Source organism: Siminovitchia fortis, assembly GCF_007681465.1.
GTDB lineage: Bacteria > Bacillota > Bacilli > Bacillales > Bacillaceae_C > Siminovitchia > Siminovitchia fortis.
Map to the genome: position 1 here is coordinate 1 of NZ_VEKZ01000012.1, position 57671 is coordinate 57671.

At 43.8% G+C, this 57671-nt stretch carries 63 protein-coding genes, 1 other RNA gene and 1 other annotated feature (1 of these 65 running past the window's edge); of the genes, 57 read left to right on the forward strand and 7 right to left on the reverse strand.

What is annotated here, in order from left to right; all coding sequences use genetic code 11:
* Nucleotides 1–75: 75 nt before the first annotated feature.
* Complete coding sequence (locus tag FS666_RS06015; protein WP_144461125.1) at nucleotides 76–1050, reverse strand: asparaginase; 975 nt, start codon at nucleotides 1048–1050, stop codon at nucleotides 76–78.
* Between the two features lie 95 nt (nucleotides 1051–1145).
* Here FS666_RS06015 and prsW point away from each other — a divergent pair, with 95 nt between their 5' ends.
* The 31 genes from prsW (at nucleotide 1146) to FS666_RS06165 (ending at nucleotide 26959) form a co-directional block, all read left to right on the forward strand.
* The gene (gene prsW, locus FS666_RS06020) at nucleotides 1146–1835 is read left to right on the forward strand and encodes a glutamic-type intramembrane protease PrsW (RefSeq protein ID WP_144461124.1); all 690 of its coding nucleotides are present in this window, start codon (nucleotides 1146–1148) and stop codon (nucleotides 1833–1835) included.
* 170 nt (nucleotides 1836–2005) lie between these two features.
* The gene (gene sleB, locus FS666_RS06025) at nucleotides 2006–2791 is read left to right on the forward strand and encodes a spore cortex-lytic enzyme (RefSeq protein ID WP_144461123.1); all 786 of its coding nucleotides are present in this window, start codon (nucleotides 2006–2008) and stop codon (nucleotides 2789–2791) included.
* A gap of 16 nt (nucleotides 2792–2807) precedes the next feature.
* The gene (gene ypeB, locus FS666_RS06030; protein WP_144461122.1) at nucleotides 2808–4157 is read left to right on the forward strand and encodes a germination protein YpeB; all 1350 of its coding nucleotides are present in this window, start codon (nucleotides 2808–2810) and stop codon (nucleotides 4155–4157) included.
* A gap of 95 nt (nucleotides 4158–4252) precedes the next feature.
* The gene (locus FS666_RS06035) at nucleotides 4253–4915 is read left to right on the forward strand and encodes a flagellar brake protein (protein WP_186306519.1); all 663 of its coding nucleotides are present in this window, start codon (nucleotides 4253–4255) and stop codon (nucleotides 4913–4915) included.
* Between the two features lie 45 nt (nucleotides 4916–4960).
* On the forward strand, nucleotides 4961–5134 hold the full coding sequence (locus FS666_RS19710; RefSeq protein ID WP_164876237.1) for a DUF5359 family protein: 174 nt from the start codon (nucleotides 4961–4963) through the stop codon (nucleotides 5132–5134).
* Nucleotides 5135–5247: 113 nt separating this feature from the next.
* Complete coding sequence (gene cmk / locus FS666_RS06040; protein WP_144461120.1) at nucleotides 5248–5928, forward strand: (d)CMP kinase; 681 nt, start codon at nucleotides 5248–5250, stop codon at nucleotides 5926–5928.
* Nucleotides 5925–6509 carry a lysophospholipid acyltransferase family protein gene (locus FS666_RS06045; RefSeq protein ID WP_144461119.1) on the forward strand — a complete coding sequence of 195 codons (585 nt, stop codon included), beginning with the start codon at nucleotides 5925–5927 and terminating at the stop codon, nucleotides 6507–6509. Before cmk ends, FS666_RS06045 begins: the two co-directional genes overlap by 4 nt.
* Nucleotides 6510–6659: 150 nt before the next feature.
* On the forward strand, nucleotides 6660–7796 hold the full coding sequence (gene rpsA / locus FS666_RS06050) for a 30S ribosomal protein S1 (RefSeq protein ID WP_120068078.1): 1137 nt from the start codon (nucleotides 6660–6662) through the stop codon (nucleotides 7794–7796).
* Nucleotides 7797–7925: 129 nt separating this feature from the next.
* A complete protein-coding gene (locus tag FS666_RS06055) occupies nucleotides 7926–8540 on the forward strand; it encodes a YphA family membrane protein (protein WP_120068075.1) in 615 nt (204 codons plus the stop codon).
* A gap of 415 nt (nucleotides 8541–8955) precedes the next feature.
* Nucleotides 8956–10266, forward strand: coding sequence for a ribosome biogenesis GTPase Der (gene der / locus FS666_RS06060; protein WP_120068072.1), 1311 nt, complete (start codon nucleotides 8956–8958; stop codon nucleotides 10264–10266).
* An 11-nt stretch (nucleotides 10267–10277) separates the two neighbouring features.
* Nucleotides 10278–11342 (forward strand): NAD(P)H-dependent glycerol-3-phosphate dehydrogenase, encoded by a 1065-nt coding sequence (locus FS666_RS06065; RefSeq protein ID WP_390614443.1) that lies wholly within the window; start codon nucleotides 10278–10280, stop codon nucleotides 11340–11342.
* 201 nt (nucleotides 11343–11543) lie between these two features.
* Nucleotides 11544–11744: a DUF2768 domain-containing protein gene (locus FS666_RS06070; protein WP_120068068.1), complete on the forward strand. Its 201-nt coding sequence runs from the start codon at nucleotides 11544–11546 to the stop codon at nucleotides 11742–11744.
* Nucleotides 11745–11787: 43 nt separating this feature from the next.
* Entirely contained in the window at nucleotides 11788–12495 is a 708-nt protein-coding gene (locus FS666_RS06075; protein ID WP_244943856.1) for a YphF family lipoprotein, read from the forward strand.
* 155 nt (nucleotides 12496–12650) lie between these two features.
* A complete protein-coding gene (gene spoIVA, locus FS666_RS06080) occupies nucleotides 12651–14129 on the forward strand; it encodes a stage IV sporulation protein A (protein ID WP_120068065.1) in 1479 nt (492 codons plus the stop codon).
* A 280-nt stretch (nucleotides 14130–14409) separates the two neighbouring features.
* On the forward strand, nucleotides 14410–14682 hold the full coding sequence (locus FS666_RS06085; protein ID WP_120068060.1) for a non-specific DNA-binding protein Hbs: 273 nt from the start codon (nucleotides 14410–14412) through the stop codon (nucleotides 14680–14682).
* Nucleotides 14683–14800: 118 nt separating this feature from the next.
* Nucleotides 14801–15367, forward strand: a complete 567-nt coding sequence (folE, locus tag FS666_RS06090) for a GTP cyclohydrolase I FolE (protein ID WP_144461118.1) — start codon at nucleotides 14801–14803, stop codon at nucleotides 15365–15367.
* Between the two features lie 16 nt (nucleotides 15368–15383).
* Nucleotides 15384–15617: a trp RNA-binding attenuation protein MtrB gene (gene mtrB, locus FS666_RS06095; protein WP_120068054.1), complete on the forward strand. Its 234-nt coding sequence runs from the start codon at nucleotides 15384–15386 to the stop codon at nucleotides 15615–15617.
* Nucleotides 15565–16518, forward strand: a complete 954-nt coding sequence (locus tag FS666_RS06100) for a heptaprenyl diphosphate synthase component 1 (protein WP_144461117.1) — start codon at nucleotides 15565–15567, stop codon at nucleotides 16516–16518. The genes mtrB and FS666_RS06100 overlap by 53 nt, the downstream gene beginning before the upstream one ends.
* Nucleotides 16519–16542: 24 nt before the next feature.
* Nucleotides 16543–17253 (forward strand): demethylmenaquinone methyltransferase, encoded by a 711-nt coding sequence (locus FS666_RS06105; RefSeq protein WP_120068049.1) that lies wholly within the window; start codon nucleotides 16543–16545, stop codon nucleotides 17251–17253.
* A 15-nt stretch (nucleotides 17254–17268) separates the two neighbouring features.
* Nucleotides 17269–18231, forward strand: a complete 963-nt coding sequence (gene hepT, locus FS666_RS06110) for a heptaprenyl diphosphate synthase component II (protein WP_144461116.1) — start codon at nucleotides 17269–17271, stop codon at nucleotides 18229–18231.
* A gap of 97 nt (nucleotides 18232–18328) precedes the next feature.
* Nucleotides 18329–18775: a nucleoside-diphosphate kinase gene (gene ndk, locus FS666_RS06115; RefSeq protein WP_120068043.1), complete on the forward strand. Its 447-nt coding sequence runs from the start codon at nucleotides 18329–18331 to the stop codon at nucleotides 18773–18775.
* Nucleotides 18776–18865: 90 nt separating this feature from the next.
* Nucleotides 18866–19948, forward strand: coding sequence for a 3-dehydroquinate synthase (aroB, locus tag FS666_RS06120; RefSeq protein WP_144461115.1), 1083 nt, complete (start codon nucleotides 18866–18868; stop codon nucleotides 19946–19948).
* Between the two features lie 103 nt (nucleotides 19949–20051).
* Complete coding sequence (locus FS666_RS06125; protein WP_144461114.1) at nucleotides 20052–21305, forward strand: tetratricopeptide repeat protein; 1254 nt, start codon at nucleotides 20052–20054, stop codon at nucleotides 21303–21305.
* Between the two features lie 33 nt (nucleotides 21306–21338).
* Nucleotides 21339–21887, forward strand: coding sequence for a ReoY family proteolytic degradation factor (locus FS666_RS06130; RefSeq protein ID WP_120068035.1), 549 nt, complete (start codon nucleotides 21339–21341; stop codon nucleotides 21885–21887).
* Between the two features lie 134 nt (nucleotides 21888–22021).
* Entirely contained in the window at nucleotides 22022–22486 is a 465-nt protein-coding gene (locus FS666_RS06135) for a YpiF family protein (RefSeq protein ID WP_120068032.1), read from the forward strand.
* A gap of 146 nt (nucleotides 22487–22632) precedes the next feature.
* Entirely contained in the window at nucleotides 22633–23148 is a 516-nt protein-coding gene (locus FS666_RS06140) for a QcrA and Rieske domain-containing protein (protein WP_120068030.1), read from the forward strand.
* A gap of 14 nt (nucleotides 23149–23162) precedes the next feature.
* Complete coding sequence (qcrB, locus tag FS666_RS06145) at nucleotides 23163–23837, forward strand: menaquinol-cytochrome c reductase cytochrome b subunit (RefSeq protein ID WP_120068028.1); 675 nt, start codon at nucleotides 23163–23165, stop codon at nucleotides 23835–23837.
* Nucleotides 23838–23891: 54 nt separating this feature from the next.
* Nucleotides 23892–24674, forward strand: coding sequence for a menaquinol-cytochrome c reductase cytochrome b/c subunit (locus FS666_RS06150; RefSeq protein ID WP_120068025.1), 783 nt, complete (start codon nucleotides 23892–23894; stop codon nucleotides 24672–24674).
* Nucleotides 24675–24775: 101 nt separating this feature from the next.
* A complete protein-coding gene (gene lhaT / locus FS666_RS06155) occupies nucleotides 24776–25360 on the forward strand; it encodes a lipoprotein heptaprenylglyceryl N-acetyltransferase LhaT (RefSeq protein WP_120068940.1) in 585 nt (194 codons plus the stop codon).
* A gap of 78 nt (nucleotides 25361–25438) precedes the next feature.
* Nucleotides 25439–26224 carry a sporulation protein YpjB gene (ypjB, locus tag FS666_RS06160; protein ID WP_120068022.1) on the forward strand — a complete coding sequence of 262 codons (786 nt, stop codon included), beginning with the start codon at nucleotides 25439–25441 and terminating at the stop codon, nucleotides 26222–26224.
* A 57-nt stretch (nucleotides 26225–26281) separates the two neighbouring features.
* On the forward strand, nucleotides 26282–26959 hold the full coding sequence (locus FS666_RS06165; RefSeq protein WP_144461113.1) for a zinc metallopeptidase: 678 nt from the start codon (nucleotides 26282–26284) through the stop codon (nucleotides 26957–26959).
* A gap of 321 nt (nucleotides 26960–27280) precedes the next feature.
* Here FS666_RS06165 and FS666_RS06170 read toward each other — a convergent pair whose 3' ends face one another.
* A complete protein-coding gene (locus FS666_RS06170; protein WP_120073064.1) occupies nucleotides 27281–28156 on the reverse strand; it encodes a YitT family protein in 876 nt (291 codons plus the stop codon).
* A gap of 142 nt (nucleotides 28157–28298) precedes the next feature.
* On the opposite strand from FS666_RS06170, the gene FS666_RS06175 reads away from it, so the two are divergent.
* From FS666_RS06175 to nth, 13 genes are all read left to right on the forward strand, one after another.
* On the forward strand, nucleotides 28299–28646 hold the full coding sequence (locus tag FS666_RS06175) for a nucleotide pyrophosphohydrolase (protein ID WP_120073062.1): 348 nt from the start codon (nucleotides 28299–28301) through the stop codon (nucleotides 28644–28646).
* Nucleotides 28633–29442 carry a 4-hydroxy-tetrahydrodipicolinate reductase gene (dapB, locus tag FS666_RS06180; RefSeq protein WP_144461112.1) on the forward strand — a complete coding sequence of 270 codons (810 nt, stop codon included), beginning with the start codon at nucleotides 28633–28635 and terminating at the stop codon, nucleotides 29440–29442. The genes FS666_RS06175 and dapB overlap by 14 nt, the downstream gene beginning before the upstream one ends.
* Nucleotides 29443–29454: 12 nt before the next feature.
* Complete coding sequence (bshB1, locus tag FS666_RS06185) at nucleotides 29455–30171, forward strand: bacillithiol biosynthesis deacetylase BshB1 (RefSeq protein ID WP_144461111.1); 717 nt, start codon at nucleotides 29455–29457, stop codon at nucleotides 30169–30171.
* Nucleotides 30168–31307 (forward strand): N-acetyl-alpha-D-glucosaminyl L-malate synthase BshA, encoded by a 1140-nt coding sequence (gene bshA, locus FS666_RS06190; protein WP_144461110.1) that lies wholly within the window; start codon nucleotides 30168–30170, stop codon nucleotides 31305–31307. Before bshB1 ends, bshA begins: the two co-directional genes overlap by 4 nt.
* Nucleotides 31308–31311: 4 nt before the next feature.
* Nucleotides 31312–32505 carry a CCA tRNA nucleotidyltransferase gene (locus tag FS666_RS06195; RefSeq protein ID WP_144461109.1) on the forward strand — a complete coding sequence of 398 codons (1194 nt, stop codon included), beginning with the start codon at nucleotides 31312–31314 and terminating at the stop codon, nucleotides 32503–32505.
* Entirely contained in the window at nucleotides 32490–33470 is a 981-nt protein-coding gene (locus FS666_RS06200; RefSeq protein WP_144461108.1) for a biotin--[acetyl-CoA-carboxylase] ligase, read from the forward strand. Before FS666_RS06195 ends, FS666_RS06200 begins: the two co-directional genes overlap by 16 nt.
* A gap of 275 nt (nucleotides 33471–33745) precedes the next feature.
* Nucleotides 33746–34588 (forward strand): 3-methyl-2-oxobutanoate hydroxymethyltransferase, encoded by an 843-nt coding sequence (gene panB, locus FS666_RS06205; protein WP_144461107.1) that lies wholly within the window; start codon nucleotides 33746–33748, stop codon nucleotides 34586–34588.
* Between the two features lie 175 nt (nucleotides 34589–34763).
* The gene (gene panC / locus FS666_RS06210) at nucleotides 34764–35609 is read left to right on the forward strand and encodes a pantoate--beta-alanine ligase (protein ID WP_144461106.1); all 846 of its coding nucleotides are present in this window, start codon (nucleotides 34764–34766) and stop codon (nucleotides 35607–35609) included.
* Between the two features lie 88 nt (nucleotides 35610–35697).
* On the forward strand, nucleotides 35698–38502 hold the full coding sequence (gene dinG / locus FS666_RS06215) for an ATP-dependent DNA helicase DinG (protein ID WP_120073046.1): 2805 nt from the start codon (nucleotides 35698–35700) through the stop codon (nucleotides 38500–38502).
* A gap of 198 nt (nucleotides 38503–38700) precedes the next feature.
* Nucleotides 38701–39177: a cell wall elongation regulator TseB-like domain-containing protein gene (locus FS666_RS06220; RefSeq protein WP_120073044.1), complete on the forward strand. Its 477-nt coding sequence runs from the start codon at nucleotides 38701–38703 to the stop codon at nucleotides 39175–39177.
* Between the two features lie 21 nt (nucleotides 39178–39198).
* A complete protein-coding gene (locus FS666_RS06225) occupies nucleotides 39199–40383 on the forward strand; it encodes a pyridoxal phosphate-dependent aminotransferase (protein ID WP_128205403.1) in 1185 nt (394 codons plus the stop codon).
* Nucleotides 40384–40471: 88 nt separating this feature from the next.
* Nucleotides 40472–41173: a DnaD domain-containing protein gene (locus FS666_RS06230; protein ID WP_120073042.1), complete on the forward strand. Its 702-nt coding sequence runs from the start codon at nucleotides 40472–40474 to the stop codon at nucleotides 41171–41173.
* A 25-nt stretch (nucleotides 41174–41198) separates the two neighbouring features.
* Nucleotides 41199–41867 (forward strand): endonuclease III, encoded by a 669-nt coding sequence (nth, locus tag FS666_RS06235; protein WP_144461105.1) that lies wholly within the window; start codon nucleotides 41199–41201, stop codon nucleotides 41865–41867.
* 37 nt (nucleotides 41868–41904) lie between these two features.
* On the opposite strand, the gene FS666_RS06240 is transcribed toward nth, so the two are convergent.
* Together FS666_RS06240 and recU are read right to left on the reverse strand one after the other, a co-directional pair.
* Complete coding sequence (locus FS666_RS06240) at nucleotides 41905–44556, reverse strand: penicillin-binding protein 1A (protein WP_144461104.1); 2652 nt, start codon at nucleotides 44554–44556, stop codon at nucleotides 41905–41907.
* Nucleotides 44557–44597: 41 nt separating this feature from the next.
* Nucleotides 44598–45209 carry a Holliday junction resolvase RecU gene (recU, locus tag FS666_RS06245; RefSeq protein ID WP_144461103.1) on the reverse strand — a complete coding sequence of 204 codons (612 nt, stop codon included), beginning with the start codon at nucleotides 45207–45209 and terminating at the stop codon, nucleotides 44598–44600.
* Between the two features lie 101 nt (nucleotides 45210–45310).
* On the opposite strand from recU, the gene FS666_RS20440 reads away from it, so the two are divergent.
* The 4 genes from FS666_RS20440 (at nucleotide 45311) to FS666_RS06260 (ending at nucleotide 47241) form a co-directional block, all read left to right on the forward strand.
* On the forward strand, nucleotides 45311–45607 hold the full coding sequence (locus FS666_RS20440; protein ID WP_260842090.1) for a DUF2515 family protein: 297 nt from the start codon (nucleotides 45311–45313) through the stop codon (nucleotides 45605–45607).
* Entirely contained in the window at nucleotides 45546–46298 is a 753-nt protein-coding gene (locus FS666_RS06250) for a DUF2515 family protein (RefSeq protein WP_260842100.1), read from the forward strand. Before FS666_RS20440 ends, FS666_RS06250 begins: the two co-directional genes overlap by 62 nt.
* 140 nt (nucleotides 46299–46438) lie before the next feature.
* The gene (locus FS666_RS06255; protein WP_144461102.1) at nucleotides 46439–46645 is read left to right on the forward strand and encodes a hypothetical protein; all 207 of its coding nucleotides are present in this window, start codon (nucleotides 46439–46441) and stop codon (nucleotides 46643–46645) included.
* A gap of 218 nt (nucleotides 46646–46863) precedes the next feature.
* Entirely contained in the window at nucleotides 46864–47241 is a 378-nt protein-coding gene (locus FS666_RS06260) for a YppE family protein (RefSeq protein ID WP_144461101.1), read from the forward strand.
* A 21-nt stretch (nucleotides 47242–47262) separates the two neighbouring features.
* Here the strand turns inward: FS666_RS06260 and yppF are convergent, their stop codons facing one another.
* Entirely contained in the window at nucleotides 47263–47472 is a 210-nt protein-coding gene (gene yppF, locus FS666_RS06265) for a YppF family protein (RefSeq protein ID WP_120073033.1), read from the reverse strand.
* A gap of 200 nt (nucleotides 47473–47672) precedes the next feature.
* On the opposite strand from yppF, the gene FS666_RS06270 reads away from it, so the two are divergent.
* A complete protein-coding gene (locus FS666_RS06270) occupies nucleotides 47673–48113 on the forward strand; it encodes a YppG family protein (protein ID WP_144461100.1) in 441 nt (146 codons plus the stop codon).
* Nucleotides 48114–48176: 63 nt separating this feature from the next.
* Here the strand turns inward: FS666_RS06270 and FS666_RS06275 are convergent, their stop codons facing one another.
* Nucleotides 48177–48647 (reverse strand): Hsp20/alpha crystallin family protein, encoded by a 471-nt coding sequence (locus FS666_RS06275; protein WP_120073029.1) that lies wholly within the window; start codon nucleotides 48645–48647, stop codon nucleotides 48177–48179.
* A gap of 321 nt (nucleotides 48648–48968) precedes the next feature.
* Between FS666_RS06275 and FS666_RS06280 the strand changes: the two genes are divergently transcribed.
* The 4 genes from FS666_RS06280 (at nucleotide 48969) to FS666_RS06295 (ending at nucleotide 52151) form a co-directional block, all read left to right on the forward strand.
* Nucleotides 48969–49286 carry a CotD family spore coat protein gene (locus tag FS666_RS06280; protein ID WP_144461099.1) on the forward strand — a complete coding sequence of 106 codons (318 nt, stop codon included), beginning with the start codon at nucleotides 48969–48971 and terminating at the stop codon, nucleotides 49284–49286.
* 148 nt (nucleotides 49287–49434) lie between these two features.
* A complete protein-coding gene (gpsB, locus tag FS666_RS06285) occupies nucleotides 49435–49740 on the forward strand; it encodes a cell division regulator GpsB (RefSeq protein WP_120073025.1) in 306 nt (101 codons plus the stop codon).
* Between the two features lie 64 nt (nucleotides 49741–49804).
* An RNA gene (gene rnpB, locus FS666_RS06290) (RNase P RNA component class B) lies at nucleotides 49805–50199 on the forward strand.
* Between the two features lie 446 nt (nucleotides 50200–50645).
* Complete coding sequence (locus tag FS666_RS06295; RefSeq protein WP_144461098.1) at nucleotides 50646–52151, forward strand: carboxypeptidase M32; 1506 nt, start codon at nucleotides 50646–50648, stop codon at nucleotides 52149–52151.
* A 324-nt stretch (nucleotides 52152–52475) separates the two neighbouring features.
* On the opposite strand, the gene FS666_RS06300 is transcribed toward FS666_RS06295, so the two are convergent.
* Entirely contained in the window at nucleotides 52476–53564 is a 1089-nt protein-coding gene (locus FS666_RS06300; RefSeq protein WP_144461097.1) for a bifunctional 3-deoxy-7-phosphoheptulonate synthase/chorismate mutase, read from the reverse strand.
* A 307-nt stretch (nucleotides 53565–53871) separates the two neighbouring features.
* Nucleotides 53872–54102 (forward strand) — a binding site (T-box leader).
* 49 nt (nucleotides 54103–54151) lie between these two features.
* Between FS666_RS06300 and aroC the strand changes: the two genes are divergently transcribed.
* From aroC to aroA, 4 genes are all read left to right on the forward strand, one after another.
* The gene (gene aroC / locus FS666_RS06305; protein WP_144461096.1) at nucleotides 54152–55324 is read left to right on the forward strand and encodes a chorismate synthase; all 1173 of its coding nucleotides are present in this window, start codon (nucleotides 54152–54154) and stop codon (nucleotides 55322–55324) included.
* Between the two features lie 76 nt (nucleotides 55325–55400).
* On the forward strand, nucleotides 55401–56483 hold the full coding sequence (gene hisC, locus FS666_RS06310; protein ID WP_144461126.1) for a histidinol-phosphate transaminase: 1083 nt from the start codon (nucleotides 55401–55403) through the stop codon (nucleotides 56481–56483).
* A gap of 24 nt (nucleotides 56484–56507) precedes the next feature.
* On the forward strand, nucleotides 56508–57611 hold the full coding sequence (locus FS666_RS06315; RefSeq protein WP_144461095.1) for a prephenate dehydrogenase: 1104 nt from the start codon (nucleotides 56508–56510) through the stop codon (nucleotides 57609–57611).
* 18 nt (nucleotides 57612–57629) lie between these two features.
* Nucleotides 57630–57671, forward strand: partial view of a 3-phosphoshikimate 1-carboxyvinyltransferase gene (gene aroA / locus FS666_RS06320; RefSeq protein WP_390614522.1) — the start only. The gene runs 1242 nt beyond the window's last position; only the first 42 of its 1284 coding nucleotides appear in the window; it begins with the start codon at nucleotides 57630–57632; the stop codon falls past the right edge of the window.

The window sequence follows — 57671 nt, forward strand, 5'->3', positions numbered from 1 at the left end:
TTTATCTCGTCGGAGGCACTCCAGTCTGTACGTCGATGGGCAAGGCGCTTGCGCTTTTCTTATGAAGGCGGATAATCAGGCGGAAAAATACTTATCCTTCAGTATTTCTATTTTATCCGTTTGCATTAGCGCTGCAAGCAGTTTCAGCCGTGCTTTTTGCCCGTTCAGCCCTTCGCAAAAAATCACACCAAGCGCCTTTAATTGTCTGCCGCCGCCCGGGTAACTATAAGTATCCTGTGCAGTTCCCTTCGGACACCTTGAAACAAGCACTACCGGGATTCCATTGGAGAGCAATCTGACAACCCCATCGACAGCATCAGGGGGCAGGTTTCCCTGACCCAGCGCTTCTATCACGACTCCGTCGTATTTCCATTCACATAAAGCATTTAGAAGGGCGGCATCCATTCCCGCGTATGCCTTAATCAACCCGACGCGCTTTGTGATTTCTTTTACTTTTATTTTAAGCTGCGGCAAGGGATCATAATGGAAACTGACAGCGTTATTCGTTATTGCTCCAATCGGACCGGCTATCGCACTTTGGAAGGCTGCAGCGTTTGATGTGTGAACTTTTGTCACTTCCCTGGCTGTATGTATCTCATCATTGAAAACGACCAGCAAGCCTTTTCCCGCGGATGCATGATGGACAGCTGTACGAATAGCCGCCATAAAATTATATAATCCATCTGATCCGGGTTCATTGCTGGACCTCATGGCGCCGGTCATAATGACCGGCACGTCGGTTTCAAGGGTCAGGTCAAGAAAAAAAGCCGTTTCTTCCATCGTATCTGTTCCATGAGTAATCACGACTCCGTCAATATCCCTTCTTGAACATTCCGACTCGATCAAGTGCTTGATTTCCAGCATATCGTTTATCGTTATATGTGGGGATGGTTTATGCAGCGGCTCCATTACGCTGAGGCGGGCAAGCTTGCGAAGGTCTTCCGTTGCCCTTGTCAACGGATTGACATCGCCAATATTTACTGTGTTATTTTCGGCATCTGTTTCCATTGAGATGGTCCCGCCTGTATGGATGACAAGTATATGTTTCATTTTCTCAACTCCCGCGCTAATTACTGCAATTTTGCATGTTCAAACTCTATCTTCCATGATACGATGGAAGAAATGAAAAAGAAAGAGGGCTGTGTATGCTGGTGGTCGTTTCAGCTGGTGTTGCCCCGGGGTTAGCTCTGTTAAGTTATTTTTATTTAAGGGATCAATTTGGACAGGAGCCTATTTTGACGGTATTCAAGACATTTTTAATGGGTGCTGTCATTACTTTTCCAATTATGTTTATACAATATATCATGTCTGCGGAAGAGATTATTCAGGGAAGCCTTCTGTCGGCGTTTTTATCCGCTGCATTATTCGAAGAGTTCTTTAAATGGTTTGTGCTTTTCTTTGCCATTTATCAGCATGCCGAGTTTGATGAACCTTTTGACGGAATCGTATATGGGGCAAGCATCTCCCTTGGATTTGCAACGATCGAAAATATTTTGTACCTGGCTGCAAATGGGGTGGGCTTTGCACTCGGACGCGCATTATTGCCTGTATCAAGCCATGCCCTATTTGGCGTTATCATGGGCTATTATTTGGGAAAGGCCAAATTCCAAACGGACAAATCCCAAAAACGATGGCTCTTCTATTCCTTTTTTGTGCCCTTCGTATTACATGGACTATATGATTTTATTTTATTTTCCGAGAAAAATTGGCTTTATTTTATTCTCCCGTTCATGCTGTTTTTATGGTGGCTCGGTTTGCGCAAAGTCAAACATGCCCATCTGCTGACAAAAAAGTTTTACGGCAGAAAAATACAGGAAAAAAACGCATCTGTCTGATCAAGGCGGATGCGTTTTTATTTTGGACCCGAAGGGGAATGGCACCCCGCTTCCCCTACTTGCCTTTACTTGGCTGGAAAGTCGAGTTTATCTTATGAATCAAAATTGAATAATTAGGCTTCAAATTCAAATACTATAGGCATGAAAATTCATTTGTGGAGGGTTACAGCATGAAGTATGCCACATGGAGCAAAATGGTGATTGTTGTTTTTTTGTGTTCCATCGCAATAACAGCCTCCCCGGGGGTAAAAACAGAGGCGTTCACCAACCAAGTCATACAAAAAGGTGCAGTTGGGGACGATGTGATCGAACTCCAGGCCAGGCTTCAATATCTTGGGTATTATCATGGAAAAATAGACGGTGTTTTCGGTTGGGGTACGTACTGGGCACTGAGAAATTTCCAAAACAATTTTGGCCTTAAAGTGGACGGCCTTGCCGGAGAAAGTACAAAAGCAAAATTGGTCAAAGCATCCAAATATGATAAACAATACGTGAAAGGACAAGTAAATAAGGGGAAAAACTTCACCTATTATGGTGGAAAGGGCAAGCAAGGCGGAGGTGCCGCTTCAAAGCCCACGGCAGTCAATACGCCCGCAGGCTTCTCGCAAAATGACATCCAGCTCATGGCGAATGCCGTACATGGTGAAGCGCGGGGAGAACCATATGAAGGCCAGGTTGCTGTAGCTGCGGTCATTTTAAATAGAGTGAACAGCCCTTCTTTTCCGAATACGGTCTCTGGGGTCATCTTCGAACCGGGTGCTTTTACCGCTGTCGCTGATGGACAAATTTGGCTGGAACCCAACGAAACTTCCAAAAAAGCCGTTTTGGATGCGATCAATGGCTGGGACCCGTCGAGCAACGCGCTTTACTACTTCAATCCAGATACGGCCACAAGTGCATGGATTTGGTCCAGGCCGCAAATAAAGAAAATCGGTAAACATATATTCTGCAGTTGACGGAGGTGAAAAGGCTATGATCAGAAACATATTAATTGTCATATTAACGGTCGCTGTAGTCGGGGCAGGGGTCTGGGGCTACCAGGAGCATCAGGATAAAAATACGATATTGATTAACGCCGAAAACAATTACCAGAGGGCATTCCATGATTTGAGCTATCAGATGGATTTGCTGCACGAAAAGCTTGGCGGGACAATTGCGATGAATTCAAGCAAATCTTTATCTCCCGCTCTGGCGGATGTATGGCGGATCTCCTCTGATGCCCGAAGCCAGGTTGGGCAGCTTCCCCTTACTCTGCTGCCTTTTAATAAGACGGAGGAATTCCTGTCAAATATCGGTACGTTCAGTTATAGGACAGCTGTCCGGAATTTGGATGATGAACCGTTGTCAAAAGATGAGCAAAAGACTTTGAAAAATTTATACAAGCAAAGCGGAAAGATAAAGGATGAGCTCAGAAAAGTCCAGCACCTCACTTTAAAAAACAATCTTCGTTGGATGGATGTTGAACTCGCGCTGGCCTCGGGAAAGGAAACGGCCGATAATACGATTATTGACGGATTTAAAACGGTTGAAAAGCATGCAGAGGGCTATGATGAAAAAAACCTTCAAAATCCATCAGTTGTAAGCTTTCAAAAGCGTGATGAAAACTATGAGCATTTAAAAGGGGAAAAGATATCAAAAAATGATGCGATTGCCCTGGCCAAAAAATACAGCGGGATTAACCAGCCGAAAAAGGTGGAAGTCACTGAAAACAGGAAAGGATCTTCTTTTGGATTTTACAATGTCGTGCTTGCCAACGACAGGGGGCATGAAGCTACGATGGATGTAACAAAAAAAGGTGGTTATCCGATCTGGTTCATTGATACGAGGGAAGTGTCTAACCAGCAAATCAGCTTGAATGAGGCTATGAACAAAGCTGATGATTTTCTAAAAAGGCATGATTACAAGGATCTCGAAATGTCAGAAAGTATACAGTATGATTCCGTCGGGTTGTTTACATACGTAACGAACCAGGACGGAGTCAGGATTTATCCGGAGTCGATCAAAGTGAAAGTAGCCCTTGACAATGGGCAAATCATCGGATTTGCTGCGGATGACTATTTGAAAGGAAGCAAGAAAAGAAAACTCCCGGAACCGGATCTCACTTTGGAGGAAGCACAGGCAAAGTTAAACCCTGATCTTAAGGTTCTGGAAAACAGGAAAGCTGTCATTGTAAACAATCTTGGCAATGAAGTGCTTTGTTATGAATTTATGGGTACAATGGACCGTGACACATACCGTATGTATATCAATGCTGAAAATGGGGTCGAGGAAAAAGTTGATAAATTGAAAAATGCGGAACCCGTTTATGAAGATGTATTATAAAAAAAAAGCAGCCTGGCCAGGCTGCTTTTTTTAGTGGAAAACGCTCACAAATCATGTATAATATAATCATTGGAATGAACAGGAAGTGTATGATTATGTTGTCAATTGGAATGGATTTGACTATTGAGACAGACAATAACGGGATTGTAAAAAAATACAAGAGTAAAGTGGCTGATTTGTTTGAAGAGAAGCTGTGCATTTATTATCCTCTAAGTGTTGCGGATAGCAAGCCTGCATTTTTGCCTTCCGGGACTAAGGTCGTGGTTAATTTTGTTGGCGACAGTTCCAATGCGTATTCATTTGAGTCGGAAGTCATAGGCGTACAAAAAAGCACTGTTCCATTGGTTGAATTATTTTTGCCTGAAGAAAAATTTTTCAATAAAATCCAGCGCCGTGAATATGTCAGGGTGAATGCGGCAGTCCACGCCATGTTTGACTTTCCCGATTCAGGCCAAAAATTCACAACGTTAACAAGTGACATCAGTGCAGGGGGATGCGCAGCCATTTTGCCTCCCGGTGTCAAAATTCGGCCAGCTGAATCCGGCACTGTTGAACTGTCAATCCAGATGGGATCCGGGGAACAGCTCCAATTAACTTTTTTATGTGAAGTAATTCGAATATTCCCAAAAAACAGGCTGAGTCTCATGTCTCTTAAATATATAGAGCCATCCCTCGCCGATCAGCGGCTGCTCACCCGCTTTTGTTTTGAAAAACAGCTTTCCGACCGTAAGAAAGGCTTGATAGGTAAACAGGAATAAATTTCCCGTTTTTTCACATACTAAGAAAAAACGAGGAACGAGAATATGTTTGAAAGAATCCTTTATAAGATTATCGTCTTCCACCTTTTGATCCTTATTATCGTACAAGGTTTTTTAACCCGGACCCCGCTTATTAAAAGTTTGAATAAAATTTATTTGTACGAAGGGGTGGGTGCAGACATGGAAGAAAAAAAGCTGGATGTATTTGACGATCAATGAAGGCAAGTTTTCCTGTCTTCATTTTTGTTTGATTAAGTAAATCAATGCCATAGTCTGTTTCCATTTATGGTAAAATAAGTGGTGGTACATAAACAGACAAGCAGGTGAACAGGTTGACAAAGAAAATCAGCATAGCCATCGATGGACCGGCAGCAGCCGGCAAAAGCACTGTGGCGAAGATAGTCGCAGAGAAGCTCTCATACATATACATTGATACGGGTGCCATGTACAGGGCCTTTACCTATAAGGCATTGATGGAAGGGACAGATATCCACGATGAAGAGGCTCTGTTCCGGCTACTTAAAGGCACCAATATAGAGTTGAAGCAGGAAAGCGGCAGCCAGGCGGTCTTTCTTGATGGGAAAGAGGTCACTGAGGAGATTCGAGATTCGAATGTGACTAATAGTGTTTCCATTATCGCGGCGCATGGGTCAATTCGCGAAGAAATGGTTTACCGGCAGCAGCAGCTGGGTAAAAAAGGCGGAGTGGTAATGGATGGCAGAGATATAGGTACGAAAGTATTGCCTAATGCCGAGCTGAAAATTTTTCTGCTGGCAAGTGTTGATATCCGTGCTGAGCGCCGCCACAAAGAGAATTTGGAAAAAGGCTTTCCTTCAAATCTGGCTCAATTGAAAGAAGAGATCATACTCCGCGATAAAAAAGATTCCGAACGGGAAGTGTCCCCACTCAGAAAAGCGGATGATGCTGTTGAAATCGATACATCATCGCTTTCTATTGCGGAAGTGGCTGCACGTATCATTGCCTTGGCGAAAGAAAGGATCGAGCGGCCGTGACTTTTTATCAATTTTCTAAAACAGTGGTAAACAGTATTTTAAGGCCGCTTTACAGAATCGAAGTGAGAGGGATTGAAAATTTCCCAAAATCCGGCGGAGTCCTTTTGTGTACGAACCACATTTCGAATCTCGATCCCCCTGTTGTCGGCATCACTTGCCCGCGTCCGGTTTCTTTTATGGCAAAAGAAGAGTTGTTCAGGGTTCCTATCCTTAAATCGATTCTGCCCAATGTCAAAGCTTTTCCGGTAAAAAGAGGGATGAGCGACCGGGGGGCCTTAAGGAAAGGGTTGTCCCTGTTGAAAGAAGGAGAAGTCCTGGGCCTTTTTCCCGAAGGGACACGCAGCAAAACCGGGAAAATCGGGAAGGGACTTGCCGGTGCAGGATTTTTTGCATTAAGGTCCGACGCTGAAATCATCCCATGCGCAATTATAGGCCCTTATAAGCCTTTCAAAAAGTTGAGGGTCGTATATGGCAAACCGATTGATTTTACCGGGCTAAAAAAAGAAAAAATCTCTGTGGAGGATGCCACAGAGATCATAATGGGCGAAATAAAAAAAATAATCGACACTCATCAGGACTGACGTGTATTGCTTGACAAAGGGCCTTATTTATAAGAAGTTTATAACAAGATGAATTTATAAAAATGTGAGGGTTTTTTCATTTCTTTCAAAATGAACTAAAGAGAAATGAATTCTTGCACGATTTCATTAGCTGGATAGGAGGAGTAAACAGTGTCAGAGGATATGAACAATATTGAAGTGGAATCATTTGCTGAAGGCGACAAAGTAAAAGGAACAGTAACTAAAATCGAAGAAAAACAAGTGCTTGTGGATATTGATAACAGCAAGCTGAATGGAATAATTCCAATAAGCGAACTTTCCAGTCTCCATGTGGAAAAAGCATCTGATGTAGTTTCCGAAGGAGATGAACTTGATTTGATCGTTACAAAGGTAGAGGAAGAGCTCCTCGTTCTTTCCAAGCGGAAAGTAGATGCCGAAAATGCATGGGACACATTGGAAAAGCGCTTCGAGAATAATGAAGTGTTCGAGGCAGAAGTGAATGAGGTGGTCAAAGGCGGCCTTGTTGTTGATCTGGGCGTTCGGGGATTTGTCCCTGCCTCTTTGGTGGAAGACTATTATGTTGAGGATTTCAGCGGTTACCAAGGAAAAACGCTCTCTTTTAAAATTGTCGAGCTCGATAAGGAGAAGAATCGCCTGATTCTTTCACACCGTGCGGTTGTGGAAGAAGAGAAAGAGAAGGAGAAAAAGGACCTTCTTGAAAAATTGGAAGTCGGCCAAACAATGAAAGGGACCGTTCAAAGAATTACGGATTTCGGCGCTTTCGTTGATATCGGCGGAGTTGACGGATTGGTCCATATTTCCCAGCTTGCCCATCATCATGTCGAAAAGCCTTCGGATGTTGTAAGCGAAGGTGACGAGGTGGAGGTTAAAGTCCTCTCTGTAGACAAAGACAATGAAAGAATCTCTCTTTCCATCAAAGAAACACTTCCCGGCCCATGGACGGATATTGCCGAAAAAGCCCCAAGGGGTGCAGTTCTGGAAGGGACTGTGAAAAGACTTGTTTCATTTGGCGCATTCGTAGAAGTCTTTCCTGGTGTAGAAGGGCTTGTCCATATCTCGCAAATCTCCCATAGACATATCGGAACGCCTCATGAAGTTCTCCAGGAGGGTCAGACCGTTAAGGTGAAAGTGCTCGATACGAACGAACAGGAGCAGCGCATGTCCCTTAGCATGAAGGAGCTTGAAGAGGACAATACACAGCAGGAATACGAAGCCCCGGAAGAAACGAAAGGGTTCCAGCTTAGCGATATGATTGGCGATAAATTGAAAGACTTTAATAAGGAATGATAATGCCGGCCTTCCGTTTTTGACGGAAGGTTGTTTTTCTTGCTGGGGGCTTGCCGCCGGGATTTGCGCTTTTTGTATGATTAAACCTTCATTTTCTTTCCCATAATGGAAAAAATGGAGGTGATTTTTATGCCGGGTATTTTATTTTTATTTGTGGCTTGGGGGATCTGGATTATCGCGACATTTATTTTGGATAAAAATGACCCTTTCCGTTTCCCTGCTGCAATCGTCTCATTGATGCTGATCATATTGCACACCAAATCATTTGCAATTTATTCTTTTCATATCGGCGCTTCCTCTTTTCTTCTATTATTTTCGGCTTATTGGCTTGTATATCAAGGAACGTGGTTAAAAAAGATTTATTTATTTTTTTCTGTTATGATCATTATGTTTGGATATGCCGGATTTTATCTCCTTGAACTCTATGATCCGGTATGGGTGTTGGTTGACCGGAAAATCTTGCTGTCCGGAGGCCTTTTCATGATTGGATGGGTTTTGTACCCCGCCTCCCTTCTATACCGGTATGCCGCCGTTGTCATCGGGTCTTTGCATGGGGAAGTGTTCCTGTCGGTCTTCTTATCAAAGTGGAAGATTCCTTATACGATAGGTTCCAATGAATATTTGGATGTATTTGCCTTAACTGTTTCAGCCCTTTTAACGGTGCATGCGGCGGGAAGGATTCTGTTTGCGGCTAAACGGTCTCTCGAGGGAAAAGTCAAGGGGAAAAAGCAAATGGTTCATTGACCGGGCATCATTATGATCAATATTATGAAGTCAAAAGACGCCTTCACCGAAGTGCCCTGCAGCGCTTGTCGCCCCTAGGCGGCCGCCTTCTGCTTTTCTTATTGAGTAAGAAAGCATAAGAATTTTTAGCTTTAAAATTTTGAACAAAGATTTTTGTTGTCTAGCTCCAGCGCCTATCGACTAGCAGACTTCGCGCCTCCTCCTACGATAAGTCAACAACGGCTCGTTCCTCGCCGTGTTTCCTTTATCTCGTCGGAGGCACTCCAGTCTGTACGTCGATGGGCAAGGCGCTTGCGCTTTTCTTATTGGCGCATGATTATACACTGTGATACGATGAAAAAGGAATTTAGTGGAATAGATGCTCGGCTTATACCGGCATGAATGATAGATAATATGTTTGAAGCGAGTGATGAGAATGGCTTTACCGACAGTGGCAATTGTCGGCAGACCGAACGTTGGAAAATCAACGATTTTCAACAGGATTGTCGGCGAAAGAGTTTCGATTGTGGAAGATGAACCTGGTGTGACGAGAGACAGAATATATGGAACCGGTGAATGGCTGACAAACGAGTTTCATCTCATTGACACAGGCGGGATTGATATTGGTGACGCTCCTTTTTTGGAAGAGATCCGGCAGCAGGCCGAAATTGCGATTGAGGAAGCGGATGTCATCATATTTATTGTCAATGGGCGGGAAGGTGTTACAACCGCCGACGAAGAGGTGGGAAAGATCTTGTTCCGGTCAAAGAAACCGGTCGTTTTAGCCGTAAACAAGGTGGACAACCCGGAAATGAGAGCCGATATTTATGAATTTTACTCATTGGGTTTCGGCGAACCGTTTCCTATTTCGGGTTCCCACGGGTTGGGGCTTGGCGACATGCTCGATGAAGTAGTGAACAAGTTTCCTGAAAAAAAGAGTGAACCGTATGAAGAGGATGTTGTGAAATTTTGCCTGATCGGAAGGCCAAATGTTGGAAAATCTTCTTTGGTGAATGCTCTTCTTGGAGAGGAAAGAGTGATTGTCAGCCCGGTAGCGGGGACAACCAGGGATGCTATTGATTCGGTATACAGATATGACGGCCAAGACTACGTCATTATCGATACGGCCGGCATGAGAAAAAAAGGGAAGGTCTACGAAAAGACAGAAAAGTACAGTGTCTTAAGAGCCCTGAAGGCGATCGAACGCTCCGATGTGGTTCTAGTTGTTTTGGACGGGGAGGAAGGAATACGCGAACAGGACAAGAGGATTGCAGGCTACGCCCATGATGCGGGAAGAGCCATTATCATTGTCGTCAATAAATGGGACGCAGTGGAAAAAGATGAAAAAACGATGAGGAAATTTGAACAGGAGATCAGGGACCAGTTCCAATTTCTCGATTATGCACCAATCGTGTTCTTATCGGCAAAAACACGCCAGCGTCTCGGTACATTGTTGCCGGCCATCCAAATGGTCAGCGAAAACCATTCAATGAGGGTGCAGTCAAGTGTGTTGAATGAAGTGATATTGGATGCCGTATCAATGAATCCCGCTCCTTCCGATAAGGGACGGAAGCTTAAAGTCTATTATGCAACCCAGGTTGCGGTAAAGCCTCCTACCTTTGTTGTTTTTGTAAATGATCCGGAACTTATGCATTTTTCATATGAGAGGTTTCTTCAAAACACAATCAGGCAGGCTTTCACTTTTGAAGGAACGCCATTAAAAATCATTGCACGGAAGAGAAAATAATCACGAAACGGGTGAAAGATGTGGCAAAGGATAAAAAGAAAATTGCCGTTATCGGAGCAGGGAGCTGGGGAACGGCATTGGCGCTTGTGCTGGCGGACAACGGGCATCAGGTCAATCTGTGGATGCGCTCCAAAGAACAACAGGCGGAAATAAATGACCGCAGGACAAACCATAAATATTTGCCTGGAATTACCCTTCCGGACAATATTACGGGCTTTCATTCTTTGCAGAAGGCACTTGAAGGGGCAGACACCTCTATCATTGCCGTCCCTACCAAAGCCATAAGGGAAACAATGAGGAATATCATCAAGATTATAGGTACTCCAATGACATTTGTTCATGTGAGCAAAGGCATTGAACCAGATTCACTTAAAAGAATTTCGGAAATGATTGAAGAAGAGGTTCCGCAAGAACTGTTAAAAGCTGTTGTGGTTTTGTCGGGTCCAAGCCACGCCGAAGAAGTAAGCCTGCGCCATCCCACAACCGTTACGGTTTCTTCCAAGGATATGGCTGCCGCGGAAAAAGTTCAGGATTTGTTCATGAATCAGCATTTCCGCGTTTACACGAATCCCGATTTGCTTGGAGTGGAAATCGGCGGGGCTTTGAAAAACATCATTGCCCTTGCGGCAGGAATATCGGATGGTCTCGGTTACGGAGATAATGCCAAAGCGGCTCTGATCACAAGAGGACTTGCTGAAATTTCACGGCTCGGCACGAAAATGGGAGCCAACCCGCTGACATTTTCCGGCTTGGCGGGAATTGGGGATTTGATCGTAACATGTACAAGCGTGCATTCGCGAAATTGGAAAGCCGGCAACATGCTCGGAAAAGGGAAGAACCTTGATGAAGTCTTGGAAAGCATGGGAATGGTCGTCGAAGGGGTCCGTACAACGAAAGCCGCCCATCAGCTTGCGGAAAAATATGAAACGAACATGCCCATTACAGAGGCATTGTATAATGTTTTATTTAATGGCGTGAATCCGAAGGAAGCCGTTGATCAGTTGATGCAGCGGTTAAAAAAGAATGAGATGGAAGACCTGGTCGATATATTGAGTGAACAAATGGAACAAAAATAATCAACTAGGCACACGGATGATGCGTTATTTTGAAAAAGTCATATGCTGTTAGGGAGAACATTCGCATAACCGGGGGGACAGGGTATTTAATGTCTCATTTACTTTTTGAAGCAAAAATTATTGCTTCATTTTTTTGTGCGATGGCTATTGCTGTCAGTATGCTATAATAATTTCGAGTTACTCGTTGATGGAGGGAAAAAAATGTCTGTATCAATGCAAAAAATGTGGATTTCCATAGTGGCAATGGGACTGTTGGCTCTTGCGATGCTGACTATTTACATAAGCCGATTTAAACTGAACAAAGGGTTTTTTAAAGTGATTACAGCCCTTGCCGCCTGGGCATTTATGATCGTCGGCGGGCTCCTCATGCTTTTTGTTGTTTTGACAGGACCGACGGGCTAAAGATACTGCCGCCATATAAGACAGATAAGGAGTGAGCCAATCATTGAAAAGATGGATGGCAGGATTATATTTAATTGTTGCTGCTATGCTTTTGGGCGGGTGCTTTTATCCGCAGGAAAGGAAGGCTGAAAACAAAAGGCCATATGAAGAACAAATCGCCAGCGTTCAACGATCTGTTGAACAATTCCAGGAAGACACCGGAGGCTTGCTGCCGATCAAAACAAAAGAAGCGGACACGCCTATTTATCAAAAATATCTCATTGATTTTAAAAGGCTGGCACCAAAATATTTGGAGGCGCCTCCCGGGAATGCCTATGAAAGCGGCGGGGTTTTTCAATATGTTTTAATTGATGTGGAGACAAATCCGACAGTGAAAGTTTTTGATGTAAGGCTGGCGGAAAAAGTAAATGAGTTTTACATGCGGATCCAGTCGCAGGGCTATCCCCCTTTTAAAGAAAAGATCGCGGATAACGTCTATTCTATTGATCAGAAAAAATTGGGATACAAAGAGGAACAGTATTATATATCACCATATACGAACAATAATCTGCCGTTTGTAATTAACGGAAAAGGCGAAATTTATGTTGATTATATTTCTGATCTCTATCAGGCTATGAAAGATGAAAAGGAAGATTTTTCACCGGGTGATGATATAAGAAAGATACTTTATAAAGATTCCCCTGTCGTACCTGCTTTTTCAATGCCCTATACAGTTGATAAAAACAATGAACCTGTTTATATGGGGAAATAGTCATAATCCTTCTTCTGCAAAATATACTGTGGAAGAAGGATTTTTATTATTGAAGTTATATTTGATTAGGACAACATCATACAAATATATTGACTTGATGATATACGGGCATGGGATCATGTTGTCCCTTGAACTTAAAGTTAGGAGGGAATCTCTTGGAAAAGGTGGATATTTTTAAAGATATCGCAGAAAGAACGGGCGGGGATATTTATCTGGGGGTCGTTGGGGCTGTCCGGACGGGAAAATCCACGTTCATTAAAAAATTTATGGAGCTCGCCGTTTTGCCTAATATAAAAAGCGAAGCAGACAGGGCCAGGGCACAGGATGAGCTGCCCCAAAGCGCAGCCGGGAAAACAATCATGACAACGGAGCCGAAATTTGTACCGAATCAAGCGGTAACAGTTCAAGTGGACAGCGGCCTGGAAGTGAATGTCCGATTAGTGGACTGTGTCGGGTATACTGTTCCTGGTGCCAAAGGGTATGAAGATGAAAATGGACCGCGCATGATCAATACCCCATGGTATGAAGAACCGATCTCCTTCCATGAAGCAGCGGAAATCGGTACGCGGAAAGTGATTCAGGAGCATTCAGTGCTTGGAATTGTCATCACGACCGATGGCACGATCGGGGAAATTCCAAGAAATGATTATATTGAAGCGGAAGAGCGGGTCATCGCCGAGCTTGATGAAGTAGGAAAACCGTATATTATGGTTCTGAACTCGTCCCGCCCGCATCATCCTGAAACTGAAACTCTGCGCTCACAACTTGCGGAAAAATATGATATTCCGGTGTTAAGCATGTCGGTCGAAAATATGAGAGAACAGGATGTTTTGAACGTGTTGAGGGAAGCGCTCTATGAATTCCCTGTCCTTGAAGTGAATGTGAACCTTCCCAGCTGGGTCATGGTCCTGAAAGAAAATCATTGGCTCAGGACCGATTATCAGGAAGCTGTAAAAGAAACGGTCAAAGATATAAAAAGACTGAGGGATGTCGACCGTGTTGTTCAAAGTTTCAACGATTTTGAGTATATTGAAAGTGCTGGGTTGGCCGGAGTTGATATGGGCCAGGGGATTGCTGAAATCGATTTATTTGCGCCTGATGAACTCTATGACCAGGTGTTGACAGAAATTGTCGGGACAGAAGTGAAAGGCAAAGATCACTTGCTTGAGATGATGCAGGATTTTGCGGATGCAAAAAGGGAATATGACCAAATATCCGATGCGCTTGTCATGGTAAAGCAGACAGGTTATGGAATTGCCGCTCCTTCCTTAGAGGATATGAGTCTGGATGAACCGGAAATTATTAGGCAGGGGGCACGGTTTGGAGTCCGGTTAAAAGCGGTCGCCCCTTCCATTCACATGATCAAGGTCGATGTCGAGTCGGAATTTGCGCCAATTATCGGAACTGAAAAACAAAGTGAAGAGCTTGTCCGCTATTTGATGCAGGATTTTGAGGACGATCCGCTTTCCATTTGGAATTCCGATATATTCGGAAGGAGCTTAAGTTCTCTTGTCAGGGAAGGCATTCAGGCAAAGCTGGCCATGATGCCTGAAAATGCACGCTATAAACTGAAAGAAACTTTGGAAAGAATCATCAACGAAGGGTCCGGGGGCTTAATCGCCATCATTTTATAAGGTTTGAAAATGATTAGGATTTTTCAGAAAAAAAGCTGATAAATATAGAAAAAGACGCCGAAATGACAGTAATTCGGTGTCTTTTCAATTATATCGCTTTTTATTCTTGCTATCATAATTTGATTATGATAATCTTTTAAGCAGAAATGCTCCTTGAGCGTTGATTCAAAAGCATTTCTCGCGATTTCTTGCATGAAAAATGTTTAGAAATCTGAAAATTTGATTACACATGTAATAGAAGTGGTAGAAGTAGCTTATCCTTTTGGAGGAGGTGAACAGAATGAATAAAACAGACTTGATCAATTCCGTAGCTGAAGCAGCTGAGCTGTCTAAAAAAGACGCAACAAAAGCTGTAGAAGCTGTATTCCAATCCATTCAGGATTCATTGTCAAATGGCGACAAAGTTTCCCTGATCGGTTTCGGGAACTTCGAAGTTCGTGAGCGTGCTGCCCGTAAAGGCCGCAATCCTCAAACAGGTGAAGAAATTGATATCGCAGCAAGCAAAGTGCCTGCATTCAAACCAGGTAAAGCCCTTAAAGACGCTGTGAAATAATTACATACATTGTTTGAGTGTTTAAAAAGGAATTGCCAGGCGGCGATTCCTTTTTATTTACCGATTATATATGTTAATATTGCTCTATTAGTGTTTTACTTTAGCAGGAGGCTTATATATGGGCAAATTCGACCGGAAGCAAATCGAAGAAGCAGTCCGAATGATATTGGAAGCAATTGGAGAGGATCCAAATAGAGAGGGTTTGCTTGATACCCCGAAGCGGGTGGCTAAAATGTACGAGGAAGTTTTTGCAGGAATCAATACAGATCCGCAAACATATTTTGATACTATTTTTGGAGAGGATCATGAAGAATTAGTCTTAGTGAAGGATATACCGTTCTACTCATTATGTGAACATCATCTTGTTCCCTTTTTTGGCAAGGCACATGTAGCCTATATACCAAGGAACGGACGGGTAACCGGATTGAGCAAGCTGGCCCGCGCGGTGGAAGCGGTGGCACGCCGTCCGCAGCTCCAGGAACGAATTACTTCGACAGTGGCCGATGCAATCATGAAAAAGTTGGAGCCGCACGGCGTTATGGTCATAATTGAAGCAGAACATATGTGCATGACAATGCGGGGTGTGAAAAAGCCGGGTTCCAAAACAGTAACATCGGCAGTAAGGGGCATCTTCCTGAAGGACAGCCAATCCCGGAATGAAGTTCTCTCATTGATAAAGCAATAATTTTTGAGGTGAAGCAATGAAAAGCCCAAACAATCAAAATGATTATGTCGTCATTAAAGCAATCGAAAACGGAGTAAACGTAATGGGATTGACAAGGGGAACAGATACACGCTTCCATCACGCGGAGAAGCTTGATCAAGGGGAAGTGCTCATTGCCCAGTTTACGGAACATACCTCTGCCATAAAGGTCAGGGGGAATGCAAAAATATTCACGGCATTCGGCGAAGTGGACAGCGAAAAAAGCAATTGAAATCATTGCGCATGGGACAGGGCGCTTGCGCTTTACTTATGTTATAATGAACAAATTGATGTTGGAATTAGAATGCAAAGAAATGGGGATTACGGAAATGGCTCTATGTTTGTATGAACAAAAGACGGATTCGATAAGGAAAATGATAGAAAGTAAAATGTATCATCATTTTCTTTTTGACCATATTGAATCTCCTCAAATAGACGAAGACCGTATCCTTATGCTGTTAATGGCCATGGAAGACACACGGATCCCCGCTGAAAAATATGAGCATCAAATTACTTCTGCCATGCTGGTCCAGATAGCGCTTGATATTCATGACAAGGTGGCCGGCCAGCAGAAAACTCTTACGGAAAGACAGTTGTCTGTCCTGGCGGGAGATTATTTCAGCGGCTTGTATTATCATACACTTGCTGAAATTGGCGACACGGATTTGATTAGAACACTTGCTCATGCGATTAAATTGATCAATGAATATAAAATTTCCGTTTATCGGATGGAAGCATCTGATTTAGATGAGTTTATGGAAGATTTCAAAAAAATCGGAACAACTGTCATTGAGAAATTTTGCCGGCACTTCCAGACAACTCGCCATATTCATCTTTTTAAAGAGCTTTTAAATTTGAAAAAATTGCTTGCGGAGATGGAGAATTTTAACAGGGGCCGCCACTCAATACTTTTTGAAGGCCTTAAACATTTCTGTCTGCCTCAAAAAAAATCTATTCCTCTATTTAATTTGTCCCAGCGCGACCGACATTGTTTAAAAGAGATATGCTCCCGCTTTATAGACCAAAGTAAAAAGGTATTGATGGAAGAATCGTTGCGGGCTTCAGGGCTGCCGGGCGTTCTTTCTGGGCGCATAAAAGATTTAACGAGCAATTACAGGCATTTAGCAACATAATCAGTCGGAAGAAGGTCACGAAGAATGCAATCTAAAGAAGAACGGGTACATCATGTATTCGAGAAGATACACCAAAATTATGACAAGATGAACTCTATTATCAGTTTTCAACAGCATAAAAAGTGGCGCCAGGTAACAATGAACAAGATGAACGTCAAAGAAGGAAGCGCCGCTCTGGATGTTTGCTGCGGAACCGGTGATTGGACCATTGCGCTTGCGGAAAGTGCAGGGAAAGAAGGCCGGGTGGTCGGGCTTGATTTCAGCAAGAACATGCTCGCGGTTGCCAAAGAAAAATTGAAAGAAAAGGGTTTGGAACATGTGGATTTGATCCAGGGCAATGCGATGGAGCTTCCGTTTGATGACAACAGCTTTGATTATGTAACAATCGGATTCGGGCTTCGCAATGTCCCTGATTACATGCAGGTGTTAAAAGAAATGCATCGTGTGACAAAACCCGGCGGAATGGCTGTTTGTCTGGAAACTTCCCAACCGACCCTCCCGGTATTCAGGCAGATTTATTATGCATATTTCCGTTTTCTCATGCCGCTGTTCGGAAAAATTTTTGCAAAAAGCTATGAAGAATATTCATGGCTGCAAGAGTCGGCACGGGACTTCCCGGGTATGGATGAGCTTGCTCAAATGTTCTGGCGTGCCGGTTTTGTCGACGTCATATATAAACCTTTCAGCGGGGGAGCTGCGGCAGCGCATATTGGCGTAAAGCAGAAATTAGAATAACTGGGTGGAAATTTTATGAAACTGACTTGGCTTTATAGGAATTTTAAATCTGATCTGGACTTAATTGAAAAAGAGCTCGAAGAAGCTGTTTCTTCAAATTCCGAACTGGTGGAAAACGCATCTTTCAAGCTGCTGAAAGCAGGAGGCAAACGGATTCGCCCGGTGTTTGTATTATTGTCTGCAAAATTTGGGGACTACCGTATTGAAACAGTCAAAAACGTAGCGATGGCTCTTGAATTGATTCATATGGCGTCACTTGTCCATGATGATGTCATTGATGATGCCAATATGAGAAGGGGCCTGCCCACGATCAATTATATATGGGATGAGCGCGTAGCCATGTATACCGGAGATTACATATTGGCCAGGTCATTGGAATATATGACCGACATCCCCAACCCGCTCTTACATAAGAAATTATCCAAGGCCATTGTCGAGGTTTGCATCGGTGAAATCGAACAGATAAAAGATAAATACTGGTTTGACCAGCCATTAAGAAATTATTTAAGAAGAATCAAAAGGAAAACCGCACTTCTGATTGCCGTCAGCTGTGAACTCGGTGCCATTGCCGGAAACACCGAAGAGTCCATTTACCGCCGGCTGTACAGATTCGGATATTTTATCGGAATGTCATACCAGATCACGGATGATATTTTGGACTTCACTTCCAGTGAAGAAGAATTGGGCAAGCCTGCAGGTGATGATTTGCGCCAAGGAAATGTAACCCTTCCTGCTTTATATGCCATGCGTGATCCTCAAGTAAAGGCGAAAATTGAAAAAGTAAGCCATAAAACAGATAAAGAAGAAATGAGCCGCATCATCAAGCTGATCAAAGACACCGGGGCTATTGAGCAGTCCCATCAGCTTAGCAGGAGATATCTTGACAAAGCCCTAGGTATTCTCGAGGAGCTTCCAGAAAGCAAGGCGAAAAGGCCGCTGAAAGAAATCGCAAATTATATCGGCAGAAGAAGATATTGAGCCATTTTTCAATATTTGCCAGCTGTTAAAAAAAGTGATATTATCTTTCTTGAGTTTCAAGGAAAATGATACTGATATTATGGCAGGAGTGACATTCATGGAAAAAACATTTTTAATGGTTAAACCCGACGGGGTTCAAAGAGAACTAATCGGTGAGATTGTTTCACGTTTCGAAAAGAAAGGCTTCCAGCTGATCGGGGCGAAATTGATGAACATTTCAAACGAATTGGCCGAGGAGCACTACGGTGAACATAAAGAGCGTCCGTTCTTCGGTGAATTGGTAGAGTTCATCACTTCAGGACCGGTCTTTGCAATGGTATGGCAGGGTGAAAATGTCATTGCGACAGCCCGCCAAATGATGGGGGCAACAAATCCTGCAGAGGCAGCTCCTGGTACAATCCGCGGTGATTTCGGAGTAACTGTCGGCAAGAATATCATTCACGGATCAGACTCTCCCGAAAGCGCGAAAAGGGAAATCGGTTTGTTCTTCAATGACAGCGAGCTTATCGAGTATTCCAAGCTGGCCAATAACTGGATTTATTAATATTTACTCCACCTGCTTCGTGGCAGGTGTTTTTTTATTTCAAATTTTGTCAGAAAGTCGTAAAATAGAAAGAACAACGAGGTGATCCGAGTGGAAATTACAGTTCTTACAGCATCAAAAAGCTATCCGATTTATATTAAACCAAATGGCTTGGCTGAGCTTCCGCAAGTGATTCAAAAAAACAACTTTACAAACCTTTTGATCATTACAGATGTAACAGTCGGCCGGCTTCATTTGGACACGCTGCAATCTGCATTGCCGGAAAACGTTGATTATTCAGTATATACAGTTCCCTCAGGGGAGAAAGCGAAACAGATGTCCGTCTATGAATCTTGCCTGACATTTGCGCTTGAACAGGGGCTTGACCGAAAGTCGTGCATCATAGCTTTTGGAGGCGGCGCAGTGGGCGATCTGGCCGGGTTCGTTGCAGCAACGTATATGAGAGGCATTTCTTTCATCCAGGTTCCGACAACCATTTTGGCTCACGACAGCGCTGTCGGAGGCAAGACTGCGATCAACCATCCGCTGGGGAAAAATATGATTGGGGCCTTCCACCAGCCCGAGGCCGTCATTTATCATACAGATTTTATCAAGACCCTTCCGGACCATGAGGTGCGCTCCGGTTTTGCAGAAGCGGTGAAGCATGCGTTGATTGCCGATCCCGATCTACTAAACATGCTCATGGACGAAATAAAGGATTTGCATGAAATGACGGATGAACAGTTGACGCATGTTTTGCAAAGGGGAATGGAAATAAAAGCAAATATTGTTTCAATAGATGAAAAGGAGAGCGGGCTTCGTGCCGTTTTAAACCTGGGCCATACATTGGGGCATGTCATTGAATCCTCTCTGGGCTATGGAAAAACAACCCATGGCGAGGCTGTGATGGCAGGAATCGTTTATGCACTTCATGTGAGCAAGGAAGTGCTGGGCCTGTCCTTTCCGATAAGCCGTTTTGAAGAATGGGTGAAAGGTCTCGGCTATCGACTGGAAATCCCGCCCGATCTTTCGTTTGAAGATGCATATAAAGGTATGCAGCGGGACAAGAAGACCATTGCAAAACGTCCGCGATTTGTACTGCTGGAAGCCGTTGGGAGACCGGTATTAAAAGAAGTGGAAGAAAACGCCCTTGAACACGCATATGAAATGATGAAAGACGGCAGTGAAAAGTAAAGCTTAGTTGCTTTTCACTATTTTCAATAACAAAAAAGAGGATATTTCCTATTTGTTGTAGAAATATTATTAAACATTCACTTTCTCTGAAAGGACCATATGAATGAATGATGCTGAATTGGTGCTGAAGCATATTGAATTGCAGGATTTGTCAAAAGCAAAAGAAGTTTTTAACAAAGTGAAGAAATCCGGCTCTCCGGAAGAAAAATTTTTCCTGGCGGAACAGTTGTCACAGTATGGATTCCTGGAGGAAGCGAAGGAGCTAAATGAAAAGTTGCTTGAAGAGTTTCCCGAGGAGAATGAATTGAAGATCATGATGGCTGAATTGCTGATCGACCTGGGAAAAGACGAGGAAGCCTATCCATATTTGGAATCGGTCGATCCGACTGATCCGAACTATGCAGCCGCAATGCTTCTGGAAGCCGATTTATATCAAATGCAGGGCTTATATGAAGTAAGCGAGCAAAAGCTTCTCAAGGCAAAAGAGATGTACAGGGATGAGCCGGTGATCGATTTTGCACTGGCAGAATTATACATGTCGCTGGGACGGTTCCTTGAGGCAGTAGCGTCTTATCAAAGGCTGCTGAAGGCCGGAGAGGAAACAGTGGCAGGCAATAATATATATGCAAGACTGGCAGAAGCCTTAAGTGCCGGAGGCGCTTTTGAAGAGTCCATTCCGTATTATGAGAAGGCTTTGGAAAGTAATAAGGATCTGAATGTGTTGTTCGGCTATGGTTTGACATCCTTTCAGGCAGGTCTATACAAAAAAGCAAAGAATGCCTTCGAAGAATTAAAAGCCATGGACCATGAATATCATGCACTTTATCTTTATTTGGCAAAATCCCATGACCAACTGGGCGAATTGGATAAGGCAATCGAAACAGCAGAACAAGGATTGGCAGCAGATGAATATAATGTCGATTTATACATTTATATTGCCGGACTGCTGATGAAAGCCGGCCGGGAAGAAGAAGCGGAAAACCATCTTCGCCATGCACTTGCATTGGATCCCGAATCGACGGAAGCGGCCAGCCTGCTGAACAAGCTCCTTTTGCACCAGGAGAGGCATGAAGAAATACTGGATGTCATATCAAACCTTGAGAATGCAGATGATCCCCATCTTCACTGGGATGCTGCCTACAGTTACCAGCAGACGGAACAATATTCAAAGGCATTAAATGAATACAAGCTTGCATATAATGAACTTAAAAACAACATGGATTTTCTAAAGGACTATGGATTTTTTCTGATGGAAGAAGGAATGAGAAGCGAGGGGGCGGCTGTATTCAGACGTTTAAGCTCGTTGGATCCTTTGAACGAAGAATGGCTTGAAATTATTGATCGACTTGAGGAGTAGCCGTGGAATAAAAATTGCAGAGGAGGGATTATGATGGCCACCCCTGTATCTGTCAACGAGAAAAAAGATTTTATTCGCTGGTTTTTAAATAGGTACCAATTAAAAAGAAGGGAATCCGTCTGGATTCTGAACTATCTGATGAGTCACGATCAGCTAATGGAAAAAGTCCACTTTGTCGAGGAAGCGCAATTTTGCCCGCGGGGCCTGATCATGTCTACCCATTGCACAAAGGAAGTGCCCTTCCGTTTCTACAAGGATAATATCATGACGACAGACGCGGAAAAATCGTTCCATGATATCCGTTTGAACAGGGATGAGGATATTTATATCCAGATCAATTTTCGTGCATCCAATGCAAGCCATCAATACGCCGCAGTGTTGGAAGATAATCCATTCGTCAAGAAAACAGTGTATATCAGTGAAAAAGATAAATCGGCCGCAGAGCAATTTTTAAAGGAAAGCCTGAGAAAATATCAGGAAAGCAAGCTTTTGAAAGCTATTGATGAAGCGCTCGACCAATACGACAAAAAGAGCTTTGATGAATTGGCATTAAGGCTCAAAGAATTAAGGGAACAGCAATAAATCCTCCGGTGCCCAGGAGGATTTATTGCGTATAAAGCTATGTTGGCGTTTAAGCACATAGCTTTTTTTGTTTCATATTTTTATTTCTGTTAGAATGATAAACAGTAATGAAGTGCATAATAGGAGTGTGGAAAATGCAATGGAAGGCAAAAGACATTGATGTCTATCTGGAAGAGAAAGAATATATTGACACAGCGGTTGTCCCGCTCGTTCCAATTGGACTGGGCCAGAGCATGAAGCCAACAGTGGAAAAGGGCGAGTTCATACAGCTGCTGTCTTTGCACCTTGAAAGGCAATTCAAGGGCAGGATGCTTTTTTTGCCGCCGTATACATATCTTAGCGATGAAGATGAAAGCAAGAAAGCCGGCGGTCTCCTTAAATGGAAAGAAACGATCAAGGAAAGCGGGTTCAAATATGTATTTTTTCTGACTTCTGACCCGGTTTGGCGAAATATGGAACAATTTGCGCCTGAATCACTGTTGTTCATCCCGTCCATCCCGCTGCAAGACATGGACGAACAATACAAGCAGTCCATCATGGAAGATCAGGTAAAACAGCTGATGAAAGGGATTGTCAACGGATGGCAGGCATCCGTATAGGTTAATCGCCACATAGTTGACAAGTATTGCAATGGTATTTTATTGACCTTCCAGTTTTATTGATATATCATAATTATGTCCCAGTTTGTAAATGTGCGCAATATATTGTCCGATGGACTTACCTTACTGACAGAGGGGGGAAAAGGATGAGCAAGAATCCTGTAACAAGACGCCAATTTCTCAGCTATACACTGACGGGAGTGGGCGGATTTATGGCAGCAGGCATGTTGATGCCGATGGTTCGGTTTGCAGTGGATCCTGTATTGAAGGCACAAGCCGGCGGCGACTTTAAAATGACTGATAAGAAAGTTGCCGATATTACTGAAGAACCTGTCCGAGTTGACTTCAGTTATGAACAAAAGGATGCATGGTATACTTCCGACGTTACGCAATCAGCTTGGGTATATAAAGATGCGAAAGGTGAAATCGTAGCCCTTTCTCCGATTTGTAAGCACTTGGGCTGTACGGTTAACTGGGAAGGCAGTGAGGATCACCCAAATAAGTTTTACTGCCCATGCCATAACGGCCTTTACACAAAAGACGGCAACAATGTTCCGGGAACACCGCCGAGAGGACCGCTGGACGCTTATCCGGTCAAGGAAAAAGACGGCTTTTTAATGTTGGGTAATCCAGTAGAAAACCCATTCGTAAGAAAGAAGTAAAGGAGGCGTAATGATTGCTGAACAGAATGTACGACTGGATTGACGAGCGATTGGATATTACGCCGATATGGAGAGACATCGCAGACCATGAAGTGCCAGAGCACGTTAACCCGGCACACCATTTCTCTGCGTTTGTTTACTGTTTTGGCGGATTGACATTCTTTGTTACAGTCATCCAAATTCTATCGGGCATGTTCTTGACGATGTACTATGTGCCTGATATTAAAAATGCATGGGAATCAGTATATTATCTTCAAAATGAAGTGGCTTTCGGCCAAATCGTTCGCGGGATGCATCACTGGGGTGCCAGTCTTGTTATCGTTATGATGTTTTTACATACGTTGCGCGTGTTTTTCCAAGGAGCATATAAGAAGCCGCGTGAACTTAACTGGGTCGTAGGAGTCCTTATCTTTTTTGTCATGTTGGCCCTTGGATTAACAGGCTACTTGCTTCCATGGGATATGAAAGCATTATTTGCAACGAAGGTTACATTGGATATCGTTGAATCACTTCCGTTTATCGGAGTTCCTATGAAAACTTTAATAGCAGGAGATCCAACCATTGTTGGGGCTCAAACATTGACTCGATTCTTTGCGATTCATGTTTTCTTCCTTCCTGCTGCATTGCTTGCTTTAATGGGCGCTCACTTTGTCTTGATTAGGAGACAGGGTATTTCCGGCCCTCTATAAGTAGCAGCCTATTATTGCAAAATGAATGAAATGACAGATTAAGGAGGGGACAAAATGAAACGAGGAAAAGGAATGAAATTTGTCGGCGACTCCCGGATTGTTGATCCTTCCCTGCGCAAGCCGAACATTCCTAAAGACTATTCTGAATACCCGGGTAAAACCGAAGCATTCTGGCCGGACTTCCTGCTCAAGGAATGGATGGTTGGAGCTGTATTCCTCGCCGGCTTCTTATGTTTGACCGCAGCCCATCCGGCCCCGCTCGAACGTATTGCCGATCCGACGGATACAGGGTATATTCCAATGCCTGACTGGTATTTCTTGTTTCTTTACCAATTAATAAAATACCAATTTGCTTCAGGGCCATTTAATATCATTGGTGTTGCAGTTATTCCCGGCCTTGCATTCGGAGCCTTATTGCTCGCGCCATTCTTGGATCGTGGTCCGGAACGCCGTGCGTCAAAACGTCCGTTTGCTACCGGATTCATGTTATTAGGTATCGCTGCTGTCTTTTATCTGACATGGGAATCCGTTGTGACCCACGATTGGGCTGCTGCTGAACAGCAAGGAAAAATCGTTGAAGGTCCAGAGGTTGAAATTGATCAGGAATCGGAAGGCTATCAAGTATACGCTGGACAAAGCTGTATTAACTGCCATGGTGAAAACCTCGAAGGCGGTCCGGCCGCTCCACCTTTAGTCAATTTGGATCTCTCTCCTGATGAGATTAAAGACATCGCCCATAATGGTATTGGTTCGATGCCTGCAGATCAGTATCAGGGATCAGATGAAGATCTGGACAAGCTGGCAGAATTTATCGCCTCATTGAAACCTGAGGAATAATATACAATGCGCAGACGCATCGGCGCTGTATTTGAACTTAAAATAGAATTTAAATAAAAGCCGGCATCATGCCGGCTTTTATTTTTTCGGGAGCCGAATATATGAACTATATTACTGCTTATTTAATGGATCGCCGTTTTTTATGGCTGTTATTCATTGTAAACATAGCCGGAACGGTTTACGGTTATTATTGGTACATACCCCAGTTGGATGTCACTCCATTGATTTTCATTCCGTTTGTCCCCGACAGTCCAACGGCAAGTTTGTTTTTTGTTTTCGCATTGATTGCGTTTCTTCGCAATAAAAATTACCCTCTTATTGAAGCGCTTGCATTGATTACGCTGGTCAAATATGGAGTTTGGGCCGTGGTCATGAATATTTTAACGCTTAAGGTTACCGGCTATCTTCCGTGGCAGGGTTATATGCTCATTGCTTCCCACGGCGCAATGGCCGTCCAAGGTATTCTTTTTGCCAAATTTTATAAGTTTAAACTTTGGCATGTCCTTGCGGCTGGTGCATGGACGCTTCATAATGATGTGATAGACTACGTTTTCATGCAATATCCGAAATATCCCGGCCTTGAGCTGTATGTGAGAGAAATCGGGTACTTCACCTTTTGGTTAAGCATTTTTTCAATCGGTACAGCCATTTATGTCTATCGAAAAAAGTACCGGGAACAGGAATGATTTAGCAGTTTGGGACAGGTCTATTCTTGTCCGCTTCCTCATACGTTATTAACAGGAGTATGAGGAGGGGGGACCCTTATGAAACCATTTGCAGCAATTCTACTAACTTTTTGCCTTGCCTTTGGCGGATATTCTGCATTCGCTTCTTCCGATTCAACACTAGCCGAGTTGGATCAAATGGCTGATGAAGCCTTGCAGCTGACCAAATTCTCCCGGTTGGAGGAAGCTAAGTCGATCCTTGAGAGATTTGCAGTACGGTTTTCGGAAGAGGGGGTCAAAGACGGAAAGTTTACAATGGATGAGTTGAGAGTGCTCACAGCCTCCCATCACGAAGCGCTGAGGGCTGTGACAAATATAAATATGAGTCATGATGAAAGAGTCAGACTTGTCACTTCCTTTCGGTTGGCCGCGGATGCGATTTCCTCTACCCATCAACCGATGTGGATTGAAATGGAGGCCTCTGTCTTGAAAGATTTTCAAGAGGTGAAAAACGCAGCTTTGGAAGGGGACAAAGAGGCTTACAACCAAAACCTTAATACGTTCCTCGCGACTTATACTGTTATTCAGCCGAGCTTAAAAATCGATCTGGCCGCTGATAAGCTGCAAAAATTGGATTCGAAAATAACGTTTATAGATCGGTACAGGTCCGGCTTTTCCGAGCAAGAATGGACAGCCCATCTGGATTCCCTGGAACAGGACCTTCAGAAGATATTCTCCGATCCCGACGAGGACGAAGCTGATCCTTCTCTTTGGTGGGTCATCTCCATGACCGGCAGCATTATCATTCTAACTCTTTCTTATGTAGGCTGGAGAAAGTATAAAGGAGAAAGACAGCAAAAGAAGAGGAAAGATCGAAATAATTGACCGTGATCGTTAAATTAACTAGAATAAAAGTAGAGAAACAGTTATTGGAGGGTAAAAATGGGAGGTTTCTTAATCTATTTTCTTATCATCATGATTGTCCCGATTTGGGCACAATTCAAGGTGAAAAATACGTACAATAAATTTTCAAAGGTTGCCTCAGCGGAGGGAATGCCGGGAGCCGAAGTTGCAAGACGAATACTAGATGCAAACGGACTGTACAATGTCCAAGTCAAAGAAACTCCGGGTGTGCTGAGCGACCATTACAATCCGATGACGAAAACGGTTCACTTGTCTTCGGAGAACTTCCATCGTCCCTCTGTTGCAGGGGCTGCTGTTGCCGCGCATGAAGTAGGGCATGCCATTCAGGATCAACAAGGCTATGCAGCACTCCGTTTCCGGCATGCATTGGTTCCTGTGGCCAATATCAGTTCGAACATTGCGTGGATTTTCATTATTATCGGCCTGCTATCAACAGCAATGTCCAATATGCTTTTGATCGGGATCATTCTTATGGCAGCAGGGGTTTTATTCCAAGTTGTTACGCTGCCTGTTGAGTTCAACGCATCATCCAGGGCGATGGATCAGATGGTATCTCTTGGATTGATCAGCAACAGGGAAGAGCGGGATGCCAGAAAAGTTTTGAATGCAGCAGCCATGACCTATGTTGCTGCAGCGGCAGTGGCAGTAATGGAACTGCTTCGTCTCATTTTAATCTTTGTCAACAGGGATGAATAAGAGGTTTGAAATGTAACATAGCAGAGGATTAAAAAGCCGAAACAGCCAAAGTTAACTGTTTCGGCTTTTTTTATTTTTTAAAGGAAACGAGCGCTTCCGCTTTTCTATTTGTCCAGCTCCGGCGCTCAGCGACTAGCAGACTTCCTCCTCCTTCCTACGATAAGTCAACATCGGCTCGCCTGCGGCATCGCCGTGTTTCCTTTATCTCGTCAGGAGTCGTCCAGTCTGTACGTCGCTAAACGAGCGCCTCCGCTTTTCTATATGTCCAGCTCCGGGCGGCAGGGGCTCGAGGTCGCCCCTAATCGGCCGCCCTCCGCTTTTCTATATATCAATTGGCCGCTTGTTTTCGTCAAGAGTGAATCCTTCTCCCATGACATCATGGACGACGATGACGGATACGAAGGCATGGGGATCAATGGCATGGATGATCCTTTTCAAATTCACTATTTCATTCCTGCCTACAACACAGTACAGAACCTCTCTATTTTCCTTTGTGAACGAGCCATAGCCTTTCAGCATGGTGACTCCTCTGCCCATTTCTTTCATGATGGCAGCTGCCAGCTGGTCATAACGCTTTTCGGATATGATCATGGCGCCTCTTGCAGCGTACGCCCCTTCCTGCATAAAATCGATCACGCGGGCGCCGACAAAAACAGCAACAAGTGTATACATAGCCTCCTTATGGTTCAAATAAGTCAAAAGCGAAACAAGAATTACAGTCGCATCAAATGCAAACATTGTCCTTCCCATGCTAATTCCTTTATATTTAAAGACGAGTCGTGCGATAATATCTACACCGCCGGTTGTTCCGCCAAAGCGAAAAATGATTCCCAGGCCGATGCCGGCAAATACCCCGGCAAACAGGGCGGCGAGAAAAAGATCCCCTTCAAGCGGTATGGCGATTTGGAACCTTTGGAAAATGAACAGGAAAACGGAAACTGCAACCGTTCCGATTACTGTATAAAGAAAGGATTTTTTTCCGAGCAATTTCCATCCGACCAAAAAGAGGGGAATATTCAAAACAAGGTTGCTGTATGACGGATCAATATTGAAAAGGAAGTATAGAAGGAGAGTTATTCCTGTAAATCCGCCTTCAGCCAAATTGTTTTGCATATTGAAGTGTACGAGTCCGAATGCAAATATGGCAGCTCCCAAAAGAATCAGGAGAATATTTTTAATCTTTAATTGAAAAAACACCGCTACGCCCCCTGCAACAAAATAATTTTGGAATTCTAATTATAACCAATACAGGAATATAACAGCAACTTCAAGCAATTGAGCACTTTCGTTTGTATATGAAAAAAGAATTAGCTAACATATGGTAAGAAGGTGAGCACAAATGGAGGATAATAAAACAATCAGGCAGCTCCAGAGTGAAGTGGATGAATACATAGGACAGTTCAAGGAAGGCTATTTCAGCCCGCTTGCGATGACTGCCCGGTTGACAGAAGAACTTGGTGAACTGGCCAGGGAAGTCAACCATTATTATGGAGAGAAAAAGAAGAAAAGCGACGAAAAAGAAAATACGGTCCAAGAAGAACTTGGCGATTTGCTTTTCGTCATCATTTGCCTGGCGAACTCGCTTGATATAGATCTGCAGACAGCCCACGATCAAGTGATGCATAAATTTAAAACGAGAGATAAAGACAGATGGACTAAAAAGGACGAAGGTGATGTTAGTGAATGAAACAATTCGGATAATAGTGGCGGGCCCTCGCGGCCGGATGGGAAAAGAAGCAGTCCAGCTTGTTAAAGAGACGCCGCAATTTGAACTTGCTGCAGTAATTGACAGGAAGAATGAAGGAACGCTCCTTTCCGATGTGGAAGGCTTTGCAGGTTTGGATGTTCCTGTATTTACGGATCCTGCAGAATGTTTCCAACAGGCAAATGCAGATGTTCTGATTGACTTAACAACTCCCGAAAGAGGATATATACATACAAAAACTGCGCTTGAACATCATGTGCGGCCGGTTGTCGGAACGACAGGCTTTACTCCTGAACAGCTTGATGAATTAAAGGGATTGGCGGAAGAGAAGGGGATTGGGTGCATTATCGCTCCAAATTTTGCCATCGGTGCTATCTTGATGATGAAGTTTTCAGAAATGGCGGCTAAATACTTTGATGATGTAGAAATCATAGAGATGCACCATGATCAAAAGCTTGATGCGCCTTCAGGCACCGCTATTAAAACGGCAGAAATGATCAGCAATAACAGGGAAGCGAGAAAACAGGGGCATGAAGATGAAAAGGAAACGATTTCGGGTGCACGCGGCGCCGATTTTGAAGGCATGCGCATCCACAGTGTCAGGCTTCCGGGATTGATTGCCCATCAACAGGTTCTGTTCGGAGCCGGCGGGCAGACTTTGACAATCAGGCATGATTCTTATAACCGCGCTTCTTTCATGTCCGGTGTAAAAGTATCCGTCGAAACAGTCATGGGATTGGATACCTTGGTTTATGGGCTTGAATCCATTTTAGATTAAGGTGGGATCCAGTTGATTCAAGAGAGTATTGATGTACTTGCATTTGGGGCCCATTCCGATGATGTGGAGATCGGAATGGCAGGATCCATATATAAATGGACAGCATCCGGCAGGAATGTAGTGATTTGCGATTTGACGAGGGCGGAGCTATCCTCTAATGGAACCGTGGAAACAAGGCAGCGGGAGGCAGCGGAAGCTGCCGGCAAGCTTGGCGTACTCGAAAGAGTAAATCTGAAGCTGCCGGACCGCGGACTATTTTTCAAGGATGAATACATCCGTCAGATAGCCGATTTGATCCGAAAATATACCCCGACTCTTATATTTGCTCCATTTTCCGAAGATCGGCATCCTGATCACGGACGCTGCGCTGAACTCGTAAAGGAAGCCTTTTTTTCAGCAGGAATCAGAAAGTATGAGACCCCTGGCGGCTATAGCGCCCATAAGGCAATGAATCTGTTCTACTATTTTATTAACAGCCAGCCAAGACCAGATTTTGTCGTGGATATTTCCGGATTCATGGATCAAAAGCTCGCTGCTCTTCAGGCATACCAGTCGCAGTTTCTTCCGGGTGAATCAGGTGTTAAAACTCCATTGACAGATGGATATTTGGAAAGAGTTGAAGCAAGAGAGAGAATTTACGGACTGGAGGCCGGTGTCACTTTTGCAGAAGGATTTAAAACAGACCGGCCGCTTTTAATCAATCAAAACATTTTTGGGGAAGGATTATGAAACTAAAAATCGGCATTACTTGCTATCCGACAGTGGGCGGTTCCGGTGTGGTTGCAACGGAACTCGGAAAACATCTTGCTGAAAGGGGCCATAAGATTCACTTCATATCTTCAAATATTCCGTTTCGGCTGAACCTTTGGCATCATAATATTTTTTTTCATCAAGTAACGGTCAATCAATATTCGCTTTTTCAATATCCTCCTTATGATATTGCGTTAGCAAGTAAAATGGCAGAGGTTATAAAAAGGGAAAATCTTGATATATTACATGTGCATTATGCTATTCCGCATGCGGTTTGCGCGATTTTGGGCAAACAGATGTCCGGAACGGATGTGAAGGTTGTAACGACCTTGCATGGGACAGATATTTCCGTTTTGGGATATGATTCAACACTTGCGGAGGCGATCAAGTTCGGAATCGAAAAATCAGACCGGGTTACCGCAGTTTCCCATGCATTGGCCGATCAGACAAAAGAATTGGTGGCACCTGATCAATCCATAGAAGTGATTCACAATTTCATTGATGACAGAATCTATAAAAAGGTGAATATAGAAGGTTTGAAAGAGGCATATGGAATTTCACCGGAAGAAAAAGTGGTTATTCATGTCTCCAATTTTAGAAAAGTAAAAAGAGTCCATGATGTTGTCATCGCTTTTTCAAAAATCGCATCTAAAATAAAGGCCAAATTACTTCTTGTCGGTGACGGCCCGGAAATGACAGATATTTGCGGGCTTGTGGAAAAGCTGTCTTTGGAGGAAGAAGTGTTGTTCCTCGGCCGGCAGGATCATTTGGAAGAACTCTATTCGATGAGTGACCTGATGCTTCTTTTATCGGAAAAAGAAAGCTTCGGCCTTGTCGCCCTTGAAGCGATGGCATGCGGCGTTCCATGTATCGGAACAAGGGTCGGCGGCATTCCGGAAGTGATTGAAGATGGATATAACGGCTTTTTATGCGAGCTTGGCGATACAGATGAAGTTGCGGATAAAGCATTGCTTTTACTGAAAAACGAAGAATTGCTGGACCGATTTTCCCGGCAGGCGATGGCCGTTCCCGGTGAGCGTTTTGCTTCTGATATGATTGTTTCCCAGTACGAAGATTTATACGAATCCGTTCTTGGCAGCAAGAAAGAAGGATGAAATCATGAAGGAACCATTTTTGTCGGCACTTCCGATTATCGAGGATATTCAAAAGGCAGGATATGAGGCTTATTTTGTGGGCGGATCGGTCAGAGATTTTTTGCTCGGGAAAGACATCCATGATGTTGATATTGCCACTTCCGCAACGCCCGCAGAATTAAAAGCCATATTTCCAAAAACTGTGGATGTCGGCATTGCCCACGGCACAATTATCGTGATTAGGAATGGACAGGGTTTTGAGGTCACTACATACCGGACGGAGACTGAATATAAGGACTACAGGCGCCCTGAGTCTGTTTCCTTTGTCCGCCAATTGACAGAGGATCTGAAACGCCGTGATTTTACAATGAATGCGATAGCCATGGATAAAAATGGTTCGCTTGTCGATCCATTCGATGGACAGAAGGCGCTGAAGGATAAGGTGATTGAAACGGTCGGTTCAGCTGATGAGCGGTTTCAAGAGGATGCCTTGCGTTTGATGAGGGCGGTCCGTTTTGTAAGCCAGCTCGGTTTCCGGCTTGAACCGGAAACGGAAAAGGCAATAGAAGTTCATGCACACCTTCTTCAGCATATCGCTGTGGAAAGAGTCATGTCTGAAATGGTTAAAATGCTGGATGGGCCCCACAAAGCGGAGGCATTTCAAATCCTTTTGAAAAGCGGGCTTTATCAATATCTTCCCTCCTTATTCAGCGAAAGAGATGTCCTTTTAACAAGTCTGGATTATGGTGTTTCAACATTGAATGAAAATCAGATGTGGCTTTTGGCTTTGCACTTTTCAAATACCGCCGACAGTGCGGGACAGCTAAAAAAATGGAAGCTGCCGGCAAAAAAGATTAAGGCATTGGTCCGTGCCTTGGATTTTTTAAAGCAGAGAATCGATCATGATTGGACGGCCTATCATTTGTTTACTGCCGGAAGGGATTCGGCAGTACTTGTCGAGACCGTTTACCAAGTCATTCAGCACAGGCCGGCTGATAGCTCCGTAAAGCGGATCAATGACAATTTTGATAAGCTCGCCATAAAAGCAAGGGATCAGTTGGCTGTGACAGGCGATGATCTGTTGAGATGGGCAGGTACACCCGGCGGCCCCTGGGTGAAAGAATTGCTGGAAAACATTATAAAAGCTGTGTTGGACGGGGCAGTTGCCAATGACAAACAAGAAATCAGGAGGTGGATAAAAACTTGCGGGCTTCTATAAGACAACAATTGATTGAGGCACTCTCAGGAGCGGGCGGAGAATTTCTGTCGGGACAGGCTCTGGCGGAAATCATCGGCTGCTCCAGAACGGCCATTTGGAAACATATTGAGGAATTAAGGAAAGACGGTTTCGTTCTGGAAGCCGTCAGAAACAAAGGGTACAGGATTGTCAGCACTCCTGAAGATATAACTGAAAATGATATCCTATACGGCCTTGAAACCGACCGGTTCGGAAGAAACGTCCACTATTATGAATCTCTTGGATCCACCCAAAAGGAAGCGCATCAGCTGGCGTATGACGGGGCCCCTGAAGGAACACTTGTCGTGGCTGAAGAGCAAACATCCGGAAGGGGAAGGCTTGGAAGGGAATGGCATTCTTTAAGCGGCAAAGGAATTTGGATGAGCCTCATTGTAAGGCCGGATCTGCCGCCCCAACAGGCCCCCCAATTCACATTGATCACCGCCGTCGCCGTAGCCCGGGCCATCGAGGAGATCACGGGCATTACACCGGAAATCAAATGGCCGAATGACGTGTTGATCAATGGAAAAAAAGTGGTCGGGATCTTAACCGAGCTGCAAGCGGAGTCCGATAAAATTTCTTCTTTGATCATCGGAATCGGAATGAATGCCAATCACGGGCCAGAAGATTTTCCGCCGAATGTTGCACATACGGCCACATCACTTTTTATTGAAAAAGGAGAAAAGGTCTCACGGGCTGCCCTTATTCAATCCTTCTTAAAATATTTCGAAAGATATTATTCAATATATATAACGGAAGGATTTAAACCTGTGCGTATTTTATGGGAAAGCTACGCCATCAGCATCGGAAAGAGAATCAAGGCAACTACCGTAACGGGCGTAATTGCCGGCCGGGCAATTGGGATCACTGATGAAGGAATATTGAAAATTGAGGATGATGAAGGGATCATCCACAATATTTATTCTGCCGATATACAGCAAACTTAAGTCCAACTTGGATGGCATTTCCGCTTTTATTGGTCTTTCGACGAAATATTTGCTATACTTTTTTTGGGCGGTATCATTTATTGAGCTGCACCACAAAATATTGGGAAAAACGATTATTTCTGCCTTGATCCTCTAAAAGGACGGGGACAGAGGACCGAAACGAACGAGTGACAGTTGCGGAGTCCTTCTGCCTTTTTTTGGGGAGGACTCCTTTTGGTGTTTAAACTGCCGCTTGATTCATTTCGTATCCTCTACAAAAAAGGAGGATGGACAAAATGAAGTCAACAACGGATTTTTTGAAAATGAAACAAGCTGGGGAAAAGATTGCGATGCTCACTGCCTATGATTACCCACAGGCGAAGCTTGCGGAAGAGGCCGGGGTGGATATGATCCTTGTCGGTGATTCCCTGGGAATGGTCGTGCTGGGCTATGATTCGACGGTGCCCGTCACAACGAATGATATGATTCATCATACAAAAGCGGTTAAGCGTGGCGCGAAGGATACATTTATTGTCACGGATCTTCCTTTTATGACGTTTCATATAAGCAAGGAAGAGGCTCTGAGGGCTGCAGGTAAAATCATGCAGGAGAGCGGGACGCATGCTGTCAAGATTGAAGGCGGGGGAGAAGTAATTGAAACGATCAGAGCCCTGACAAGTGCGGGAGTACCTGTCATGGGTCATCTCGGATTGACACCGCAGACAGCCGGAGTCCTTGGAGGATACAAGGTTCAGGCAAAAACGGCAGAGGCTGCTTCTGAATTGATTGAAGAAGCGAAAAAATGTGAAGATGCCGGCGCTTTTGCCATCGTATTGGAGTGTATTCCGCATCAGCTTGGCAAAGAGGTCTCTTCCAAAATAAATATACCGGTAATCGGGATTGGGGCAGGCCCTGATACAGATGGACAGGTTCTTGTCTTTCATGACGTTGTCACATTCGGTGTTGACCGTGTCCCTAAGTTTGTCAAAAAATTTGCAGATATAAATGTTGAAGCATCAGCAGGCATTGGGAAATACGTGGAGGAAGTAAAATCAGGCGTGTTCCCCGATCTTCAGAAACATACATTTGAAATGAAGCAGGAAGAACTGGCTTCATTGTACGGAGGAAAGAAAGCATAACTTGCTATGGAAAAATTTATATAAAAGAAGTTTATCTTTGGCTAGCTCCAGCGCCTAGCCCCTCGAGGTCACAAGCCGCTTCCCTGTGGTGGCTGAAGAGCTGCCTCCTCGGGAATCGTCTTGTGCTTGTCGGGGCTAATCAAGGCGCTTGCGCTTTTCTTAGGAGGAAAATGAATTGATCACAATCACGACAAAGCAGGAAATGCAGCAGCTGGCGAAACAACATAAAGAAAAAGGAAGATCTATCGGATTTGTTCCGACAATGGGCTATTTGCACGAAGGACATTTGACACTTCTCAAAGAAGCAAAAAAAAACAATGACATTACCATCATGAGTATTTTTGTCAACCCGCTTCAATTTGGCCCTAGTGAAGATTTTGATGCCTATCCCCGAAACCCTGAAAGGGACACAAAGCTGGCGAAGGAAGCCGGCGTCGACATTTTATTTATGCCAAGCCCGGAAAATATGTATAATAGCGAAAAATCCATAAAAATGACCGTATTAAACAGGACTGATGTCCTATGCGGAATCAACCGGCCGGGCCACTTTGACGGAGTCGTCACGGTATTGTCCAAGCTTTTTCATATTACACTGCCTGACCGCGCTTATTTCGGTTTAAAAGATGCGCAGCAATTTGCCGTTGTGTCCGGTCTTGTTGAAGATTTTGATTTTCCGCTTGAGATCGTCCCTGTCGAAACAGTCAGGGAGTCAACTGGCCTTGCGGTCAGCTCAAGAAATGTCTATTTGACCCCTGAAGAGCGGAAACAGGCGCCTGCCTTATATAAAAGCCTGCAGAAGGCGGAAGAATTATTAAAAGATGGCGTGCAGGACATTGCAGCCATCACAGGAAAAGTAAAAGATTATATCAGAACCCATATGCAAGCAGATATTGATTATGTGGAATTATTGAGTTTTCCTGAACTGGAGCAGATTTCCGTTCCTAATGGAAAAGTGATCGTTGCTGCCGCTGTCAAGTTTTCAAAAGCAAGGCTCATCGACAATATCATCATTGATGTTTAGTTCGATTATTTTCGGGTGGAAAGAGGGCTCATATATGGTAAACTAACTAAAGAGAAACGATTGTTTTAGGATTAAAGGTGTGAAGAGGATGGCAGGCAAATATGTTGTAGTAGATGTTGAGACAACGGGGAATTCATATGTTAAAGGATCCAGGGTGATACAAATTTCTGCAGTTACTGTGGAAAACTCCCGCATCACGGATCAATATACTTCTTTTGTCAATCCCGAAGTGCCCATCCCTTCTTTTATTAAAGAACTGACAGGCATCGGTGAAGAAGAGGTAGCCGAAGCACCCCGATTTGGAGAAATTGCCGGGGTGATCCATTCCATATTGGATGGGGCGATTTTTGTGGCCCACAACGTAAAGTTCGACCGCAGTTTTATTGCCGGGGAATTGGAAGATGCCGGTTTTGCCAATCCCATTGAAAAAACCTTGGATACGGTCGAGCTGGCGAACATCCTCCTGCCAAAGGCTAACAGTTATAAATTGGAAGAACTTTCAGATCAAATGGAGCTTGAGCATATTACACCGCACCAGGCGGACAGTGATGCCCTTGCTACAGCGGAATTGCTGTTAATGCTATTGGAAAAAGCAAAAAACCTTCCCATGGCGACTCTGGAAAAGCTTTGTGAATTATCGAAAAACCTGAACAGCAGCATGTTTTCTTTTTTTGAGTCGGTCAAAAAAGAAAAGGAAAGCCGGCTGGAAAGCCTTCCCGAAGGCCTTGAATCGTTTCGCGGTATTGTGCTGAAGAATAAACAGATGCCGGCAGGGGAGGCTCCGATCCGATCACTGGATTATCCAAAAGGTATAGATGACAAAGTCAAACTCCTGCAGCCTTTGTTCAAAGAATTTGAGTCCCGGAACGGACAGTACGAGATGATGGATACAGTATACCAGTCATTCCGGACAAGCACGCATTCTGTTATAGAGGCAGGTACCGGCATCGGCAAGACAATCGCTTATTTGCTTCCGAGTGTTTATTTTTCGGTTGGCCGGCAGGAAAAAGTCATCATTAGTACATACACGATTCAATTGCAGCATCAGATTCTGGAAAAAGAAATAAAAATCCTGAAAGACGCTGTTCCTTTTTCCTATAGAACAGCCCTGATCAAGGGCAGGGAGCATTATATCAACATGCTTAAGTTCGAGCAGACGCTTAAGGAACCGGACTCCTCTTATGATGAAACGATCACAAAAATGAAGATATTAATTTGGCTTCTGCAGACAGAAACAGGAGATATGGATGAATTGAACCTGTCAAGCGGAGGAAAGCTTTACTGGAAGAGAATATGCAATGATGGGTCGTTTGTTGACAGGAACAATGACCCGTGGACTTCCCGTGACTTTTACCTGCACTCCAAAAATCTTGCCGAGAGTGCGGATATTATCATTACAAACCATTCCATGCTTGTCGCTGATTTGGAGCATCCAGTTCTGCCAAAGAGCCATTTTATTGTTATCGATGAGGCCCATCACCTGGAAAAATCCGTACGGACCAAGCTCGGTCGTAAGCTTGATTACAACCATATAAAGTTTTTGCTGGGCAAATTAGGGACAACCGAAAAAAAGAAACGTTTTTACACTCTTGAAAGGTATACGGCCAAAGCTTCGGCTGTTCCTTCTGTTCATTCCTTCGCAGTGGATCATGCGATTCAAAATATAGAGGCTGAAACAGATGATTTATTTACATTGCTGAGCCAAATGCTCAAGCGTACCCGGCCGAATAAAGGGAAAAACAGAAGAGCCAAGTTAAGGGTTTCTGATCAGATCAGATCCGGGGGAAGCTGGCAGAAGGTCATGATGTGTGCCGAGCGCTTTTTGGATTTCCATAAGCTTATTTCCCAGGGGATTCAGGAACGGCTTATGCTCATCAAAAAAAGCCAGGCTTCACTTTCACCTGCAGAGTTGGCGTTCCTGGAAGAAATGGCCGGCTTTCACGGGGAATGGACTGAAATGGGGTTACAGGTTAAACATTTGCTCTCTCAATCGGAAAACAGTGACGTGATGTGGCTGGAAAGTGATCAAAAATGCATGGCGAACAGAACGAGCGTTCATAGGCAGCCGTTGAATATAAACTGTTTTTTATCCGAACGGCTTTTTAAAGAACATAAAAGTGTCGTCTTGACGTCAGCCTCTCTAACAGTGAATAATTCATTTAAATTTTTTAGCGAGGAGATCGGCATTCATTCATTTGACAGGATTGAAACACGATTTGAATCGCCATTTCCATATGAAAAGCAGGTTAAACTGCTTGTACCGACAGATCTTCCGGAAATCAATTCTGTTCCTATGGAGGAATATGCAGAGTCAATAGCCTGTCACTTGATTGCTGTTGCCAATGCGGCTGAAGGACGGATGCTCGTTTTGTTCACATCCCATGAGATGCTTCGAAAAACGCATGAATTATTATACGACAGCAATGAGCTCAGGGATTTTGTCCTTCTGGCCCACGGTGTTTCGTCAGGAAGCAGAAGCCGGCTTGTAAAAAGCTTCCGGCACTTTCAAAAGGCGATCCTTTTGGGAACAAACAGTTTTTGGGAAGGCATCGATATTCCGGGAGAGGATTTATCCTGCCTTGTCGTCGTGAGACTCCCTTTTTCCCCAATTGATGACCCGGTTACGGCTGCAAAATTGGAGTATGTACAAGCAGGCGGAAAAAATCCATTTTCAGCCTACTCTCTTCCTGAGGCCATTATTCAATTCAAACAGGGTTTTGGACGTCTAATCAGGAAAAAAACAGACCGCGGTGTTTTTTTCGTATTTGACCAGAGAGTCATTACATCTGCATACGGAAAGGCTTTTCTAAAGTCCATTCCTTCCATTAAGCTTGAAAAAGGTCCCTTGGATCACCTGATTCCTTCAGTTGAAAGCTGGCTGGATAAAAAGTAAAACGCCGCCGGAAAGCGACGTTTACAATGTGGACTAGATTTTTTAAAAACGACGGCGCCATCATGATATAATGATGGGGATACCGCGTGCTTACTAATATTGTGGCAGAAAACGGGCCGGTTATTAATAACAAAATATGTGTATTGAGGAACGCGTGCTCAATAAAACGAAGATTTTCTGTATTAACGAGGGATGTACATGTATAAATGGCTCGCGATTATTCTTTCCTGCCTGTTAATCGCTGCAGGGATAAGCGGATGTGTATACAGCAAAGCGATGGCGCCCATGAAAAAGGCAAGGGATGCCGCTGAGGAAAGACTGAAATCAGAGACGGACATAAAAAGCGCGGACGAGTTTTATTTATATAATGGTTCGCGGACTTACTATGTGGTGATTGGAAAAAACAGCAAAGGCCAGGAAGCCGCTGCATGGATTCCGGACAATAAAAAAGATAAAGTCCATGTAAAGAAAATATCAGACGGTGTCTCAAAGCAGGACGCAGTCAATAAATTACTGAGCGAAAAAAAACCTAAAGAGATTCTTGGTGTCAGGCTGGGGATGGAAAAGGAACTTCCTGTCTGGGAATTGTCCTATCTGGATGAAAACTCCAACTTAAATTATTATTACATCCATTTCGATTCTGGGAAATGGTTGAGAAAAATAGAAAATTTATAGAGGAAGCAGGGGTTGTATATGATTGAATTATCAAATCGGGTATCCAAAGTTTCACCTTCATCCACACTGGCCATTACAGCAAAGGCAAAAGAATTAAAAGCGAGCGGCCTCGATGTGATCGGGCTGGGAGCCGGTGAACCGGATTTTAACACCCCGGATAATATTATTCAGGCGGCATACCGTTCCATGGGAGAAGGACATACAAAGTATACACCCGCCGGCGGCCTGGCTGAATTGAAACAGGCAATCATCGGTAAATTCAGAAGGGATCAAGGGCTTGATTATAAAGCTTCTGAAATCATTGTTACAAACGGTGCCAAACACGCCCTTTATACACTTTTCCAGGTCATATTGAATGATGGGGATGAAGTGATCATCCCGACTCCATACTGGGTAAGTTATCCGGAGCAGGTAAAATTGGCTGGGGGAGAGCCGGTGTTCATCGACGGAGAAGAAGCCAATCACTTCAAAATTACCGGCAGACAGCTTGAAGATGCGATAACTTCCCGAACAAAGGCTGTCATTATCAACTCGCCGAGCAATCCGACAGGCATGGTCTATTCTAAAGAAGAACTGGGCGAGATTGGGGAAGTTTGTAAAGCAAACAATATATTGATCATCTCTGATGAAATATATGAAAAGCTTCTATACGACGGCCATGAGCATGTTTCAATATCTCAATTGTCGCCTGAACTTAAAGATTTGACCATCATTATCAACGGGGTGTCCAAATCACATTCCATGACCGGCTGGAGAATTGGATATGCGGCGGGAAACGAAACAATCATCAAGGCCATGACGGACGTCGCAAGCCATTCGACTTCCAATCCGGCAACAACATCCCAATATGGTGCGATTGAGGCTTATAACGGAACCCAGGAACCAGTAGAAAAAATGAGGCAGGCATTTGAAGAAAGAATGAACATCATTCATAAAAAACTGATAAATATTCCGGGTGTGACATGCCTGAAACCCCAAGGGGCATTCTATTTATATCCGAACGTCAAAGAAGCTGCTGAAACTGCCGGCTATAAAGATGTAGACAGCTTTGTACGGGCATTGCTTGAAGAGGCGCTTGTGGCTGTCGTGCCGGGTTCCAGCTTCGGTTCACCGGAAAACATCAGGCTTTCGTATGCGGCATCGCTTGAATTGCTGGAAGAAGCGATCAGCCGAATTCATTCTTTTGTGGAGTCTAAAAGTCAATAATATATAGAGGCCACGTGCAATTTGTGCGTGGTCTTTGCATCGAAGGATAAAAAGCGGTTTCCACGCTAGTAAAGACGAGGTGCTGAATATGGATAAAGATATAATAGTGTCGTGGATGGAAGCCGGCATGATTCAGGTCCCGAATCTTTTAATGCAGAAGTACAAGCAGATCGGTTTGGATGAAAAAGAATTGGCACTGTTATTGCATATCCTTTCGTTTATTGAGGCAGGCAACGAGTTTCCTACACCGGAACAATTGGCTGGCAGAATGACGATAAACAGCAGTGAATGTTCCGGCCTGTTAAGAAAACTTGTACAAATGCAGATTCTTTCGATAGAGGAAGGACTTTCAGAAGATGGGATCCGCTTTGAAAAATATTCATTGAGCTCATTGTGGGCAAGGCTTGCCGATGAATTAAAATTTGATAAAAAGCAAAACGGCTTGAAACATACATTGCTCGAGGAACATGACTTATACACCCTTTTTGAGCAGGAATTCGGAAGGCCGCTGTCTCCGATGGAATGTGAGAATCTGGCCATGTGGCTGGATGATGACGGACAGGACCCGGTTATCATCAAAGCTGCTTTGAGGGAGGCGGTTTTGGCGGGAAAGCTGAGTTTTCGCTATATAGACCGCATTTTATTCAATTGGAAGAGAAACGGAGTCCGTACTCTTGAACAGGCGCGGATGCAGGGCATACAATTCAGGCAAAAAACGAAGCAGCCTGCCCAGCCCGCAACAGAAACAACATCAAAGACTATTCCGGTTTACAATTGGCTGGAACCATGACCTTTGACACATTGGAGGTGAATATATGCTGAATAAGCAGGAAATCCGATTTTGCATCGACACAATGGGGGAAATGTTTCCTGAAGCCGAATGTGAGTTGAATCATTCGAATCCGTTCGAACTTGTCATCGCTGTTTTATTATCGGCCCAATGCACCGATGTCCTTGTCAATAAGGTAACCAAATCCCTTTTTAAAAAATATAAATCACCGGAAGATTACCTTAAAGTGCCTGTTGAGGAATTGCAGCAGGATATACGTTCCATTGGGCTTTACCGTAATAAAGCAAAGAATATCCAAAAGCTGTGCCTCATGCTTTTGGAAGAATACGGGGGAGAAGTGCCGGCCGACCGTGATGAACTCGTCAAACTTCCCGGGGTTGGGCGCAAGACAGCCAATGTCGTCGTTTCAGTGGCTTTTGGCATTCCTGCCATTGCAGTTGATACACATGTGGAACGGGTCAGCAAGCGTTTGGCTTTCTGCCGCTGGAAAGACAGCGTATTAGAAGTTGAAAAGGCATTAATGCGAAAAATTCCAAAAGAACTTTGGTCCATCAGTCATCACAGAATGATCTTTTTCGGAAGATACCATTGTAAAGCTCAAAATCCGCAATGCCATATTTGCCCTTTACTCGATTTGTGCAGGGAAGGGAAGAAAAGAATGAAGAAAAGAGATGCAACAGTGATAAATAGTTAAAAAAATGGATGGCCAATAGGCCATCCATTTTTTTAAATCAGTTATTTTCCCTTCGGCCTTCCGGATTGGTATCGGCCGGTGAATCAGGGTTATCGGGGTTTTCCTGGTCATTGCCATTGTTGCCATTTCCAGGATTCACGTTTCCGGGATTACCATTCCCGTCATTTCCGTTATTTCCAGGCTGTTGTCCGTTGTTATCATTTTGTTTATCATCATTTTGGTTTTGATCCTGGTCGTTTTGTTGTTCATCGCCCTGGTCTTCTTGGCCATCTTGATTTTCTGAATCTTCATCTTCGTCTTGGACATCTTCCTCATCTTCCTCATCTTCCTGCGAAGGGACGGTCACGCTGGCAGACCCTGGTGCGCTCCTTTGAGAGCCTGCAACTGCAACAACTTGAATTCCGTATGTTTCACCGGGTTCAACTTCATTGATTGTATAGCTTGTGTCTGAAGTTGTCCCGATGTCTTTTTGTTTCCCGCCTCCAAGGTTTACCTTCACTTCAAATTTCATATCATTTTTATCCATGTCCGGATGGCTCCATGAGAAAACGACCTGGTTTCCATCCTCTTTATATTCCCCGGATACTGAAGGGGCATCAAGTTTATCATATGCCTGTGATACTTCGGTCGGTTCCGTGCCTGCGACAAACAGCTCGTAGACAATATTGCTCTCAGGAGTATACTTACTAGGTTTTTTGGCAGGGTTTGAACCTTTTTCAACCGCAGCCCGAACAACGCTTTTAGGCATGGTGAAATCGGGTGTTTGAACATCTGCCGACACATGCGTCATCAGGTTTTTGAATAGATGCTGAGCAATGGTCAGATCCTTTGGAAGGACCGGATTCTTTCTCTCTTCATAGCCTGTCCAAACTGCAATCGTATAATTTGTCGTATACCCGGCGAACCAGGAGTCGGGGGAGCTTCCGTCAGGAATGTTATATTTAAGGATGTCTTCTTTACTATAGTTTGTTGTGCCGGTTTTACCTGCAACCGGCAATCCGGGTATGGCTGCTGCTCCTCCTGTAGCACCCGATTTGCCCGACAGCACGTCTTTCAGCATATCCGTCACCATGTAAGCTGTTGAATCTTTCATGGCAACTTCAGGCTCCACTTTGTTCTTGATTTCCGTTTCGCCATCCATCAGAACAATCTTTTTGACCGTATGCGGCTTGTTATACATTCCGTTATTGCCGAAGGCTGCATACGCACCGGCAAGAGTCATAGGGGAAGGATGCTGTTCTCCCCCTCCGATTGCATCAGATTCCACTATTTTAGGATCATCTAATCCCAATCTTTCTGCAAACTCTTTTACATTTTCCTGCCCGACTTCCTGGAAAGCTTTTAAAGCAGGAATGTTTCTTGAACGGTACAGGGCTTCCCTGATGGACATCTGTCCCAGGTGGGATCTGTCAAAGTTATTGATCGGTGTACCGCCCGTGTACGTATATGGTTCGTCCACGATCTGTTCATATGTCGACCAATTTAGGTACTCAATGGCAGGACCGTAATCAAAAATCGGTTTTGCCGTAGAACCCGGTGTTTTATCTTTCAACTGTGTAGCGAAATTGCGTCCGCGTTTGACATCCTGGTTCCGGCTGCCGCCAATTGCCCTTACCTCACCGGATTTTGTATCCAACAGCACGATTCCGGCCTGGAACTTTTCATCAGGATATTGGACGACTTCATCCGTAAAGAGCATTTTTTCGGTATATTGCTGTGCATCGGGGTCCAACGTTGTATAAATTTTCAATCCATCCGCAAAGACGTTATAATCTCCCATTTCTTCAACTTCCCTGATGACTTGATCTACAAAAGAATCATACTTATATGACTCATTTTGGTTCTTCTCTTGAGGGATGAGAGTTTTGCCAACAGAGATATTCTTAGCCTTTTCCATTTGTTCTTTGCTGATTTTGCCATGCTGATACATGAGAGATAAAACGATGTTTTTCCTCTTATCCGCTTTTTCAAGATGTTTATATGGATTATAATTGTTCGGGCTCTGCGGAAGACCCGCCAAAAACGCCGCTTCCTGCAATTCCAATTCATCAAGGGTTTTATCAAAATAAAACTTCGAAGCTGTTTCAATACCATGAATGCCGTTTGAATAATAAATTTTATTCACGTACATTTCAAAAATCTGGTCTTTCGTGTAATTATTTTCAAGCTGGATGGACAGCCACGCTTCCTGGGCTTTTCTTTTCAATGTTTTTTCATCGGAAAGGAAAGAGCGTTTAACAACCTGCTGAGTCAAGGTGGAAGCTCCTTCAGAACCGAACCCGCGCGAGAAATTGGCAAGGACTGCTCCGGCAAGCCTTTTGACATCTATGCCGTGATGTTTGTAAAAGCGTACATCCTCTGTAGCCAAAACAGCATCTTTTACCTGTTTGGGAATGTCGTCAATTTCAACATAATCACGCCGCTCTGCTCCCAAAGTCGTAAACACTTCCCCGTTAATATCGAGCAATTCCGAAGCGACAGGGTCGACAAGCAACTGCTTGTCAAGTTTGGGGACGTCTTTTACATACCAGGCAAACGTGCCGGCGCCAGCTGCCAAACCTGCAAATGCAAGAATCAGTAAAAGTACAACCACCTTTTTGAATAGGCCTTTTTTCTTGCCCTTCTGATGTTTTTTATCGGCACCCAGTTTACGGCGCCGCTCTGTCCGAGATTGATAATTCTCTCCCATTCATAATCCTCACTTTCCATACAGCAGTTTCTTTATCAATATCAGAATGAATAAAGATTCCGTATGACTTTTAAATAATCGATCCTTGGGGTCCACCCTAATTCGATGGAATGCCCATAGGTTTTTAGTTCCTGTTTTGTGATTGACTTGCGGCCGCCATTTTTCATGCGGTCCCAAAATTTGAATAGATGCTCTCCTTCAAGCAAATAGATTTCTTCCGTGGCCGAAAAACGGATGATGACAAAGGCAATCCCATTTTGTTTGATTACATTTTTCATATGCTCTATCTGGTGCCCATGAATATTTTTCAATGGAAAGGATGTAGGGCTCTTTGTCTCTTTTGCTTCGAAATCAATGTATTTTCCATTGGATATCCCATTATAATCAGTTGTCGATGCCTGGCGGAAATAGGCTTCCTTTATGACGGCAGTGCTCCTCTTTGCATAATCGACATGGACGATCTGAACCGGCGTTGGCTTTTTGTGGATGACAGCCAGTCCATTGGACAAATAATATTGGTTTGTTTCATTTAAATCCTCTTCCAGCGTCATGCCCCTGTTACTATAAATGATCTCTTTATCGGGCAGATCATTTTTATTCTCTTTTTCAGGCCGTGCCACATATTTCCGGCCTGTAGGATAATGAAATTCCATGTTTTATCCCCCTTATGAATTTAAATTATATCACAGGCATTGAATAAAAATATGGAACTTTGGTACATATTAAAGAGAAAATGATGTGGGGGCATACAGTGATGAAGCCCGGCAGTCCATTTGACAGGATTCGATCCAATGAATATTTTATTATAAATCGGATAAGACAGGAAGAGTTTAGAGGCAATAAAGATAACATTTCAAGGACAAAATGCTATCAGCGATTCTTTTTGGAGAATCCTGAAATCGCATGGTCTTTTTTGGCGTCTATGGTTTCGAGAAACACCGGATGGAATATGGGGGATCTATATGGAGAAATTATCCCGGAAATACTTGATGAAAAGACGAGAAAAAGGCTTTTTTTGTCATTGGAAAGGGCGAATTGGATCATTTTTTAAAGATGCCTTTCCCCAACTTCTTATATATCAATATTCAAAAAAGACAGGACGCCCGATGTTCCATTTGCTGGATCATTTTTATGTCTCGCGTTTCATGCAAAATGAATGGCGGCATTTCTGGAAAAGAGGCGACAGAAAGAGGCTGCTGTATGCATTGATTGTCAATGAACAACATGTCATTCAGCAGCCGGTTATTTTACACCCATCTTTTAAATATAAAATATTTCATTCAGCCTTTTTTGTCCTTCATGAGCTCCTGCATTTCAATTGCATTGTTTTTCCGACTGCAAATGGTGAATTGTATGGGGAAAGTGTTGTTCAGTTTAAAAACGTATGGAAAAGGATACATTTGGGCAAACGCCTTGCCTCCATTTTGTTTGACAATGATCTTTATCCGCGTTTTCTCCATTTTTCCGTCAAAACCGAACCTACCGGCTCACGTTATGACTATGAACGTTATGCCTATGAACGAAAAAAACGGAAAAGTCCTTTTATCAGGGCTGTTCTGCCCATTATTGAACATCACGAAAGGGCAGTGGAGGACTGGTCTTTGAAACACCCCCCAAAGCGCGGATGGCCAAAAGCTCCATGCATGAAAAAACCGGCTGCTGTGACGGACTGGTTTTATCAAAAGCAGGAACAGCTCCGGCTGTATCATCTTGCAAAGCAGCTGCTTTCAAACGCCCCTTGACAACCTGTCGAAAAGCAGTGGAGGTTAAAAAAGATTAAACACTTTGTTTGCCGATTTGCTTCTAGTTTTGTCAGCTTGGCAGGAAGTTCTTTCGGAAGGGAGAATACGTTATCAAATAAGCCGGACGAAAGGAGATAACGATGAATTTGAAAGACTGCCTTAATAAGCTGGCGGAAATCAAGGACCAGTTGGATCTGCTGGAAGAGCAAATTGCCGAAAAAGTCAGGGATGAAGAGTCAAATGAAAAAGCCAGAATGAGTCGGGAGAGAAGGGAAATAGATAGAAAACTTGCCCAATTGGAATTGAAAAACGCAAGAGAGAGAATAAGACAATATCATGTTTCTTAAATACTTTACCTCTTGAAAAGCTTCCTGTAGGAAGATAAGATGATTAGTGCAGGAACAAAGGCGTAAGCGCCTGTTTATCGACGTACAGACTGGAGCGCTTCTGACGAGATAAAGGAAACACGCGCAGCGGAGCGGAGCGATGTTGACTTATCGTAGGAAGAAGCGTGAAGTCTGCTAGTCGATAGGCGCTGGAGCCGGAGCATAGAGGTGCTAAAGAGATGGAGTATGGACAATTGAAAGAAATGACAAGCGGATTGCTCGAGTGCAACCGCCGGGCAGCCGAATCTTTTCATCGTTGCCGTACAACGGGGAAACAGGGAGATTTCTATACAGAAGTGAAACCTTTTGCTGACAAAGTGAAGGCACTGAGCGAGGAATGGGAGCCGAAAGCCGTCAAGTGGGTGACCGATATCAGGCCCAAAAACCTTCATCCGCTGCAAATTAAAAATACCGCTGAAAACTTACAGATGGTCTCCATTCGGGCATTTTTTCCCGATACAAGCATAAAGAGGTTCAAGAGCCATATTCAATCGATCGAATATGTGCTGGAACGGATTCTTGAAGAAATAGAAAAAAGCAAATCCCCGGATCAATAACCCCGGGGATTTGCTTTTGCTCTATGCTTCAGTTTTAATAGCGCTTTCAAAGAACACATCAATGTTTTTGGCCCCAAGTGCTTCCAATTCACGAACAACGCTCCTGAATTCCTTCAGGGATATTTCGTTATTGATATAAGTCTGTTTAGCAAAGTCCAGCAATTGACAAGTGTCTTCAATAGGGTATGACCTTTTCTGGAGAAACTTTTCCTTTAATTCGTGAATTGTCATGAACATACCTCCCAGGCTTTTTTTACATAGTAACATAGTTTTTTTGATTTCCTTTTTAATAGAAAAGTGAGACTTCCGACAAAGGAGGAGAAAAATCGACATATTTGTATGCGTTTCCAAAATGTGCTTTTATCACATTTCTCGGTAATGCACATATTTTATATGTAGAGTAATTTTGAAGAAGAAGGAGGATATCATGGATGTACCACATGAGAAGGATTACAAGTTATGCCCCTCCTTATCCGAACATGCCAGTGCCTCATCATTCAGGCTTTGGGACGTATCCGCCTAACGGTTTTTACCAAGCTCCAATGCAAATGGGCCATATGCATGCTCAACAATATATGAATCCGCCGCCTGGAGGAAATAATCTGACCAGCCAGTTATTTCATAATCCTTTGCAGGCAGATGAAGAACATTTGCATAGTCAATACCAGGGCGGATATTCCCATCCTTATCATATTCCAAAATTGCCCCAACCGCCGCAAACAGGGCATTTCAACTCATTTCTGAATTCATTCAAATCCCAAAGCGGCTCTCTTGACCTGAATAAAATGATGGATACTGCAGGCCAAATGATGAATGCCTTAACACAGGTTTCCAATATGGCGAAAGGTCTGGGAAGTCTCTTCAAAACCTAAAGAAAAAAGGAATCGGTCAAATATGACCGTTCCTTTTTTCAACTATCCGGGAATGCTAAGCTGCTATGTGATATCAATTCTTTTTCCCTTTAGTTTGTTGATGGAGACTGTCAAAAGGCCGTTTTCATACGTTGCCTTTACATTTTTTGTGTCAATGGCTTTTGTCAGCGGAATGGTTCGGGAAGTTCTTCTTGTTGTATCTTTATGCTGGACTACTTCCTGGTGTTTATTTTCGGTGGTGATCGTTTCACGATGCATAACTGAGATTGTAATGTATTGCTGCAAAACGTCAATCTCAATTTGTTCCTTTTTAATTCCCGGCAGCTTTGCCTGGATGATGTACTTTGAGCCGGTTTCCTTTAATTCTACAGGAAAGCTGCTTGAAAAAGGGGAAGTTACGAATAATTCATCAATGCTTTCCAAAAAACCTTTGACAGGGCGGTGCTCGAAAAAATCATTCATCGCCTTCATTAACTGATTAATGGGTTCATGGCCCTTATTTTTTGAGTTGTCCTTTGAAAAATTTTCCGTCATTATAGGTCTCCCTCCCTAAGCAAATATATGGTATAGTATGTATGAATAAAATAAAAAGTGCGCTTGGCACTGCTCTCTTTTCACACCATCAAAGATTCAAGGCGCCGGCCAGGAAATAATCCTGAAAAACATTTCCCGGGCAAGCGCAACATTCGACTTTATTTTGGTCCAAATAGCGCAATTTGTTTGGAATTGTCGTATATTGATCAAATGTTTTTGACTGTGGCCAAACAGTAAAATAGGTGTTTGTATCAGTACATGTATGGTTATTTTACATAGGTTGTTAGTGTAAAGAATCTTTGGTGGAAAGGAGTTTAATTTATGTATATAAACTGTGGTACAAAGGTATGTCCGCCAGTAGTGCACCCGACGAAATGCTGTGTAATCAACAAATGTTATAATTATGTTGTACCTGAAATTCACCCGTCTCATACAACAACTGTTAACCACATTAATTATAATCATGTGCATAGCTTCCCGCACACTGAGTCATGTGCGACTGAAGTGACGAATACCGAATCGATTGCTCCTCCTGGAATGGGATATGGTATGCCGCCAGGGCCCGGATTTGGCCCGGGACCAGGAATGGGTCCAATGGGTCCAATGGGACCAATGGGAGGACCGATGTTTCCTTATTGATAAAATGGAACAAGGATGAATGGCAAAGGAGTCATCCTTGGTTCCGTACATAAGATTAAAGAGCTGATTATTTCAATGGTTAAATTGACAAATAACCAATATTTTGAAAGAATGATATTAATGTCGTTTGAATTTGAGGTGGTCTCGAATGTTGGCTGAGAAATTAAAACTTACTGCTAAAGAAATATTGGAAAAAGAATTTAAGACAGGTTTTCGAGGATACAAACAAGAAGAAGTGGATAAGTTCTTGGATTTGATTATCAAGGATTATGAATCCATGCATTCCATCATTGATGAGATGCAGCAGGAAAACATGAGGTTGAAAAAACAGCTGGAAGAGAGTTCACGCCGCCAGCATATCCAGCCTGCAGGCACGACTAACTTTGATATTTTAAAGCGGCTGTCGAATTTGGAGAAGCATGTATTTGGAAGCAAACTTGATGAAAATGTATAAACATCCTTTTATTGCTACTTGAAAAAATAAGAATTCCATATTATAATGATCATCCGGTTAAATAACATTCGGGTAATCGCTGTTTGCTTTTTTTCAAAGCGGCAGAGGAAAGTCCATGCTCGCACGGTGCTGAGATGCCCGTAGTGATCACGCCTGGTGAAACAATAAGCCAGGGCAGCCGGGATAACGGCTGACGGCAGGGAAAGCATCTAAGTCTATACAGATATGATGTGAATACCTTGAAAGTGCCACAGTGACGAAGCTTTGCCGGAAACGGCAAAGGTGGAACGAGGTAAACCCCGTGAGCGAGAAACTCAAATAATGGTAGAGGCACTCTTATTGCGGAAATCAACGCAGCAAGAGGCAGGCATAGCGCCTGCAGATAGATGATTACCGCCTGAGTACGAGATCGCCCTATGATCGTCTGCAGTACAAAGGTACAGAACATGGCTTATAGAATGTTATTTATAGGTGAAACAGCGAGTAATGCCTTCCTGATTTGGAAGGCATTGATTTTTCTCTGAAATGAAAGCCCTTACAAAAAGAATATATAAAAAGGGTTTAGAATATACTCTTGTTATAAATTCAAAAAGGGAGTGATTTACGGTTATGTCTCATATGATGAGCGATTTTAAAAGGATATCCGACGCATTGTACTCCTCCAACGAAATCCTTCAAAAGGAGCACCTGCCCGAAGAAGCAAAAAGGCGTCTGCAGGAGGCGGAACATAGCCTGAATAAGGCAATTTATCATGTTCTATCGGAAAAGAGGAATATTGCCCAAAAATGAAACGCAAGTGAATTTAAGATCACTTGCGTTTCGTTATTTTGGTTATCGAAAATTTTCTGGAATAGTCTGCCAATGTATTATAAAATTGATATATTATACATAATGGAGGCGTTTACATGCGGTTGAACGAAACAGAAACGGCTTTTATGGAGTATGTGAAAAAGATGGAAGCGTTCAAAGAAGCTCTCCAGCTTATTTATTGGGATTTGCGGACAGGCGCCCCAAAAAAAGGGGTAAAACAGAGGTCCCAAGTTATAGGTACTTTATCCGACGAATACTATCAGATGTCGATTTCTGAAGAAATGGCTGCTTTTATCGCAAAATTGTCCGGGCAAAAGGAGGAGTTGCCGGAACTGGTGCAAAAAACATTGGAGGAATGTAAGACAATCTATGATCGCAACAAGAAAATTCCCCCAAACGAGTATAAGGAATATGTGATTTTGCAAACTGAAGCGGAGAATGTGTGGGAAGAAGCCCGCGAAAAATCTGATTTTGCTATGTTTAAGCCATATCTTGAGAAGCTTGTGGATTTCAATAAAAAGTTCATTGAGTATTGGGGCTATAAAGGCAACAAATATGATACATTGCTCGATCTGTACGAACCCGGTGTTACAGTGGAAACGATAGACAAGGAATTTGAAACCTTGAAAGGGGCCATCGCCCCCTTGATTCAAAAAATAAATGAATCCGGAAACAAGCAGGAAACGGATTTCCTTTATCAGCCTTTTCCTAAGGAAAAGCAAAGAGAATTCAGCTTGAAAATTTTGGAGCAGATGGGTTATGACTTTGGGGCGGGGAGACTTGATGAGACCATTCACCCATTTGCCACTGGGCTCAATCCGGGGGATGTGCGGATAACAACAAGATACTATGATAATGATTGGAGAATGGCCGTTTTCGGAACCATCCATGAAGGCGGGCACGCATTGTACGAACAAAATATATCAGAGGAATTGATCGGAACGCCTCTTTGCAGGGGAACTTCAATGGGAATCCACGAATCGCAATCATTATTTTATGAAAATATATTGGCAAGGGACAAATCCTTTTGGGAATACAACCTTGAATTATTGCAGAAATATGCGGGCGGTATATTAGATCACATCCGGCTGGACGAATTTTACCGCGCTATCAACAAAGCCGAACCTTCGCTGATCCGGATCGAATCTGACAACCTGACGTATTCTCTGCATATTATCATCCGGTACGAAATCGAAAAGGGCCTGTTCAATAACGAAATCAACGTTGAGAACCTACCGGACATATGGAATGATAAATATGAACAATATTTGGGAATCCGCCCAAAGAACGATGCTGAAGGGGTATTGCAGGATGTGCACTGGGCGGCCGGCAATTTCGGGTATTTTCCTTCTTACGCGCTTGGATATATGTATGCTGCACAGATTAAAAATGCCATGGTGAGGGAAATAACGGAATATGATGGGCTGTTAAAGTCGGGAAATCTCGAGCCGATAAAGGAATGGCTCACCAAGCATATCCATCGTTACGGTAAAACGAAAAAACCGCTTGAATTGATCAAGGAAGCCACAGGGGAAGGGCTATCGGCAAAATATTTAACCGATTATCTTATTAAAAAATATTCGGTCATTTATAATTTGTAATAGCAACAATCACGATAGGCTGGCAGCCTAAAAGCGTTCTCCATACTGTCGGATCTGGTCAATCCTAAAATAAAAACGATTCAATTTCGGACATTCGAAATTGAATCGTTTTTTACAGAGTAAGAAGGTATCAGATTTTTTAGCTTTAAAATTTTGAACAAAGCTTTTGTTGTCTAGCTCCAGCGCCTATCGACTAGCAGACTTCGCACCTCCTCCTACGATAAGTCAACATCGGCTCGTTCCTCGCCGTGTTTCCTTTATCTCGTCGGAGGCACTCCAGTCTGTACGTCGATGGGCAAGGCGCTTGCGCTTTTCTAATTGGAATTATATATTGGCTGTTTCTTTTTCGATTTTGCTTGCAAAAGCTTTGGCTTCTTCCATGTATTCGTTGAACTGTGCGATGTCCATTTGCTGGGCGGAATCAGAAAGTGCCACTGCAGGATCCGGGTGCACTTCCGCCATGACAGCGTCCGCACCAATGGCGATTGCCGCTTTTGTTGCAGGAAGAAGGAGATCTTTACGGCCTGTTGAGTGAGTAACGTCAACTACAACCGGCAGATGCGTTTCTTTCTTCAAAATCGGAACAGCGGAAATATCAAGCGTATTTCTTGTCGCTTTTTCGTACGTGCGAATCCCTCTCTCGCAAAGGATGATTTGGTCGTTTCCTTGTGCGTGGATGTATTCGGCGGCATACATGAACTCTTCAATCGTTGCTGCAAGCCCGCGTTTTAACAGTACAGGCTTGCGTACAGCACCGGCAACTTTCAATAGCTCGAAGTTTTGCATGTTGCGTGCACCAATTTGTATGACATCCACATAATCGAGTGCCGCTTCCATGTCATAAGGATTGAGGATCTCACTGACAACAGCAAGGCCTTCCTCATCGGCAGCCTGTTTCAAAATCTTCAAGCCTTCCAGGCCTAGTCCTTGGAAGTCGTAAGGGGAAGTCCGAGGTTTGAAAGCTCCTCCGCGAAGAAGTTTCAGTCCCTGAGCCTTCAATGCCTGCGCTACGGCTTTTACCTGATCGTAGCTTTCAACTGCACAAGGACCCATGATGAAGTGGGCTTTCCCATCTCCGATGTTTTCGCCATGGATGGAGACGATCGTATCATCCGGCTTTTTCTTTCTTGAAACAAGCAGTGCTTGACGATGGTCATCTTCCTGCAATTCCAGGCTTGCTTTAAAGATTTGTTTGAATATGTGCTGGACAGTTGATGTAGTAAATGGGCCCTCGTTGTGATCTGCAATCATATTCAACAGCTTTCGCTCTTGGACAGGGTCAAAACGTTTCACGCCCTGCATTTCTTTTAATTTGCCGATTTCTTGAGCGATTCGGCCCCGTTCGTTTAACAGCTCTAACATTTGCAATGTGGTTTTCTCAATTTGAGAACGTAAAACTTCCAGTTCTGACAACGATAAGCCCTCCTTGATTTATTCACTGCATCACAGCAGTTGAAGATTTTTTTAAAAAATCAACTTTAGGACTTCAACGCTGTAAAGCATGTGTGTTATAATTTTTATTGATAGCTCAACACATTAAACCGTATTTGTTTACTTGTCAAGCAGATTTTTTAAATTGTGTGCCTATTTTTAATTATATCACCGTTGATACGGGGCGATCGCCGGTAAATATGAAGATTTTCGTGCATTGCGGCTAAATGTAAAAATTGGCTTTACAAGCATATCATAATGTGGTAAAAATTAATGTTAAATAACTTTGAAAATAGCCATGACAGGACAAAGTAGTGTTCATCTCCCTGTTTCTTCAGAGAGCTGATGGCAGGTGAAAATCAGCACAAAGATGAATGCGAATTACTTCCTCGAGCTTCTTTTAGGAACGCTTGATTCGCCTCAGGCCAGTATGAAAAGACGGAGCAGCCGTTATCTGTTTGAGTGGTGGAAAAAAATTTCCGCAATGAGGGTGGTACCGCGATAATGAATCGTCCCTGCTATATGCAGGGGCGTTTTTTATTTTAAATAGCTATTGGAGGGCATGACGAATGAGATATTTAACAGCAGGAGAATCACATGGTCCGCAGTTGACCGCAATTTTGGAAGGCGTTCCTGCCGGATTGGCGCTTACCGAAGAAATGATAAACGAACAATTATCCCGGCGGCAAAAAGGCTATGGCCGTGGAAGAAGGATGCAAATTGAAAAAGACCAGGTTCAAATATTAAGCGGGGTGCGCCACGGCAAAACAATGGGATCGCCCATTACACTTGTCGTCGAAAATCGGGATTTCAAGCATTGGACGAAAATTATGGGGGCTGCACCGCTTGGTGAAGAGGAAGAACAGGAAGTGAAAAGGAAGATTACGCGTCCGCGTCCGGGCCATGCCGATTTAAATGGAGCATTAAAATATGGCCATCGCGATATGCGAAATGTACTGGAGCGCTCCTCAGCAAGAGAAACAACGGCAAGAGTAGCCGCAGGGGCTGTCGCAAGAATCATTCTATCGCAGCTTGGCATCAAGGTCGCCGGCCACGTTTTGGAAATCGGCGGAGTCCGTGCTGAAAACACCAATTATGGAACCATTGAGGAATTACAGGAAAAAACGGAAAGCTCTCCGGTTCGCTGCCTTGATGAAGCGGCTGCGGAAAAAATGATGCGGGCGATTGATGAAGCCAAGGAGCAAGGGGATTCGATCGGCGGAATAGTAGAGGTAGTCGTTGAGGGAATGCCGGCAGGCGTAGGAAGTTATGTACATTACGACAGGAAACTGGACGGGAAACTGGCAGGTGCCATTATGAGCATCAACGCATTCAAAGGAGTGGAAATCGGCATCGGATTCGAAGCCGCCCACAAACCCGGAAGCCAGGTGCATGATGAAATATTGTGGGATAAGGAAAAAGGATACACGCGGGGATCCAATAATGCGGGTGGTCTGGAAGGCGGAATGTCGACGGGAATGCCGATTGTGGTTAGGGGCGTCATGAAGCCTATTCCTACACTTTACAAACCGCTCCAAAGTATTGATATCGATACAAAGGAACCTTTCAAGGCGAGCATCGAAAGATCTGACAGCTGTGCTGTTCCCGCCGCAAGTGTAGTTGCCGAGGCAGTGGTTGCATGGGAATTGGCCGCCGCAGTATTGGAGCATTTCGGACACGACCGGATGGATGCAATAAAGGATCATGTTGAACAGTACAAAGAATACACAAGAAACTTTTAATTAGGGTGGGCGCCTGCTCTCCCAATTGACCAGGCGCTGAGCCGGACTTCTACAAATAATTAAAGGTGGGAAAATGATGAATGTAAAAGTGAAACCGCAACTGCTGTCATTGAAAGCATATGCCCCGGGAAAGTCAAGTGAAGAAGTACAGCGTGAGTACGGATTGGAAAAGATCGTCAAACTTGCATCGAACGAAAATCCTTATGGCACTTCCCCGCGTGTGAGTGAAGCGATCTCTGAAATTGATGACTTTGCAATTTATCCTGATGGAGCAGCGGCTGCTCTTAGAACAGAGGTTGCGAAGTACACAGGAGTCAAGGAAGATCAATTGATTTTTTCCAGCGGATTGGATGAATTGATTCAAATTATAAGCAAAGCTTTGCTGGATGAAAAATCCAATACAGTTATGGCATCTGGTACGTTCCCCCAGTATCGCCATAATGCCGTCGTGCAAAATGCGGAGATCCGTGAAGTGCCTTTACAAGACGGCCGTCATGATTTGCAGGCAATGGCAAACGAGATTGATGATAAAACCAAAGTGGTTTGGATTTGCAACCCGAATAATCCGACCGGGACGTATGTGAACGATAAAGAACTTGAACAATTTCTGCAGTCTGTCCCATCGCATGTTCTCGTAGTCATGGATGAGGCCTATTACGAATACGCAACGGCGGAGGATTATCCTGAAACGATACCGCTTCTCGGCCCATACGACAATCTTATGGTATTGCGGACTTTCTCAAAAGCTTTCGGACTTGCTGCGTTCCGTATAGGATATGGGATCGGAGCTGCATCCTTCATAAAGCAATTGGAAGTTGTAAGGCTGCCGTTCAATACATCCATGCTTGCCCAAAAAGCCGCTATAGAAGCATTGAAGGATTTGGATTTTGTTGAAAAAAGCGTGAGCTTAAATGCTCTTGAGCTTCAAAAATTTTACGGGATCTGCAAGCGGCATGAAATAGATTATTATCCATCACAGGGCAACTTTATATTTATTTCAATCCCGGGAAAAGAAAGTGTAGAAGTCTTCCAATATTTACTGGAGAGGGGCTTTACAGTCAGGCCGTTTCCTGATGGAGTCCGCATCACAATCGGAACTAAAGAAGAGAACAGCGAACTCTTTGAATTGATAGAAAAGATGGTTCTTGTCGCACACTAGACTTAGCAGAGAGGAAAATACAGCTTGGATAAAAGAGTTTTAATCATAGGGGTTGGGCTGATCGGCGGCTCTATTGCCTTAGCGATCAAAAAGGAGCATCCCGGTGTGTATATTACCGGTTATGACCTGAACGAACAAAACTGCAGGCTTGCAGAGAAAATGAACATCATCGATGAATGCCTGCCATCCTTTGAAAAAGAAGCGGCAGCCAGTGATTTAATCATTCTGGCCTGTCCGGTTGAAGAAGTGGAACAGAAAATATGCCAGTTGGCGGAACTGCCCCTAAAGCCGGAAGCCATTATCACTGATGTAGGAAGTACGAAGGTTAAAATAATGGAAAAGTCAGCGGTGCTGCGCGAAAAAGGCGCTGTTTTCATCGGCGGCCATCCTATGGCCGGCTCCCATAAATCCGGAGCTGGAAGCGCCAGGAGGCATTTGTTTGAGAATGCTTTTTATATATTGACACCTGCCGGAAATACGACCGAAGAAAAAGTATGTGAACTAAAAAGTTGGCTGAAGGGGACAGGTGCAAATTTCGTTGTCATGGAACCGGAGGAACATGATATGGTTACCGGGGTTGTCAGCCACCTGCCTCACCTGATTGCCACCAGTATAGTCCGCCAGGTGAAAAAACATGCAGGGGCCAACGAGCGTGTCCGATGGCTCGCGGCGGGCGGTTTCCGGGATATCACCCGTATTGCCTCCAGCAGCCCTGCCATGTGGAGAGATGTCGTCAAACATAATCAAAGCAGTCTGCTTTCATTGATCGATGAATGGATCGATGAGATGGAATATGTCAAGGACCTTGTACAATCCGGGGATCAGGATGACATTTACAGCTATTTTGCCGATGCGAAAAAGTTCAGGGATGCTCTTCCTGTCAGGGCAAGGGGCGCAATCGACGCTTTCTACGATCTGTACGTCGACGTACTGGATAAGCCGGGGGTTATTTCGCATGTGACGGCCATATTGGCCGAAAAGAGGATCAGCTTGACAAATATACGGATCATCGAAGCCCGTGAAGATGTTTTCGGGGTGCTGCGGCTGAGCTTCCAAACAGAGGCAGACAGGGAAAAGGCAGAAGAATGCCTGATTAAGAATGATTATGAGACGTATTTAAATATGTAGGGGGAAATCCTGTTGACGATTACATTAAAAACAGAAGGCGATGTACAATTGAAAGGAACA

Coding starts and splice junctions, on each gene's coding strand:
- FS666_RS06015 (WP_144461125.1), bottom strand. CDS start 1,050: ATGAAACATATACTTGTCATCCATACAGGCGGGACCATCTCAATGGAA.
- prsW (WP_144461124.1), top strand. CDS start 1,146: ATGCTGGTGGTCGTTTCAGCTGGTGTTGCCCCGGGGTTAGCTCTGTTA.
- sleB (WP_144461123.1), top strand. CDS start 2,006: ATGAAGTATGCCACATGGAGCAAAATGGTGATTGTTGTTTTTTTGTGT.
- ypeB (WP_144461122.1), top strand. CDS start 2,808: ATGATCAGAAACATATTAATTGTCATATTAACGGTCGCTGTAGTCGGG.
- FS666_RS06035 (WP_186306519.1), top strand. CDS start 4,253: ATGTTGTCAATTGGAATGGATTTGACTATTGAGACAGACAATAACGGG.
- FS666_RS19710 (WP_164876237.1), top strand. CDS start 4,961: ATGTTTGAAAGAATCCTTTATAAGATTATCGTCTTCCACCTTTTGATC.
- FS666_RS06055 (WP_120068075.1), top strand. CDS start 7,926: ATGCCGGGTATTTTATTTTTATTTGTGGCTTGGGGGATCTGGATTATC.
- der (WP_120068072.1), top strand. CDS start 8,956: ATGGCTTTACCGACAGTGGCAATTGTCGGCAGACCGAACGTTGGAAAA.
- FS666_RS06070 (WP_120068068.1), top strand. CDS start 11,544: ATGTCTGTATCAATGCAAAAAATGTGGATTTCCATAGTGGCAATGGGA.
- FS666_RS06085 (WP_120068060.1), top strand. CDS start 14,410: ATGAATAAAACAGACTTGATCAATTCCGTAGCTGAAGCAGCTGAGCTG.
- folE (WP_144461118.1), top strand. CDS start 14,801: ATGGGCAAATTCGACCGGAAGCAAATCGAAGAAGCAGTCCGAATGATA.
- mtrB (WP_120068054.1), top strand. CDS start 15,384: ATGAAAAGCCCAAACAATCAAAATGATTATGTCGTCATTAAAGCAATC.
- FS666_RS06100 (WP_144461117.1), top strand. CDS start 15,565: ATGCAAAAATATTCACGGCATTCGGCGAAGTGGACAGCGAAAAAAGCA.
- FS666_RS06105 (WP_120068049.1), top strand. CDS start 16,543: ATGCAATCTAAAGAAGAACGGGTACATCATGTATTCGAGAAGATACAC.
- hepT (WP_144461116.1), top strand. CDS start 17,269: ATGAAACTGACTTGGCTTTATAGGAATTTTAAATCTGATCTGGACTTA.
- ndk (WP_120068043.1), top strand. CDS start 18,329: ATGGAAAAAACATTTTTAATGGTTAAACCCGACGGGGTTCAAAGAGAA.
- FS666_RS06125 (WP_144461114.1), top strand. CDS start 20,052: ATGAATGATGCTGAATTGGTGCTGAAGCATATTGAATTGCAGGATTTG.
- FS666_RS06130 (WP_120068035.1), top strand. CDS start 21,339: ATGGCCACCCCTGTATCTGTCAACGAGAAAAAAGATTTTATTCGCTGG.
- FS666_RS06135 (WP_120068032.1), top strand. CDS start 22,022: ATGCAATGGAAGGCAAAAGACATTGATGTCTATCTGGAAGAGAAAGAA.
- FS666_RS06140 (WP_120068030.1), top strand. CDS start 22,633: ATGAGCAAGAATCCTGTAACAAGACGCCAATTTCTCAGCTATACACTG.
- FS666_RS06150 (WP_120068025.1), top strand. CDS start 23,892: ATGAAACGAGGAAAAGGAATGAAATTTGTCGGCGACTCCCGGATTGTT.
- lhaT (WP_120068940.1), top strand. CDS start 24,776: ATGAACTATATTACTGCTTATTTAATGGATCGCCGTTTTTTATGGCTG.
- ypjB (WP_120068022.1), top strand. CDS start 25,439: ATGAAACCATTTGCAGCAATTCTACTAACTTTTTGCCTTGCCTTTGGC.
- FS666_RS06165 (WP_144461113.1), top strand. CDS start 26,282: ATGGGAGGTTTCTTAATCTATTTTCTTATCATCATGATTGTCCCGATT.
- FS666_RS06175 (WP_120073062.1), top strand. CDS start 28,299: ATGGAGGATAATAAAACAATCAGGCAGCTCCAGAGTGAAGTGGATGAA.
- dapB (WP_144461112.1), top strand. CDS start 28,633: ATGTTAGTGAATGAAACAATTCGGATAATAGTGGCGGGCCCTCGCGGC.
- bshA (WP_144461110.1), top strand. CDS start 30,168: ATGAAACTAAAAATCGGCATTACTTGCTATCCGACAGTGGGCGGTTCC.
- FS666_RS06195 (WP_144461109.1), top strand. CDS start 31,312: ATGAAGGAACCATTTTTGTCGGCACTTCCGATTATCGAGGATATTCAA.
- panB (WP_144461107.1), top strand. CDS start 33,746: ATGAAGTCAACAACGGATTTTTTGAAAATGAAACAAGCTGGGGAAAAG.
- dinG (WP_120073046.1), top strand. CDS start 35,698: ATGGCAGGCAAATATGTTGTAGTAGATGTTGAGACAACGGGGAATTCA.
- FS666_RS06220 (WP_120073044.1), top strand. CDS start 38,701: ATGTATAAATGGCTCGCGATTATTCTTTCCTGCCTGTTAATCGCTGCA.
- FS666_RS06230 (WP_120073042.1), top strand. CDS start 40,472: ATGGATAAAGATATAATAGTGTCGTGGATGGAAGCCGGCATGATTCAG.
- nth (WP_144461105.1), top strand. CDS start 41,199: ATGCTGAATAAGCAGGAAATCCGATTTTGCATCGACACAATGGGGGAA.
- FS666_RS06240 (WP_144461104.1), bottom strand. CDS start 44,556: ATGGGAGAGAATTATCAATCTCGGACAGAGCGGCGCCGTAAACTGGGT.
- recU (WP_144461103.1), bottom strand. CDS start 45,209: ATGGAATTTCATTATCCTACAGGCCGGAAATATGTGGCACGGCCTGAA.
- FS666_RS20440 (WP_260842090.1), top strand. CDS start 45,311: ATGAAGCCCGGCAGTCCATTTGACAGGATTCGATCCAATGAATATTTT.
- FS666_RS06250 (WP_260842100.1), top strand. CDS start 45,546: ATGAAAAGACGAGAAAAAGGCTTTTTTTGTCATTGGAAAGGGCGAATT.
- FS666_RS06255 (WP_144461102.1), top strand. CDS start 46,439: ATGAATTTGAAAGACTGCCTTAATAAGCTGGCGGAAATCAAGGACCAG.
- FS666_RS06260 (WP_144461101.1), top strand. CDS start 46,864: ATGGAGTATGGACAATTGAAAGAAATGACAAGCGGATTGCTCGAGTGC.
- yppF (WP_120073033.1), bottom strand. CDS start 47,472: ATGACAATTCACGAATTAAAGGAAAAGTTTCTCCAGAAAAGGTCATAC.
- FS666_RS06270 (WP_144461100.1), top strand. CDS start 47,673: ATGTACCACATGAGAAGGATTACAAGTTATGCCCCTCCTTATCCGAAC.
- FS666_RS06275 (WP_120073029.1), bottom strand. CDS start 48,647: ATGACGGAAAATTTTTCAAAGGACAACTCAAAAAATAAGGGCCATGAA.
- FS666_RS06280 (WP_144461099.1), top strand. CDS start 48,969: ATGTATATAAACTGTGGTACAAAGGTATGTCCGCCAGTAGTGCACCCG.
- gpsB (WP_120073025.1), top strand. CDS start 49,435: ATGTTGGCTGAGAAATTAAAACTTACTGCTAAAGAAATATTGGAAAAA.
- FS666_RS06295 (WP_144461098.1), top strand. CDS start 50,646: ATGCGGTTGAACGAAACAGAAACGGCTTTTATGGAGTATGTGAAAAAG.
- aroC (WP_144461096.1), top strand. CDS start 54,152: ATGAGATATTTAACAGCAGGAGAATCACATGGTCCGCAGTTGACCGCA.
- hisC (WP_144461126.1), top strand. CDS start 55,401: ATGAATGTAAAAGTGAAACCGCAACTGCTGTCATTGAAAGCATATGCC.